Below are 56,044 nucleotides of genomic sequence, written 5' to 3' on the forward strand. Positions count from 1 at the left end.
ACCGACCACAGCGTCGTCATCCAACTGGTCTCGACCGCCGAGGCCTTGCTCGACCGCCGCCTGGCCGATCTCTCCGCCGAGGACCGTGCCGAGATCCTGCTCGACCTTTCGCCCCGCGAGATCGTGGCGGATTATCTCGACAATGCGTTCCCGACCCGCGCCATGGAAAGCTACTGGGACGAGGACGGCAATGAGCGTTCACGCCCGATGGTCGATGAGGCGGGCAATCCGGTGCATTCGCAGGAGGCCTTGCGGATCAAGGCTGAAACGCTGGAACTGCTGGGCGCACTGCCGCCGATCGTCCCCGCGCTCGATGCGATCATCTCTCGCTTCGGCACCGATGCCGTGGCCGAGATCACCGGTCGCACGCGCCGCCTGGTGACCTTGCCCGACGGCAGCCAGCGGCTTGAATCGCGCACCGCCAACCAGTCGCTTGCCGATGCCAATGCCTTCATGGGTAGAGCCAAGCGCATCCTCGTCTTCTCAGATGCCGGTGGCACGGGGCGCTCCTACCATGCGAGCCTTGATGCCAAGAACCAGCAGCGCCGGATGCACTTCCTGCTAGAGCCGGGCTGGCGCGCCGACCGCGCCATCCAGGGGCTTGGCCGGACCAACCGAACGCATCAGGCGTCGGCTCCGGTGTTTCGTCCCGTCACCACCGATTGTCGTGGTGAACGGCGTTTCATCTCGACCATCGCCCGCCGATCCAGCGCTGGCTCAACCGTATTCTGGCGCTGCCCATCGCGCTCCAGAACGCCGTCTTCGATGAATTCCTGGGGCTGGTTGAGGCGCGGATCGATGCGGCTCGCAAGGCAGGCACCTTCGATGCCGGCGTCGAGACCTTGGTGGCCGACAAGCTGGCCATCATCGAGGAGCGGATCCTGCGTGAGGATGCCAATGGCGCCTTGACCCAGCTTCTGACCCTCGAAGCGCAGTGGGCGCCCAAGGTCACATCGCTTGCCGAGATCGTGAAGCGCATCGGCCCCAAGACCCGGCTGCTGCGCAATGGCCGCTCTTCGCGCGTGGCGCTGTTGATGCCAGATCGCACGCGCCTGATGGACGATGGCACACCAGTTGCCAGTTTCACGCTGCATCGGCCTAGTGGGCGAAGCTGGCTCACCGCCGACGAACTTGCCGAGAGCCATTGGGACGATTGCGAGCGTGAGGTCTTCGAGCAGTCTTGGCAGACTGAGGCCGATGATCTGGCGGCCAAACCCTATACCGAGCGCTTCTATCTTGCGACCGGCCGCCTTCTGCCGATCTGGAACCTGCTGGGCGATGAGGCGCAGGTCCGCCGCCTCGTCACCCAGGATGGCCGGTCTTTGCTCGGCCGCATCGTGCCCGCCGAGGCGGTCAACATGCTGCTCGACAAGCTGGGTATCGGTGATCGGATTGCGCTGTCGCCCGACCAACTGGTGGAGGCCGCGCTGGCAGGTAAGGTGGTGCCTATCGATGCCTTGTCTGGCACCAGCCTCAAGCGTTCGCGTGTGAATGGCGAACAGCGGCTTGAGGTCATCGGCTTTGATCCCCGCGCTTTGCCTTCGTGGAAGGCCAAAGGCTGTTTCACCGAGATCATCGCCTATCAGACCCGGCTGTTCATGCCGGTGAACAGCGCCTGCGACATCGTGGCGGCACTGGCGGCTTAGCGGCTGCTCAGAGAGAAGCCTTCAAGCTGCGGCGTTGCGCACGCCGCGCTTGATGCGCTTGCCAACAGGTAATGCCGAGCCTTCGTGCCGCGTATCCTGCGCAATGGCTTTCGGGGCCGTCATGCGGAATGATCGCAGAGTTGCGACCTCCTCAGGATGACGGGCCAGAATTTCGATCAGGCCTACCGCCGCGTCGCTCGGCGGCGTGCGCCCGCTTTCATACTTCTGGAACGCCCGCTTGCCGCCGCCGATGATGACGCCAGCCTCTTCCTGGGTCAGGCCCAGCTTCTTGCGCACGGTCTTGATGCGGGCGGCATAGGCCTCGCGCAGTTCCTTGAACGCTTCGTTATAGGCACGCAGATCCTCGCCACTATGAATGGCATCGCCATCGCCTTCGGGATACCAGCCCGGCACCTCGACGACGCGCGAGAGCGAGCCGACGCACACCGTCTGCGGGCGCGTGTCGCGGCGCAGTTCCTGCCCCGTCTCGGGGTGAATTCGCGTCTCGCTCATCTCAAACCTCCTTGAAGGATGTCAGCACGACATCGATCAGCGTCTCGCCGGCAAACTTCAGATACAGCCACAGGCCATCGCAGGGGATGTTGTAGGTGTCGTGCCACAGCCGATGGTTCGGCGGGTTGTGCGCTGTCTCGGACTTGATGAAATCGCCCGGTTCCAGCGCCTGCACGACATCGACAATATCCTCGAGCGAATAGCCGATCTTCTGGGCATCGCGGGCCGCCTTGCTCGTGATCTCAAGCGTGTCCACATCGGCGAACTTGGCCTGGATCGCTTTGAGGTCATGGTGCGGGGTCCGCTTTACCGGCATCTCTAATACACCTTAAAGGTCATTTTTCAAGAGGCGCATTTGCAAGGCTGCACGGGGGAATCGGCCATACAAACTGTTCGGATTGCTGCCTTAGCGCCCCACGCGCCGTGAGGAAACAAACGCCCAGAGAAAAGGGGAAAGCCATGGGGGCGAGGCCCCCTGGAGGCGAAAGCGTCTCCATGATCCGGGCCTCTCGACCCCAGCGCGGGAGACCCTATCATGCAGTCCACCACCCTGACGCACGCCAAGCTGCGTCTTTCCGAGAACAATGTTCGCAAGGCCAATGGCGACGCGGGCCTTGAGGCCCTGGCCGCCAGCATTGCCGAACACGGCCTGTTGCAGCCGCTGATCGTCAGCCCCTCGGCGGGTAAGAAGACGCTCTACGATGTCCATGCCGGTGGCCGCCGCTGGCGGGCAATCGGCCGGTTGATCGAACGCGGCGTGCTTCCCAAGGATTACGCCATCGACGTGCGTCTTTGCGAGAACGAGGATGCCGTCGCGCGCGAAATCAGCCTCGCGGAAAACCTGATCCGCGAAGCCATGACGCCGGCGGATGAGGCGCGGGCCTATCGCGACATCGTCGATAGCGGTGCTGATGCCGAAGCTGTGGCGCGTCGCTTCGGCGTCACCGTTCGCCATGTGCAGGGCCGCTTGCGCCTTGCCGATCTGGCCGAGCCGATCTTCGCGGCGCTCGCCGATGGTGACATCACGCTCGATGTCGCCATGGCCTATGGTTCGACCGGCGACCGCGAGCGGCAGGCAGCGGCGTGGGAGCGTCTGTCGACGAGCTGGCAGGCCGACAATCCCCAAGCGATCCGCCGCGCGATTGCTGAGGAAAGCCTCTCGGCCGATCATCCCATCGCGCGCTTTCTCGGTGAGGCCGAGTATGTCGCTTGCGGTGGCCGGATCGAGCGCGATCTTTTCGCCGCGGAGGGCGAAGGCTGGTGGCTCGATGGCGATCTCGCCATGGACCTCGCCGCCAAGAAGCTGGCGTATGAGGCCGAGGTCGCCGAACTCGGCTCCAAGCTCGCCTGGGTGAAGCCCACGCTGGCCACCCATGTCACCTATGACGAAACCAAGGATCTCCATGCCTATTGGCCGCGCCGGGCCGAGCCCAGCGCTGAAGCACAGGCCCGCATGGACGAAATCTCGGATCGGATGACCGAGATCGCCGAGATCCTCGACGCGCCCGATGACGGCGATGATGTCGAGGCGCTGGAGGCGGAATACAATGCGCTCGATACCGAGCATGATCGGCTTGCCGACACCGAATTGCTCATCCCCGAAGAGGACAAGCCCAACGTCGGCACCTTCCTCGTGCTGGGCAAGGATGGGCAGCCGCGCCTCCTCGAAACCTACTACACCTCGGCCAAGCCCGCGCGGCGGCCCTCCGCTTCGGGCGAGCCCGTGGGCGGCGACGAGATCGAGGGCGACGAACTCGCGCCTTCGGCCAGCCTGCCACGCTCGCTCGAAGAGCAGATGGCCAAGGATCGCCGCGACGTGCTGGCGCTCCACATCGCCCATGATCCGGCGCTGGCGCTCGATCTCGCGATCTTCAGCCTGGCCCGCGACCACGCCGGCCATTTCGGCCATTCGGACACGGGCTGCACCATCCGCATCACCGACCGCAACGAGCCATCGGGCCTGACCGGCATTCCGGCGGGCCCCGCTGTGACCGAACTCGAACAGCAGCGCGCCAGCCTGCCCAATGACTGGGCGAGCGAGGAGGACAGCTTCGCCTCCTTCCTCGCCTTCCGGTCGCTGGACGATGGCGTGAAGGCGGGTTGGCTCGCCTATGCCGTCAGTCAGAGCCTCAAGGCGAGCCTTGCGAGCGGCATGCACGCCTGCACCTTCCAAAGCCGCTTGGGCGCCGAGATCGGCATCGACATGGCCCAGCACTGGCGGCCGGGTGCGGAAAACTTCTTTGACCGGATCAAAAAGGCGCAGATCCTTAGCATCCTCGGGCAGTTCGATCCCGAAATCGCCCTGCGCTATGCGGCGGCGAAGAAGTCTGAACTGGCGACGGCTGCCGCGCGCCTGTGTTCGGGCGACACGATCATCGAGCCGGAGATCAAGGCCAAGGCGCTCGCATGGGTTCCCGATGCGATGCGCTTTGACGGCGTTGCGGGTGATCTGATCGACAGCGGGATAGCCCTCGACGACGGGTATGAGGATGCCGGGGACATGCCGCTCGACGCGGCCAACCAGAACGATGTCGACGACCCGCTCAATCAAGCGGCCTAACCCTCAACCTCAAACAGTCACCGAACCGATCCTCCATCCGCGTCAGAGCGGGAGGAGGATCGCTTGTCCGTGAGCACAGCTCGGATCAGGAGGAGAACATTCCATGAAGCCCCGTCACGACATTTACGCCACCGTCACCGCCCAGCTTGTCGCCGCGATCGAATCCGGCGCGGGCGAATGGCGAATGCCCTGGCACCATTCCGGCGCGCCGGTCATGCGCCCGACCAGCGTGGCTGGCCGGCGCTATTCCGGCATCAACCGCCTTGTCCTCTGGGCCACGGCCGATGCCTGCGGCTATGCCTCGGGCATCTGGGCGACCTATCAGCAGTGGCGCGCCCATGGCGGACAGGTTCGAAAGGGTGAGATCGGCACCCACGTCATCCTCTGGAAGAAGGTCGAGCGCGGCGATGCCGCCGTGGAAGCTGGCAGCGAAGGCGACAGCCGCGCCCGCTTCTTCGCGCGCAGCTTCGTCGTCTTCAACCTCGATCAGGTGGACGGCGCCGAGGAGGCCACCGAGCAGGAGGTCGCGCCCATCAGCACCTCGGTCGCCGATGCGCTGATCTTCCTCGAAGGGCTCGGCGTCCCGGTCGAATACGGCCTGCACGACGCCTATTATCGCCCCGACATCGACAAGGTCTTCATGCCCGAACGCACGGCTTTCGACCATGACCTCGACCTCGTGTCCACACTCGCACATGAGGTCACGCACGCGAGTGGACATGTGGACAGGTTAGCCCGTGAGACGCTGCGCGATTATCATAAGGAGCGCAGCATTCGCGCGCGCGAAGAACTCGTGGCCGAGCTAGGCGCCAGCTACCTGATGGCGGATCTGGGCATCACTTATACGCCTCGGCCTGATCATGCCGCCTACCTTGCAAGTTGGCTGAGCGCCTTGCGTCACGATCCCAAGGCAATTTTCAACGCCGCCGCGCAGGCGCAGGCCGCCGCCGACTGGATCCACGCGGCGCACAAAGCTGCGATTGCGCCTCTGGCGATTGCTGCATGAGGCGGGCTACAGCGCCCGCGCGCCTCTGGCCCGATGGCGCACAGGTTGCTTGTCGTCCATTGTCAGGCATTCCGCCTGCCGAATGGCTTCGGGCCTACACAGCCATGGTGGCGTCGATCCGCACCGGCATGGTTCGAGAGATGCGATCCTTCGCGCCCGTCCACCGCTGGCGCGGGACGGCGCAAAGGGTGCTGCTGCGCAATCCCTATGCCGACATCGGCCTGACCTGCTTCGACAAGCAAGCCGCTGTCTGGATCGGCGAGCGGATCGACCGTGACTACCGCATCCGCTGCGAATGGAGCGATGTCTCTGTGCCGGCCCGTCACTGGCTCGCCAGCATCGCGCCGACTTTTGCGGCCTGCGCCGAGCGCCTTGGCTTTGTCCCCATCGACACACCCATCGATCAGCCTTGGCTCGAAGCCGCCTGATCGCGTTCCTTCAGGAGATCCCTATGTCCCCCCGACTGCCTACCTCTGGCAAATGGCGCGAAGGCAGCCTTGGCCGCACCACTGCTGACTGGCCTTTCGATTGGGTTGCCGAAATCACGGCGATCGACCCTTTGACCCACAGCTACACCTGCATAGCCACGGTCCGGCAGGCCGGAACCCGCCGCTACGACGAGGCGCTATCCAACCTGCGCCTGATGACCCGAGCGCCCGCCATGTTCCGGATACTGCAAGCTGTCACCCAAGTGCTAGACATGAGCGATCCAGACCACGATGCCTTTGTCGATAGCGCCGCGGATTGCCTTGATGCGCTGCTTGAGCAGCAGGAACCCTTGCGGGCTCTGCTGAACGAATTCAGGACTGTGCAAGTGCCTGTGGCAGTCAATGATGTGAGTGACGCGTCATGCGACTCCGATTTGCGTTAGCCGTCAATCGCTACAGTCAGTTTCTTGCGCCGTGTTGCCTTCGGTTTGGGTGCAAGCGCAGACGCGGTTTCGACCACCGCCTTCGGCTTGCGGCCAAGCCCGATCTTCACCGCCAGTTCCTTGCGCTTGGCGGCATAGTCGGGCGCGACCATGGGGTAGTCGGCGGCCAGGTTCCAACGGGCGCGGTATTCGGCCGGGCTCAGGCCATGATCCGTCGACAGGTGCCGCTTGAGCATCTTCATCTTCGCGCCGCATTCGAGGCAGGCGATGGCATCGGCCTTGACCGACGAGCGCACCGAAACGGCAGGCTCGCGTTTCTCCTCCACCGGCGCGGGGGTCTGACCCAAGCCCGCAAGCGAGGCATAGACCGACTGGATCAGCAGGGGTAGTTGGTCAGCCGCAACGGCATTGTGGCTGACATGGGCGGATACAATATCGGCAGCCAGGGTCAGCAGCGTTTCGTCGGCCATAAAAATAACGCCCTCATCCATTCGGTGACAATTGTTTCATAGCGCAACTTTATGTGATCGCGATGATCCGGCATCCAGAAATCCCCCATAAATAGATTGGGGTTCCTCTCGAATTGATGGACCAATCTGCGCTTGCACCCTTTCTCGCAAGGTGCGTTCAATCCGCCGGACAATCAGGGTGTCAAAGAGTGGAGGTGGAGGCGGCGGTGCGAGCAATTCCGCTCGCCCGAAAGGTTACGCCTCATGCTCACCGACAGCGAACGCTTCGCCTTCACAGCCCGGCGCATTCACGGCTTTGCCAGCACCGGTAATGCCTATGACGCGACCCAGACCGATGATCGGATCTCCAGCGGCGACACGCTGCTGATCCTGCCCGAGGGCGTTGTCGGCGTGGCCCATTGCTGGCCCTTCGCCGTCACGCAAATGACGGGCAAACTCCACGGCGTTCAGCCGAAGGCGCATGAAGCGCTGGGCGATTTCGCTGCTGCTTTCAACATCAACACCGCCGACATCGAAGCCGCCATTGCGCTTGCCATGGCGCTCGGCTTCGCCATCGATCCCGCGCTGGCCGCGCTCATCGCGCCCATCGCCTGACGCCCATCCACCGGAGAACCATCATGCTGACCACCGCTACGCCGGCGGGCGCTGACGCGCGCCTGGAACAGATTGCCCGGCTCAATGACCGCACCCGCCTTGGCCTCGACCGCAGCGCTCGCGTAGTCATCACCCGCAATTGCCTCGAACGCCTGGCTGAGGCCGAAGGGGCGCCCGAGGAGACCATTGTCCTGCAAGCCCGCCTGATGGCGGCCTTTCGGCATTGCACCTTCTCGGAAGACAGCCCCGAGCGGGACTTTGCCGCTATCGAGTTTCTCGGCCGCAAGGTGTGGATGAAGATCGATTATTACGACGCGGCGATGGAGTTCGGCTCGGAGGATCCTGCCGATGCCTCGATCACCACGCGGGTGATGACCATCCTGCTTCCCGAGGATTACTGATGTGCGGGCAGCTTGTCGTTGACCGCGCCCACGAAAGGTTCGGCGCCGAGGTCACCATCGCCGACCTCGCGCGCCATTCCTTTCCCGACTTCAACTGCAACATCGTCCACATCTACGAGGTCTGGGCGCGACTTGAGGAGGACTGGCGTTTCGAGCTCGATCGCGATGCCAGCACGTTGGAATATGCCACGGGTGTATCGGCGCGCTTCAAGGACGGCTCGACCCTCCACATCAGCGCCTGGGCCGATTGCTGCGACGGCTCTGGCTGCCGCCATTGCCGCGGCTGAGCCTATCCTTTCAGGAGCCTTCGATCATGCGCTTTCAACCCACCGCTGAGACGCTGGCCATCGTCGCCCGCCTCGGAGGTCATTGGAATGGTCGCTATGCGCTGGTGCCGTGCCCGGCGCATGAGGATCGCACGCCTAGCCTGTCGATTCGGCAAGGGCGGCATTCGATCCTCGTCCATTGCTTTGCCGGATGCGATGGCGCGGATGTCATGCGGGCCGTCCGGCATGTGCTGGGGCATAAAGTCGGCAGCCAGCGGGCCTTGCCCGTGCCAGCCAATGACCGGCCCGCGCCGTTTCAGCACCTATGGTCCGAAGGGGTGGCGATCGAGGGGACACTGGCTCACCGCTATCTGTTCGAGATCCGGGGCATCAGCTTGAAGCCGCCTGATGTGCGGTTTCACGCTGCTTGCCCGATGGGGCGCGGCCCATCGCCCAGACGCCTGCCAGCCTTGCTGGTCGGCGTCTTCCGAGCGCAGCGCCTGATTGCCATTCAACGCTTGTTTCTGGACCCTGCAACTGGCCAGCGCACGCATCGCATGATGCTGGGCAACTCGCGTGGCGGAACCTGGCCTGCCAGCTTCGCGGGCGACACCATGCGTATCGCGGAGGGTTTTGAGACAGCCTGCGCCTATCGCCAACTTACAGGCCGCGAGGCTGGCACCTGCTTTGGTCTGCGCAACTATGCTGGCTTCGCCGTCGGTTCTGGCATCCGGCAGGTCGTCCTCCTGCCTGACAACGATCAAGAGGGAATGCAGGCGGCAGGCGCTGCGATCGCGGCGCGGCAATCGCCCCAGCAGCCCTCCAGGCTTGAGCGCTGCCCTTCTGGTTTCAACGATTGGGCGGATGCGCTTCGTCTGGGTGGCGGAGCCAGGACTGCGGCCTGACCATCAAGTCAAATTTGCCGCTGGCGGTAATCGCCGCGGCAGGCACGCATGGCTTTGCCGATGGCTTTGTTGGTCGCCTCAAGGTCGAAACGCTCTGGATTAAACTTCTTGCCGGCCCAGAGACGCATGGCTTTGTGCTCTTCATGCTCGGGGTCAAGCCATGCCTCCAAAAAGTCGGCATAGCCGGGGTATCCGCCCACATCTTCTGGCGGGCCTGCCCGCTCGCCGGTGGTGCAGCGCGGATACTTGACGCCGTCTTCCTGCTCGGCCCGGCACAATACGAGCTTGTGCTGCCAATCGTCGCCAAAGTCGTACTGGTAGGTGATCGTGAGTGTCGCATCGACCTCATAGGGAAAGGTCAGATCCTTGAGCTGGACTTCGGTCGCCTCGAACACCCGAGGGCCGTAGGAGGAATCCTCGATGGCCTCGGGCGCGCCGATGGTCAGGCCCCCGACATGGAACTGATGCAGGTGGCTGTCGGTCCACCCGAAGGCTGCCTGCAACACCTCGTGAAGCTGCGCAAAATTGAGATCACTAGCCCGGCTTATTCATGAGCCCGCTGCACTGGGGCGTGCCGGGTTTGATGTGTCGGTGGCCGCGTGATCCGGGCGCGCGGTTTCGGCGGCGTTTTTCGCCGCAGCAAAACCGATGGCTTTTCGAGGTTGATGGGCGATGGCTCGGGCTTTGTGCGGCACAGCCGCGCTGGCTATGTCGGCGCTGGCCGGAGACTGGTGGCGATGGCTTTGAACACGCCGGCGTCGGGGCATGCTGACGCGAAGGCGACACGGATGCGCGAGGCGGTCTCGATGACGCGGGCGGCGACCTTGAGCAGCCGCAGGCGCAGCGTTGCGAACTCGGCAGTGGCCAGAGAGGTGGCCTTGGGGATGGCCTGCTGGACGCGCCACATCAGCCAGTAGGCGGCGGTATGCAGGATGAGGCGCATCTGGTTGGCATTGGCCGAGCGGCACGAGGTGCGATCGCTGGCCAACTGGGTCTTGTGGCGCTTGATCAGGTTTTCGGCTTGGCCGCGCGCGCAATAGAGCGTGTCGTAAATGTGCTCGGGCGAGCCTTCTGTCAGCGAGGTGACGACATAGCGGATGTCCATGCCCAGCGTGCTGGCCTCAATCCGGGCGACGACGCGGCGTTGGCTCTTCCAGCTTTTGGCGCCGTAGCGGGTCTCGACATAGTTGCGCAGGACCGGATGTTGGGCCTGGGCCCGCTTGACCGCGCAGGCATCGGCGACGGCAACGATGGCCGGATCGGCCCGCAGCGCGGCGTTGGTCGGCAAGCCGAACACGTAATCGACCCCGGCCGCCTCGCAGAACGCCATGATCTCGGGACGGGCGTAGTGCCCATCGCCGCGGATGGTGATGTGGGTATCGGGCCAGTGCTGGCGGATATGACGCACCAGGCGCCGGATGTGGCCGGCACCTTCGGCACCCGACGGCGTCTTGCCAGTGCGCAGCAGCATCGCCACCGGCCGCCCGCTCGCGGTATCGTACACATGGATCGGCAGGAAGCAGCGCTCACCGTGATGTCCGTTCCAGAACGAGAGCTGCTGATAGCCGTGCACGACATCACACGTGTCATCGATATCCAGCGTCACCGCCGCCGGTGGGGCCGGATAGCTGGCACAGTAAACGCCGATCATCGCGACCATCATCCGGGCCAGTTCACGCGTGGTCGGTGCATTCTCCCAGCGGCTCATCGTCGGTTGGCTGGCCAGCCCCGCGCCCGATCCCGGCAACTTGCCCAGCGCCAGGCGGAAGCCCGGATCGTCGCGCAGGGCATCGAGATCATCGGCGTCCTCATAGCCACACGTGATCGCGAACACACGGGCACGCAGAATGTCATCGAGGCGATGGATCACCCGCGTCGGGTCACGCGGATCGGCGATGCACGCAGCAAGCTGCCGGCAGATCCCCATCGCGCGCTCGGCCTGCGCCAGCAGCAGAACGCCGCCGTCAGAGGTCAGCCGGCCACCGTCGAACGCGGTTGTGACCTTCTTGCCGCCAACCGCTGGAAACGAAAATCCCGGTGCGCTATCATCGCTCCCGGCGGGTGTGGTCCGTGGCATAAATTGCCTCGCTGAAGGACTGGTCTAGACACCCATTTTCCTACTGCAAAGCAATCGCTTACGCCACTCCCGCCAACCCTCTCACCCGCCGCGGTGAATAAGACAGGCTAGGCAATTCCAGCGTGCGAGTGATCTCGGGCTCGATGCCGACAATCCGGGCTTCGACGCGAATGATGTAGGCGTAGGGATCATAAGGCTTGGACATAACTCAACATTGCCTGTGGCTGGCCATTGCTGCAAGCATGATGCGCAGCAAGCGCAGACCATAGAAAATACGCCCCTTTTGGCCTAATCTGAAAAACTATGGAACCCGACCGCCCCCTATCTCCACTGACTTGGCATCGCGGACCGAGATCGCAGTTCAATCTCGATCACGACCATGGACTTTATGCGCTGTTCTTACGCAACGGTGCTGAACTGAAAGGCATCACCCCCGGTGAAGAGGGCTTGCTCTACATCGGTCTTGCAGCGAACCGTAAGGGCCTCAAAGGTCGCTGCCATTTCAATGCGTCGACACGAAATCACTCTCCGCGAAAGAGCTTGGCGGTTCTGCTCATGGAGAAATTGACGCTCGAGCCTGTCTTGGTAGTGAAGCCCGCTTCTCGAAACACCTGGAGCTTGGCGCCGGCCTCCGAGCAACGGCTGACGGCTTGGATGCTGGAGAACCTGGAACTGGCGCCTTACCACTGCTCTTACCCGGAGCCCCTCGAGACAGAATTGATCGGGCGCTTTGCCCCACCGCTTAACCTGTCTTATTCACCGCGGCGGGTGAGAGGGTTGGCGGGAGTGGCGTAAGCGATTGCTTTGCAGTAGGAAAATGGGTGTCTAGACCAGTCCTTCAGCGAGGCAATTTATGCCACGGACCACACCCGCCGGGAGCGATGATAGCGCACCGGGATTTTCGTTTCCAGCGGTTGGCGGCAAGAAGGTCACAACCGCGTTCGACGGTGGCCGGCTGACCTCTGACGGCGGCGTTCTGCTGCTGGCGCAGGCCGAGCGCGCGATGGGGATCTGCCGGCAGCTTGCTGCGTGCATCGCCGATCCGCGTGACCCGACGCGGGTGATCCATCGCCTCGATGACATTCTGCGTGCCCGTGTGTTCGCGATCACGTGTGGCTATGAGGACGCCGATGATCTCGATGCCCTGCGCGACGATCCGGGCTTCCGCCTGGCGCTGGGCAAGTTGCCGGGATCGGGCGCGGGGCTGGCCAGCCAACCGACGATGAGCCGCTGGGAGAATGCACCGACCACGCGTGAACTGGCCCGGATGATGGTCGCGATGATCGGCGTTTACTGTGCCAGCTATCCGGCCCCACCGGCGGCGGTGACGCTGGATATCGATGACACGTGTGATGTCGTGCACGGCTATCAGCAGCTCTCGTTCTGGAACGGACATCACGGTGAGCGCTGCTTCCTGCCGATCCATGTGTACGATACCGCGAGCGGGCGGCCGGTGGCGATGCTGCTGCGCACTGGCAAGACGCCGTCGGGTGCCGAAGGTGCCGGCCACATCCGGCGCCTGGTGCGTCATATCCGCCAGCACTGGCCCGATACCCACATCACCATCCGCGGCGATGGGCACTACGCCCGTCCCGAGATCATGGCGTTCTGCGAGGCGGCCGGGGTCGATTACGTGTTCGGCTTGCCGACCAACGCCGCGCTGCGGGCCGATCCGGCCATCGTTGCCGTCGCCGATGCCTGCGCGGTCAAGCGGGCCCAGGCCCAACATCCGGTCCTGCGCAACTATGTCGAGACCCGCTACGGCGCCAAAAGCTGGAAGAGCCAACGCCGCGTCGTCGCCCGGATTGAGGCCAGCACGCTGGGCATGGACATCCGCTATGTCGTCACCTCGCTGACAGAAGGCTCGCCCGAGCACATTTACGACACGCTCTATTGCGCGCGCGGCCAAGCCGAAAACCTGATCAAGCGCCACAAGACCCAGTTGGCCAGCGATCGCACCTCGTGCCGCTCGGCCAATGCCAACCAGATGCGCCTCATCCTGCATACCGCCGCCTACTGGCTGATGTGGCGCGTCCAGCAGGCCATCCCCAAGGCCACCTCTCTGGCCACTGCCGAGTTCGCAACGCTGCGCCTGCGGCTGCTCAAGGTCGCCGCCCGCGTCATCGAGACCGCCTCGCGCATCCGTGTCGCCTTCGCGTCAGCATGCCCCGACGCCGGCGTGTTCAAAGCCATCGCCACCAGTCTCCGGCCAGCGCCGACATAGCCAGCGCGGCTGTGCCGCACAAAGCCCGAGCCATCGCCCATCAACCTCGAAAAGCCATCGGTTTTGCTGCGGCGAAAAACGCCGCCGAAACCGCGCGCCCGGATCACGCGGCCACCGACACATCAAACCCGGCACGCCCCAGTGCAGCGGGCTCATGAATAAGCCGGGTTAAGCTATTGATAAAATGTGAGGGATATGGATCATCCCGTTCGGCAAGCTCCTGGACATACTGTTCGAGAGATTGCTCTGGAGGGGGCGAATCTGGGCTTGATGCAGTCACTACGATACCCTTTGTTTCTTATATGGAACACAGTTCCATCGATAAGTGCTTTAGTTCCGGCCTGTTTCTAGACCAGTCATTGGGCTGCTATCTTGTCGTTCCAAGTTTCACTTGGCAATCAGAAACAGCCATAAAATCAGCCCGCGAGTGAAGCGGATGGAGGATGAGTGTCATGGGCGCAGGCGCCCAGAGACGCATCCAACCCTGCGGCCCACTGGAATGTAAGACGGGGCCCTTGCTAAGAGCCCGCCCCGAAAGTTGTTGAGCAATACCAGTATGTTGTGATTCACGCCTCTTTGCGAAGAGATGGAGTGAACGATGGCATGGACTGGTATTGCCCGGCAGGAGCATAGCCGAAAAGGATTGCGTTATTCCAGCGATATGACCGACCGGGAGTGGGCTTTGGCAGCGCCGTTCATCCCTGCGGCCAAGCGGGGAGGTCGGCGCCGGACAACAAACATGCGCGAAGTCCTGAACGCCTTGCTCTACATTGCGGCGAGCGGTTGCGCGTGGCGGCTTCTGCCCAAATGCTTTCCGCCGGTTTCGACGGTCCAACGCTACTTCTACGTCTGGCGCAACGCAGGCTTGCTCGAGGCGATGAACACGGTACTGGTCATGAACCTGCGCGAGATCGAAGGACGCGAGGCAAGCCCAAGTGCCGGTGTGGTCGACAGCCAGTCGGTCAAAACCACCGAAAGTGGTGGCCCTTGCGGCTATGACGCAGGCAAGAAGATCAAGGGCCGCAAGCGGCACATCCTGACCGACACCTGCGGCTTCCTCATCTTCATTCTCGTGCATACCGCCGATATTCAGGACCGCGATGGCGCCGTCGATGTGCTCAAGGCCGTGCGGCGGCGCTTCCCCTGGCTGCGCCATGTCTTTGCCGATGGCGGCTATGCGGGCGACAAACTCCGCGATGCCATCGCCGGTTCGGGCCAGTGGACGATCGAGATCATCAAGCGGTCCGACAAGGCCAGGGGTTTTCAGGTTCTGCCGCGCCGCTGGGTAGTCGAGCGCACCTTCGCATGGCTCGGTCGATGCCGCCGCTTGGCCAAGGATTGGGAAACAACCATCGCCTCGTCCACCGCCTGGGCCACAATCGCCTCCATCCGCATGCTCACCCGCAGAACCGCAAGATATTGCTACGCTTGGTGATCTTTCGAGTCAGGCACTAAAGGAAAACCTGCATGAACATCGGCACCATTCGCGCTAACGATCGCGGCGCGCTGACCGGCAGCATCACCACGCTCACCGTTGCCATGAGCTTCGGCCTGCGCGGCGTTACCTCGTACCATCCCAATGCCCCGCTTTACGAAATCTACACGCGCAGCCCAGCGGGCGCCGCCGTCCAGATCGGCGCGCTGTGGGAGCAGACCTCGAAGACGACCGGCGAATGCTTCCTGCAAGGCCGGATCGATGATCCTTCGATGGCGCGGCCGCTGCCGATCAGCGCCTTTCGCCAGAGCGACGGCAGCTACAGCGTCGCCTGGCTGCGCCCCCAGCGCCGTTCCGGCTTTCGTGTGTCGGCCTCGGCGAACGACAATCCCACTTATCTCGACGCGGCCTGACGGCTTGGCTGCGAAGCCTCGGGCGATGTTCGCTCGGGGGCATCATTCTCCTGCCTGCGGCGCTTGGCGTCATGTCGGGTTGCAGGCCTTGCTCGGCTCCGTCGGCGCGGCGCTGGGCGGCCACCGGGCGGGGAGGAGTTGAGGGGATTGAGGATGGGTGTCTGGGGCCAAGGGGCCAAAGACGCGAACCAACCTTCGGCACCCAGGACGCAAGAGGGTGTCGGGCCAGAGGAGAATACGGCCATGAATATCGGTGAACTGAAGCTCAACGGCGCTGGCGTTTACATGGGCAAGATCCAGACCGCTACGCTCGACCTCGTGGTGGGCTTGCGCCCGGTCAATTCCAGCAACGCCGCCGCCCCCAAGTATGACGTGATGGTCCGCGCCAAGAATGGCCAGTTCATCCCCGTCGGTGGCCTGTGGGAGAAGACCGCGAACAATGGCGGTGACACCTTCCTTCAGGGCCAGATCGATGATCCCAGCTTTGAAGCCCCGCTGTCGATCGCGCTCTTCTCGCAAGCCGATGGCGCGCTCAACATCGCCTGGTCGCGCCCGCGTCGTCGGGCGGAGGCTGGCTTCGCCGAAACGGCCGTGATGGGCGCAGCCAATGATGGCTTTGCCGCCGGTGCGGATGACCGCCGCGACGCTTCGCCCTTCGGCGATCTCGAACCGGGTTTTGCCAAGGCGGCCTGACGCCAACCTCCAGGATGCTTGTTCCTATGGGCGGCCCGTCTCACGACGGGTCGCCTATTTTCGTTCAATGCTCGGTGGGATCTTCGAGGTCGGGGCGAACCAGATCGACATGGCTGACGCCCAGCGCCAAGGACAGCTCATAGAGCGTGATGACGGTCGGATTGCGCCGTCCACGCTCCAAGCTGCTGAGATATTGCTGGCTGAAGCCAGAACGCTCCTCGACCTGCTCCTGAGTCAGACCTTGATCCCGACGCAGGCGCGCGAAATTCCGGCCAACCAGTTTACGCATGTCCATGCATGCAAGGATCGCGATTTACACACTTTGAGTTTATCAACTATAATATGTAATCAAGCCTCTCTGGGCATTTCGTCTCATCACGGGCCGACGATCATCATCAGCTCCGCTTGCGCAAGTTTTGTCACGCTTGTCTGATAACCGGTGTTTCCTCGACCGATCTGCCAAAGGCATCCTTCAATGACCGATCATCTTCAATCGCTTGACCGGGACGAGTATCAGGCGATTACCGCGACACTGGCCGAGATCAAGGCACGGCTCTTGGACGCCGGAGATCTGCTGGCAGCCATGCACATCGATCATGCTCTGCAATGCCTTGATCCCGAAAACCCCCTCAACCAGCAGGCTGCCGCTCAGGCCTGAACGATCAGCACTCAGCTTATACGCCTGTTGTGGCGGGTCCGCTTCGTCTCGAATGAGTGCAGCATCGCCGGTGACAACCAGTCGCCCTGCGGTGGCTGGCGAACGCCTGCCGGACTCTACGCCGTGGGTGTAATCCTGTGGGTCGGAGCCAAGCCATGCTCTGGACCTCTTGCCTGGCGACCATGAAACGGTGGCATGAAGCGAGTGCGGGCAAGCAGGCCCTTGGCAGCGCCAAGCAAGGCACCTGATTTCAGGGCGGCCCGACAGCCAAACACAACCTTGGTCGAACATCTCCGGGCAATCTGACCGGCAAGCCATCCCGCCAGAAAAGGGATGAACACTACGCCCGCGCGGGACCGTCGCAACCCCCAATTGTCGACCGAGTTACCTCCCTGCGGTCGGCGCCCGCACCACTCGAAAAATGGAGGTTTCCCTGCGCTGCGCTCCGGTGCGGCGGCCCCTCAATCGCGGGCTGCGCTTCAGTTCATCCCGGCGGGAAAGGCTCGCCGGTAAGATCTGGAGACATCGAAATGAACAAGGTTTTCCTGTCCGGCCGCATCACCTCCGACATCAGCCGCTTCGGCACCGACAGCAAGGGCGGCGTCAGCTTCACCCTCGTCACCAGCAGGCCGGTCATCAAGGACGGCCAGGTCGTCAAGGGCGACGATGGCTACGCCGAAACCTACGACCAGTTCCACACCATCAAGGCCTTCAACGGCCTCGGCAAGTCGATCGCCAACCACAAGAAGAAGGGCGACAAGCTGATTGTCACCGGGGAGATCCGCTACACCAGGAACGAGAAGGACGGGCGGACCTACTACAACACCGAGATCGTCGCTGACGAGATCGAGTTCATCTGACCCAGACGGGCGGGCCGCCCCAGCGATTTCGCAGAAATCGCGAAACAATGGCGGGCCGCCCCCAAAAATCGGACAAGCACCTTTCGGGAGCAAGCCCATGTTTTACACCTCGGCCTTCGATGAATTCGCCTGCGTCCCCTGCGGCATCACCGTCACCAACCCCGCCATGGTCGCCCGCATCCGGGCGCAATCGGCTCATCTCACCGATTACGATATCGCCGCGCATCTCGGCAACGCCATAGCCTCGTCCACCGACGCCGCGCACGGCCTCGCCTGGGAACAGAGCCAGTTCGGCGAAGCTCGCGCCGAAACCCTTGTCGATGCGGAATATTTCGACGACCTGGTCGCCGCCTGGAGCCTGGTGGCCAGCGAGCGCGGGATCGACAGCCTCGACGGTTTGCTCATCGATGTGGTGGTGCATTGAATGCTGATCGGTTGGGCACCGACAGGTGCCCAACCTACTTCCGTGACGGCGTTGCCACACCTTGTTCGAGATGTCCTCGCCGAGCTCCAGAGATTTGCGAACGCCTATCCCAGCTTGCGCGTGACCCGAAACATGCCATGTTCAACCGCTGCATCTGGAGGGTATTATGGAACCGCAATGGCTAACCTTTGGCAAGCGACTTCAAGCCATCGCATCGACGGGGATCCATTACTCACGTGATGAGTTCGACCGAGAGCGGTATGAAGAGATCGCTCAGATTGCCAATGAAATGCTTGCCACGCTGGGCAATGTTCCAGTCGAGCGGATCGAGGGGCTGGTTTCGGATTTCGCGCGAGGCTACGCGACACCGAAAGTTGATGTTCGCGGCGCGGTGATTGAAGATGATTCAATTCTCCTGGTCCGCGAACGTAGCGATGGGTTGTGGACCTTGCCCGGCGGTTTCGCCGATGTTGGCCTTTCCCCCGCTCGAAATGTCGAGAAGGAAATTCTCGAGGAGGCAGGGCTGCAAGTTGCCGCGCGAAGGCTCTATGGTGTGCGGCACAAGGCCGGATTGGGCTATCCGCCGGATGTTCGCGATTTTTACAAGATGTTTTTCCTGTGCGATCGGAATGGCTACGGCGATACCCGGCCGGGCGCGGAAACCGTTGAGGCTCGCTTCTTCGCCATTGACGATTTGCCACCACTCTCGCGGGCGCGGACCATCGAGAGCGATATAGCAGCAGCCTTTGCGTTCTCAGCGGATGCGGCGAGGCCGGCATTTTTCGACTAATAGCGGCAAGGCGTGAATGTCACTAGCCCGGCTTATTCATGAGCCCGCTGCACTGGGGCGTGCCGGGTTTGATGTGTCGGTGGCCGCGTGATCCGGGCGCGCGGTTTCGGCGGCGTTTTTCGCCGCAGCAAAACCGATGGCTTTTCGAGGTTGATGGGCGATGGCTCGGGCTTTGTGCGGCACAGCCGCGCTGGCTATGTCGGCGCTGGCCGGAGACTGGTGGCGATGGCTTTGAACACGCCGGCGTCGGGGCATGCTGACGCGAAGGCGACACGGATGCGCGAGGCGGTCTCGATGACGCGGGCGGCGACCTTGAGCAGCCGCAGGCGCAGCGTTGCGAACTCGGCAGTGGCCAGAGAGGTGGCCTTGGGGATGGCCTGCTGGACGCGCCACATCAGCCAGTAGGCGGCGGTATGCAGGATGAGGCGCATCTGGTTGGCATTGGCCGAGCGGCACGAGGTGCGATCGCTGGCCAACTGGGTCTTGTGGCGCTTGATCAGGTTTTCGGCTTGGCCGCGCGCGCAATAGAGCGTGTCGTAAATGTGCTCGGGCGAGCCTTCTGTCAGCGAGGTGACGACATAGCGGATGTCCATGCCCAGCGTGCTGGCCTCAATCCGGGCGACGACGCGGCGTTGGCTCTTCCAGCTTTTGGCGCCGTAGCGGGTCTCGACATAGTTGCGCAGGACCGGATGTTGGGCCTGGGCCCGCTTGACCGCGCAGGCATCGGCGACGGCAACGATGGCCGGATCGGCCCGCAGCGCGGCGTTGGTCGGCAAGCCGAACACGTAATCGACCCCGGCCGCCTCGCAGAACGCCATGATCTCGGGACGGGCGTAGTGCCCATCGCCGCGGATGGTGATGTGGGTATCGGGCCAGTGCTGGCGGATATGACGCACCAGGCGCCGGATGTGGCCGGCACCTTCGGCACCCGACGGCGTCTTGCCAGTGCGCAGCAGCATCGCCACCGGCCGCCCGCTCGCGGTATCGTACACATGGATCGGCAGGAAGCAGCGCTCACCGTGATGTCCGTTCCAGAACGAGAGCTGCTGATAGCCGTGCACGACATCACACGTGTCATCGATATCCAGCGTCACCGCCGCCGGTGGGGCCGGATAGCTGGCACAGTAAACGCCGATCATCGCGACCATCATCCGGGCCAGTTCACGCGTGGTCGGTGCATTCTCCCAGCGGCTCATCGTCGGTTGGCTGGCCAGCCCCGCGCCCGATCCCGGCAACTTGCCCAGCGCCAGGCGGAAGCCCGGATCGTCGCGCAGGGCATCGAGATCATCGGCGTCCTCATAGCCACACGTGATCGCGAACACACGGGCACGCAGAATGTCATCGAGGCGATGGATCACCCGCGTCGGGTCACGCGGATCGGCGATGCACGCAGCAAGCTGCCGGCAGATCCCCATCGCGCGCTCGGCCTGCGCCAGCAGCAGAACGCCGCCGTCAGAGGTCAGCCGGCCACCGTCGAACGCGGTTGTGACCTTCTTGCCGCCAACCGCTGGAAACGAAAATCCCGGTGCGCTATCATCGCTCCCGGCGGGTGTGGTCCGTGGCATAAATTGCCTCGCTGAAGGACTGGTCTAGACACCCATTTTCCTACTGCAAAGCAATCGCTTACGCCACTCCCGCCAACCCTCTCACCCGCCGCGGTGAATAAGACAGGCTAGGCGCCTGCCCGCGCCCGCGCCTGCGGCACGGTCACCGCGCTCTATTCCGCCCGCAGGCGGGCTCCACCGAGCCCCGTTTGGGTCTCGGCCCATTCGGGTGACGATCGACTGGCGCGGGGCGCTTGGGGCACCGTAGCGTACCCCTGAAACCAACAATCTCTCTCTCTCGTAGTCCGAGTCTGGCAAGCTGGCCGGGCGCTTGTGCAAGGATGCGCGGTGCCCCCAATTTTGCGGCGGGCCAGCCCACCACAAAATCGGCTCCCCCACGCCCCGCTGGCGCGGCGTCAACCGGGGTCTGGCAGCGCTTTGTGGTCGCATCGCTGATGCCAAAAACCGGTTCCCACTTTTTGGCGCGATGCTCCGGCGCAGCCAGCTTCCCGGCCAACGTCCCTGACAAGCTGGTCCAGCTCGCCCCCTGACCTCCCGTCATCACGAGGATGACGAACAAGAAGCCTTCTGGAGGTCACCATGACGCAAGCATTCGCCAATTTCGAAGCCCTCTCTGCCTTCTACCGTGAGCAGATCGAAGTCCCCGGCTTTGACACTGCCTTCACCGAGCAAGGCAGCATGGCGCAACTCTCGGTTCACGACGAACCCGCCGCCACCGACATGCCCGACCCGCAGGCCGCGCGCGGCGCGATGGAAATGGTCATCGGCACCGTCTTCGATCTCTTCCGCGGCACCCGCATGGAGGAATTCGGCCAGGACATCGTATGGGGCATCGTCAACAGCTTCCACGTCACCTCCCAGCGCATCGAGAAGCGGGAGGACGAAGCCACCAGGAAGCTGGGCGACATGGCCCGCGCCTTTGACCCTTCCGAAATCTACGCCGTCGAACTGGAAGAAACCCAGCGCATCGCCCAGACCCTGATGGACTGCCGCGAGGCGATGGAGGCCATGCGCGACTACGCCGGCGAGATCTACCGTGTCGAAACCGGCCGCCCGTTCTCGACCGTCAAAGGCACCCGCGTTTCCTCCGGCCTGACCGCCAGCCAGATCGAGGCCCGCGATTTCCTCGCCGCCCGCGCTGCCAAGCGCCGCGAAGACCACGCGCCCACTGGCCCGGTGGTGATCTTCTCCGGCGGCACCGACTGGCACGACCACGAACTTCTCTGGCAGGCTCTTGATGAAACCCACGCCCGCGTGCCCCACATGCTCCTCGCCACCACCGCCCAGCACAAGGGTTGCGACCAGATCGCTCACGCCTGGGCTGCCGCGCGCGGCGTCAAGACCGTCCGCTTCACCCTCAACCGGGCACTGGGCAAGCGCGCAGGCTTCGTTCGCAACGAACAACTGCTGAATTTGAAACCGGTCCACGCCATCATCTGCGAAGGTTCGGGCCTCCAGTCCAACCTCTTGAGCCGCGTGCGTGAGGCAAACCTGCCCCATCACGCTTTCGCCCAGCGTCACCAGCGCGCCGCTGCCTGACGTTTCGCCAGTAATCCGGGGGAGGGCGCCGCATCAGCGGCGTCCTCCTTCTCTTTTTCCGATGGCAGGAGGCACGCGGACGTAGGGGCGGGGCAAGCCCCACCCCGGGCCCACGCGCCTGATCGTGCGATCAAAGCAGCAGGACAGGGACCCGGGAAAGGCCTTTGGCGCGTTTGGCCAGTTTACGGTCAAAGGTCACAAATTCGCGGCAATGACCAGACCTTGCCAGATGGAGAGCATCGGCAAAATCCATGCCTTGTTCCAGTCCTTCAAGCGCCATGGCAACCTGTTCCGGCTCTTCCATGGTCAGGCCCGGAAGCCCGCCCAGCGCGCGCAAGGCGTCCACGATCTGCGGAGCGGTAAAGTCATATCCGGCACGCAATACCCATTCTGTCTCAAGCACAACACTCACGCCCAGAAACGTCTCTCCACCCAACACAATCTGGCGGGCGGCTTGAGCCTGATCAGCATCGTCAGCCACCAGCAGGCGCACCACGACATTGGTATCAATCGCGCGCACGCCGTTTGGCCTCCTCGGCAATCACGGCATTCATATCGTCAACCGACAAAGCAGGCTTGCTGGAATGCAACCTGCCAAAAACATCCTCGATGCTGGTTGTCGCGAAAACCGGCATGGATTTTAGCAGAACCCCGTCGGGCGTATCCTCGACGATCAGCTTGGTACCAGCGGACCAATACCGCTGGTCACGGATCGCCTTGGGCAGAATAACCTGCCCCTTGGTGGACACGGTGGTCGTAATCCGATCCTGTATGCCCATGGCATTATCCCTTGGTAAGACGAAAGTAAGATAGATGATCTTGCCCCATTCCGCAAGCCACCTGAACTCTTGTCGAGGGCCAGAGGTCTATCCGTGCGGCGCGCCTGATCCAAATCTACTGGTGATGAGGCTGGCCACAAACCCACATTTGCGGTAATGATGCTTTGTTGTAGCCGCCAAGAGGTCGTCATGAGCCGCCTGACCATCGACATCACCAGTCAACAGCATCAGAGCCTGAAGGCGCTGGCTGCCCTGCAAGGCAAGACGATCAAGCAATATGCGCTCGAGCGTCTGTTCCCCGCTGATGCGAGTGGCGATCAGGCTTGGCGCGAATTGCAGACGCTGCTGGGCGAACGCATCGAGCAAGGTTTGGCTGGTCAGACCTCGGCCTTGAGCATCAGTACCATCGTCGATGAGGAACTGGGCACGAGCCAAGCCTCTTGAGCCACGGTTACGTCCTGACAGCGGCGGCCGAGGCTGATGTCCGGTCGATCGTCCGCTACACCCGCCAGCATTGGGGCGATGCGCAAGTTCGCGCCTATATGGCCAAGCTCGAGCAAGGCATCGCTCGTCTCGCGCAAGGCTTGGGCTCCTACCGTGACATGAGCGATATGCATCCCGGCCTGTGGATGGCCCGCTGCGAGCATCACTATGCCTTCTGCCTTAAGCGCGACATCGATCCACCGCTGATTGTCGCCATCCTGCACGAGCGGATGGACCTCATTCAACGGCTCGGTGACCGGCTGTCCTTGGTCTGAATTGCCATGATGCGGATGGCTGGTCGGCGCCTAGGCCGCAGCCAGGAACCCGGTGACCAGCAGACATCCTCAAGCGTCCACGGACAATCTTGAATGCCCAGTTCCTGATGGAATTTTGGGCACACCCTACGCGGCATGCCGAAAAAAAATATGGGCCACACATTTCGAAATTAGCAATGCAATTCATGTGCTTGATTGGTCATTCTCAATCGCGAATGGAGAATTGTCATCATTCGCGATGACGAATTACGAACCAATCCCGGCAATAACAATGTGGAATAACGAATAATATTTATAAGACCATGATTTTAAGTCGAATTTCATATTCGCTATGAGGAATGGGAATCGAGCATGGCGAGGAGCAACTGGGCGTCCCTCCGATTGCATTTTTGGTAATTTGCGATAGTTTCGTTGGGCGATAACCGGACCAGGCTGCTCATTGTCAGGAGCAGTCATGGCTAGATTAGTTCAATTCGGCCTCAGCATCACCCGTGCTCAGGATGATCGTCTGAAAGCGATCGCAGAGCGTGATGGGTCTTCGCGTGCTGAGGTCGCCCGACGTCTCATCGAAATCGCATTGCCCTTTGTTGATGGCGGGCTCGGAATCGACTTCGCGCGTCTCGTCACCATCCTCGAGTTTTGCAGCCTAGCTCAGGACTGCATCATGCAGAAGGTCGCGCCGGAAGAGGCGGACCGACTGTTGGCGCTCGCCATCACCAACGCGAAAAAATATCATGCCGCGCAACGATGACATCCGCTTCGACCGCCGCCCGGTTGCCCTCGAACATGCCTCGGCCCGTGGCGAGATTGTTCGCAACGTCGGAGCCTTCACCCGCGGATCTCAACTGATCCGATTGCGCTACATGATGATGATGGAGGGGTTGCGCTGGCCGGTTCTCGCAGCTCTTGCCAGTTTCTCTATACTGCTGATCTTGCTGCTGGCGATTGCCATGCACGAGCATGAGGTTCAGCTTGTCGAGATGCACCTCTTCGCGGGCTTCTGGAGCCTGGTCGATCTGGACCCAAGCCATTCAGTCAACCTGACCCTGACAGATGGCTCTCTGGTGCCGATGCAGATCGGAGATGTGCAGGATTATCCAGATGTCGCCCAAGCATGGACCAAATTCGTCCGCTGCTTGATCGTCGCCTTCGCTGGCTCGCTATTCTTCAGCGGGCCACTGGCCACCTGGTTCGTCCGCCTGTCCCAGAAGATTGGCGTCGATATCCTCAAGGAGCGCCATGAGCGCGGCGCGATGCTGGTTGGCACAGATGTTCTGATCCGAGAGATCAATGCCCATAATGCAGCCGAATTCGCCGCCGAACTGGAGACCGCACACACAACTCTTTCGCCTGACAGGGTTGTCGCTCTGCCGGTCGCCGAACGGGCGGCGATGGGCCTCCATGTGCCATATTCCATGGCGGGCATCGCCTACCCTTGGCGCCTCGAGCAAACTCACGCCATGCTGATCGGCACGACAGGTGCCGGTAAGACCACTCAATTGCGCAAGATGGTGCTAGAGGCGCGCGAGCGGGGCCATCGCTGCGTGGTCTTTGATCTCACCGGCGCTTTCGTTGAAGCCTTTTACGAGCAGGGACGCGATCACATCCTCAACCCGATGGACCTTCGGTGTCCACCGTGGACGATCTTCAATGATTGCGAAAACTATGCTGATTTCATCGGTGCGGCGGCCGCCCTTATCCCCGGCGAGGGAGGCAATGCCGAGCCGTTCTGGGCGCAGGCTGCTCGCACACTCTTCGTTGAAATGTGCATCAAGCTCGCTGAGCGCGGCGAGACAACCAATGGCGCCATCGCTCATCATCTGATGTCGGCCGACCTCAAGGCTGTCCATGATCGTCTACAGAACACGATCGCAGCGCCTCTGACGGCCGTTGAATCGGCGCGCATGGCAGAATCGATCCGATCCGTATTTAACACCAACGCGCAGGCTTTGCGCTTCTTGCCGGATCCCGTTCCCGGCGGGCCACCCCCATTTTCCATTCGGCGCTGGGTGCAAGAGCAGCCGGTTCCAGGATCAATCCTCTTCATCACTTCGACCCACACTGACCTTACCCTCAACAGATCCCTCCTGACGCTTTGGATGGATCTGGCAGTCAACGCATTGATGGGCATGCCGCGCACTCGCGATCTGCGCATGTGGTATCTTTTTGACGAAGTTCACGCGCTCCATCGCTTGCCAGCGATCGAGCACGGCTTGCAGACGGCGCGGGGCTTCGGCGGGGCCTTCGTGCTTGGAATGCACAGCTTCGACAAGCTCGCTGAAACCTATGGCGAGGAAGGCGCGATCAATCTGGCTTCGCTGGCTCGCACCAAACTGATCCTGGCAACCGCAGACAAGAATACCGCCGAGGTCTGCTCGAACTTCATAGGCTTTCGCGAGGTGCGCGAGACGGATGAAGCCTATTCGATTGGAGCGACAAGGTCGCGTGATGCCGCGACCATCACGCCGCGAACTGAGGTTAAACCCTTGGTCATTCCGGATGACATCATGAACCTCCCGTCACTGCACGGCTTCGTGAAGTTTCCCGAAGGCTTCCCCGCAGCCCGAATTCGCCTTGAATGGCGGGATTATCCAGCAATCGCTGAACCATTCCTGCGCACACCCCATATGCGTATTGCGGCTTATAGTCCGCCGGTCGAGCAGAGCCGGCGCGAGAGTGCAGAAGGTGGTCCTGCCCCTAGACTCATCGAAGCGGATAAGCCGGAAAAGGCGCCAAACCTGGCAAAGGATGCCGAGGTCGAACGGTCGCCAGAGCTACCGTTCGGTGACCTTCAGATTGGTTTGGCGCGCAGTGCACACTTCGATGTTGTGCCGGGAAGAAGGGCGGACGACGCGGATCCTGAGAAGCAGGCCAATGCCGCGACGGTCGCTACAAGCACGGAGCACCGTCGAGCTATGGGAATGACCGAAAACATCTATTCCCAATTGACGAGGGAGGAAGCCGAGCGTTTGCCGGCTTTCAATCTCACACGCACGCCCAGTCGTGAACAGCAGATCACCGTCGAGGAGAGAACTGGACAGGCCTATTTAGACCCGGCTGAAAAATCCGAGCAGCATCGTCATCATGATCACAGCGTGCCTGATTTGGCTCCAGACCGAAGCGATGACATGGACATGGGATATTGAGCGATGCTTTCGGTGGCATCGGTTCGGTCGGCAGGTGGCGCGGCAAACTATTTTGCCAAGGATGACTACTATGTTGGCGAGCACGCCAGCGAAGTCAGTGGTTGGGGCGGTCTGGGCGCGACCGAGCTCGGCCTATCCGGTGAGGTCGCCAAGCAGGCCTTTGTGGATTTGCTGCGGGGCAAGCTCCCGGACGGCGAGCAGATTGGCGATCCCGATCGTCGCAGAGCAGGCATTGACCTGACATTCTCCATGCCCAAGTCAGCCAGCGTGCTTGCCTATGTGGGGGGCGATGAGCGCATGCTTGCAGCCCATTTGCAAGCGGTTCGCCAGACCATGGGCTGGGTCGAGAAGACCTTTGCCGAGGGGCGAACCTATACCGAAAATTCCAAGGGCGATCCTATCCGCACTGGGCATCTGACCTATGCCTTGTTCCAGCACGACACGAGCCGCAAACTGGACCCACAGGCCCATATCCACGTGGTTGTCGCCAATCTCACCCGTGTGGGCGAAACGTGGCGTGCCCTGCACAACGATGAGCTCTGGAAAAACAATTCCATTATCGGGAGCGTCTATCATGCAACCTTGCGAAAAATGGTCGAGGACCTTGGCTATCAGACCAGACAGTCCGGTAAGCATGGCCAATTTGAAATCGAGGGTGTTCCCAAGGCGGTCTTGAGCGCTTTCAGCCAGCGCCGCGAAGACATTCTCGCCAAGGCGGCCGAGATCGGCGTTTCCACGCCTCAAGGCCGCGACGCGGTGGTCCTTCGCACGCGCGACGCCAAGATCAATCTCGATGATCGGGAGGCACTTCGCGCGGAGTGGGCGGAGCGGGCCGCTGGCTTGGGCTTTGATGGTTCTGCGCTGGTGAGCCGCGCCCGTGAACAGGTTGTTCAAGCCGAACGCAGCCGGACCGGGCTCGACGTGGTAAGGCAGATCGTGGATGTCGCCTCGAACTGGGCCGAGATGCTCAAACAATGGCTTCGGCCAGGCGATCCTTTGGTTACAAGCGGGATGGCGCGCTGGTCGATGTCGTCCCACGAAATCGGCGCAGAAATGGCCGTTGCCTCAGCTATTCGGATCCTTGGACAGCGCGAGGCCGCTTTCCCGATCCATGAGGTCTCTCGCACCGCCTTGGATCTGGGTATCAGGGGGGTAACGATCGAGAGTGTCGAGGCCCGTGTTCAGGCCTTGATCGACAAAGGGCAATTGATCACCGGATCCTTGGGGCGCCCGGAAGGAGCCAAGACCCATCTCACGACTCCGGACCATATTGCCGAAGAAAAGCGACTGTTGGACGCCATCGATGTCGGCCACGGTGCAAGTGAGGCCCTCCTGTCACCCGATCAGGCCGCGCAACAACTCCAGGAGAAGGCCGTCGGCCGACAGTTGGGAGCTGAGCAGCTTGAAGCCGGCATTCTGGCCTTGTCGAGCAGTGATCGAACGGTGGTAATCCAAGGGGTTGCCGGTGCGGGAAAGACAACGCTGATTGCGGCAATCGCTGGCAGCGCAGAAGCGGGTGGCAAACGGGTCTTGGGGCTTGCTCAGGCCAACACAATGGTTGCCATGTTGAAGGATGAGGCCGGAGTTCCAGCCCAGACCGTCTCCGCTTTCGTGAATGAGCATATCCGCGGCGCATTGGCGGGCCATGGCGAAGCATTCGAGGCATCCAAAGCGCATTTGAAAGACACCGTGCTGATTCTGGATGAGGCATCTCTCGTCGCCAACAAGCCCATGAATGATCTGATCACCATCGCCAATATGCTGAGTGTCGATCGGTTGGTGATGATCGGTGATCGGGCGCAGTTGCAGCCGATCGATGCCGGCAAGGCATTCACGCTCGTTCAGCAGCATCGACCGGCAATGGCGGAGCTGACGACCAGCCACCGCCAACGCACCGATGAAATGAGGGCCGTCGCGGCGCTGACGCGCACAGGCCACTTTGCCGGCGCGTTTAATGTGCTGGGTGAGAAGGTCGTCAGCGCCGGCACTGATTTTCGAGAGGCGGCAGCTCGAAAGTGGCTAGAACTGTCAGCAGAGGACCGCGCCCGGACTGCGCTATACGCGTCGGGCCGTGAAACCCGCGGAATCCTCAACGCTCTTGTTCAGGATGGGCTCAAGGCCGACGGCGTTTTGAAAGGGGAAGGACTGACCCTCACCCAGTTTGAGGGGTTGAACCTGACCCGCGAGGAACTGCGCTATGCCAAGAATTACCATCAGGGCCAGGTTCTCGAGGTTCACGGCCGTGGCAAGCCGGGGGCTTAGAGCGCGGCACATACGATGTGCTACGGGTTTCGGCCAAGGGCGTCGTAACGCTTCGAGATAGCGATGGGCACAAGCATCAGTTTCGGCCAGCCAAGCTCGATCCGGTCGACACGCGCGACGCGTTGGCCCTTTCGGCACGCGAGACTATCCAGATTCATGAGGGGGAGCACATCCGTTGGACGGCCAACGACAAAGCCCGTGGACTGCTAAATTCTGCCGCCGCCGAAGTTGTCGGCATCACACGTGACGGTGTGGAGGTGAGGACAAGTGAGGGTGTGAACATAGTGCTACCCCATGGCGACCACATGCTGTCTCGGCTCGGGCTGGCCTACGCAATCAACATGCATCAGGCCCAGGGTATGACGACCGATCAGGGCATTGGCGTCATGCACTCCGCCGAACGGCATTTGTCTAACCAGCGGTTGACCCACGTGATGGCGACCCGTGTCCGTGATGATTTGCTGATCTTCACCAACGATCGTGATGCCTTGCTGCGATCGATTGAGGCCAATCCAGGTGACAAGGCCAGTGCGATGGATCTGGTCGGCGGCAAGAAGGAAGCGGCTGGCAAGGCTCCACAGGAACACCAGGAACCAAGGCCTTCTAATCCATTCGAGATTGATCCTGCGACGTTGCAGGGCGATGTGAAACCCAATGAGATCGGGCGCATTCCTCAACGCATAAATCAGCCGGAAAAAGTGATCGATTTGAGCCTGTAGCCCAATCACCTTCGCAAATCGGGGACAGCTTGGGCTGCGGCCATCCTGAAGCGGAGCTCCAAGACGGCCGCGCTGCGCATTGTCAGGCCGCCCGGCTCACAATGTCCATGAGCTTCGCATAATCGGTCACGACGTCATATTTGACCTTGTCATCCGTCACCTTGCGGCCGATCTCGTCAAAGAATTTTCGCGCGCAGGCGATCTTGGTATTCTCGATCTCGCGCAGCTTCATCGACGACATGGTGCCCTTCGTTTCCGCCACAAAATAGATATGGCGGACGCTTCCCTCCTTGAAGGAGATTGCCCAGTCTGGGTTGTAATCTCCGACAGGCGTCGGGATCAGGAACCCGCGGGGCAGCTTGGCGTAGACGACCACCTCATCGCTGGTGTCCAGCTCCGCAACGAACCGCTTCTCGACTTCCGAATCCGTTACCACATAATCGTAGACATGGTTCTTCAGCTTCGCGCTGGCCTTCGAGAAATCCTGACCGGTCTGATTGGCCGTGAAAATGTCGACATCATAACGCTCGGCCAGCCCGTCATAAGTCAGGCGCTCGATCACCATGGTTGCCTTTTGCTCGGCGATGATCCGGGATGCCTCTGAGATGAAATGCTCCGGATTTTCCTTGAATTGCCCGAATACAGCAGGCGCAATCCCGGTCAGGATCTCAGCCACCGTGGCCCGAGTAAGCTGGACCAACTCACCGATTTTCCCAAGCAGATCATACTTTACGAGCGAGTAGACCGAGCCTCCCCGCTCCGTGGACGTGCCGGTGATTGCAAAGCCGTCGCCCGCCCTGAGTTGCTCGTCCGCGATTTGCTCGGCCTGGATACCGATTTGAACCGTGTACTGTAGCGGCGTTACCCTAAGCTGGCTGTCCAAAGCGCTGACGCATTTGTGAACCAGCTCTTCAGAATCGAACTCAACTCGATAAACAGCCTTCTGGTTGATCCTCGACCAAAGCGCCTGGAACTCCTTCTTCTCGAAATTCGCGTTCAGGGGATTGGTCTTTGGTTTACGGCCGTCGTCGATCTTGGGCAGTTGTGCATCGCTGAACACACTGTCGATGAGCTGGAAAACCTCATCGGCGTAGGGTTTCAAATCATCAGGTAGTTCCGCCAGCGTTCCTGTCTCTCGAGCTTCATGATATTTCCCAGCAATGCTCTTCTGCCGGTCCACATAGCCATTTTGCACGAGGTAGAACTCAATGCCGGCGGCCATGTCAGCGGAAACCTCTACCTTGCCTGTCTCTGTGTCCAGCACCTTGCCCTTGAAGTACGCTTCGTTCGCGAGCCGGGGGCGAGCTGACAGCGTTTCCGCGATCTCTTTCTGAAGGCCCGCGACAAAGTCCTTGTAGCTTTCGCTGGCCACTACGGTCAGCACATTGATGTCATGCACGATGGAGGGCTGATCCATCCTGTCGCCCTGCTGGTTGACCGACAGGCGCAAGCCACGCCCCACTTCCTGCCGGCGCGAGATTGTGTTGTCGCTGTGCTTGAGCATGCACATGACGAACACATTAGGGTTGTCCCAGCCTTCGCGCAGTGCCGAGTGGGAGAAAATGAAGCGCACTGGCTCAGCCTGCGAGAGCAGGCGTTCCTTGTTTTTCAGGATGAGGTCGTAGGCATCGGCGTCATCCGACAGGCCTTTGTCCTCGCCGGTTTTCTTGATGTCCGGATCGACTAGGCGCTTTTGCTTGTCGATCGCAAAATAGCCTTCATGCACCTTGGCTACAGGATCGCGCTCCAAGAATGCCCTGTACTTGTCATTTTCCAGTGGCAATTCCGCCAGATATTCGGCTTTGAGAAGTGCATACTCCTCTTCGAAGACCCGAGCATATTCGCCTTTTTCATCAGCCTGGCCGTAGTCGCGATATTTGACGACCTCATCGATGAAGAACAGAGACAGCACCTTGATGCCTTGGGCGAAGAGCTGCTTTTCCTTGTCGAAATGGGCCTTGATCGTCTCGCGGATCTGGATGCGCCGAATGTCGCGCTCCGACACATCGCCGACAGCTTCGCCAGCCTTCAACATGATGCCGTTGGTGAACTCGACAGTGTCGTTGTTGTAGTCGATCTGGGAAATGGTGAAGCCGTCGCGGTACTGGTCCAACTCGCCAGACTCTGAAAACAGATCATCCCTGAACTCCAGGCGCTTGATCTGGCGCTTGATCTCACCCGATTTCAGCCGCACCTCGAGCTCAAGGCGAGCCACGGGGGCCTTCTTCGAGATCTCGATTCCTTCCAGATAGAGGTAGGCGTTAGTACCCGCCAACCCGCGGGTCTGGATACCGCGCACGGCAATTTTCTTGACCAGCTTCTGGTTGTAGGCGTCGAGGGCATCCAGACGATGAATGCGGTTGTGCTGGGTCTTGTGCGTGGCCGAGTAGCGCAGGATCATCAGCGGTTTGAATTTCGGCAAGGCCTCCATCGTGGCCTTGCCTTCCATCTTCTGGGGCTCGTCGAGAATCAGGATTGGTCGGTTGGACGCGATAACGTCAATCGGGCGGCGCGATTGGAAGTCGTCCAGCTCATCATAGATCCGTCGATTGTCAGCTCCTTTGGCAGCGAAAGCCTGGATGTTGATGACCATGACGTTGATACCAGCATCGGAGGAAAAGCTTTCCAGCTCATGCAGGCGCTTGGAGTTGTAGATGAAGAACCGGGCCTTCTTCCCATAGGTTTCCGTGAAGTGGTCGGCCGTGATCTGCAGCGACTTGTACACGCCTTCGCGGATCGCGATCGAGGGCACCATGATGATGAACTTCGACCAGCCAAACCGCTTGTTCATCTCGAAAATCGTCTTGATGTAACAGTAGGTCTTGCCGGTGCCAGTCTCCATCTCGACGTCGAGATTGAACTTGCACCCAGCGCTGACCACTAGCCCGGCTTATTCATGAGCCCGCTGCACTGGGGCGTGCCGGGTTTGATGTGTCGGTGGCCGCGTGATCCGGGCGCGCGGTTTCGGCGGCGTTTTTCGCCGCAGCAAAACCGATGGCTTTTCGAGGTTGATGGGCGATGGCTCGGGCTTTGTGCGGCACAGCCGCGCTGGCTATGTCGGCGCTGGCCGGAGACTGGTGGCGATGGCTTTGAACACGCCGGCGTCGGGGCATGCTGACGCGAAGGCGACACGGATGCGCGAGGCGGTCTCGATGACGCGGGCGGCGACCTTGAGCAGCCGCAGGCGCAGCGTTGCGAACTCGGCAGTGGCCAGAGAGGTGGCCTTGGGGATGGCCTGCTGGACGCGCCACATCAGCCAGTAGGCGGCGGTATGCAGGATGAGGCGCATCTGGTTGGCATTGGCCGAGCGGCACGAGGTGCGATCGCTGGCCAACTGGGTCTTGTGGCGCTTGATCAGGTTTTCGGCTTGGCCGCGCGCGCAATAGAGCGTGTCGTAAATGTGCTCGGGCGAGCCTTCTGTCAGCGAGGTGACGACATAGCGGATGTCCATGCCCAGCGTGCTGGCCTCAATCCGGGCGACGACGCGGCGTTGGCTCTTCCAGCTTTTGGCGCCGTAGCGGGTCTCGACATAGTTGCGCAGGACCGGATGTTGGGCCTGGGCCCGCTTGACCGCGCAGGCATCGGCGACGGCAACGATGGCCGGATCGGCCCGCAGCGCGGCGTTGGTCGGCAAGCCGAACACGTAATCGACCCCGGCCGCCTCGCAGAACGCCATGATCTCGGGACGGGCGTAGTGCCCATCGCCGCGGATGGTGATGTGGGTATCGGGCCAGTGCTGGCGGATATGACGCACCAGGCGCCGGATGTGGCCGGCACCTTCGGCACCCGACGGCGTCTTGCCAGTGCGCAGCAGCATCGCCACCGGCCGCCCGCTCGCGGTATCGTACACATGGATCGGCAGGAAGCAGCGCTCACCGTGATGTCCGTTCCAGAACGAGAGCTGCTGATAGCCGTGCACGACATCACACGTGTCATCGATATCCAGCGTCACCGCCGCCGGTGGGGCCGGATAGCTGGCACAGTAAACGCCGATCATCGCGACCATCATCCGGGCCAGTTCACGCGTGGTCGGTGCATTCTCCCAGCGGCTCATCGTCGGTTGGCTGGCCAGCCCCGCGCCCGATCCCGGCAACTTGCCCAGCGCCAGGCGGAAGCCCGGATCGTCGCGCAGGGCATCGAGATCATCGGCGTCCTCATAGCCACACGTGATCGCGAACACACGGGCACGCAGAATGTCATCGAGGCGATGGATCACCCGCGTCGGGTCACGCGGATCGGCGATGCACGCAGCAAGCTGCCGGCAGATCCCCATCGCGCGCTCGGCCTGCGCCAGCAGCAGAACGCCGCCGTCAGAGGTCAGCCGGCCACCGTCGAACGCGGTTGTGACCTTCTTGCCGCCAACCGCTGGAAACGAAAATCCCGGTGCGCTATCATCGCTCCCGGCGGGTGTGGTCCGTGGCATAAATTGCCTCGCTGAAGGACTGGTCTAGACACCCATTTTCCTACTGCAAAGCAATCGCTTACGCCACTCCCGCCAACCCTCTCACCCGCCGCGGTGAATAAGACAGGCTAGCTTGTCGGACAGCGGCAGGTTCTGACGCTTCTGCACATCGCGGATGTTGGCAAGCACCTGCGCGTCGGGCAATGCCAGATCGGCGTTCTTGAAACCTTCCTCGAAGGCGCTTGCCTGCGGGTTACGGCCAGGATCCATCCTGTAGCTGGTTCCGGTCACCAGAGGCTGACCAGCGAAGCAATCGACAACCGATTCCACGGCATAGGTCTGGTAGGGCTGAACCTTGAATTTGAGTTTCATGGCCATGACCTCAAATTGCCTTCACATCGGTGCCAGGCGACAGCTCCCGAAAGATCTGTTCAACATTGATTTTCACGGCGTCGGAAACGAATCCATTGTCGCGGAATACGATACGCAGCGGGTGCAGACCAGCCAGATACTTCACCAGGTCCTCGGTTACACCTGCGTCAAAGCAGGCGGCCAAAGCATTGTCGTCAACAAAGAAGATGGTCTTGCCTTGGACCACCTCGCGCCGGATCGGCAACGTTAGGTCGATGCCCCAGTCAACGAGCACTTGGAAAAGCAGATCTTCAGATGTTCGGTCAGACTTGGTATTATCGACGGCCGACAGGAGGTCTTTCTGGACGATATAATCTGGCCGATAGTAGACATCCTGCATATTTGATGTGTCCACCTTGAGAACCCGAAAGCCGACGTCCTGATTCCAATTCGAATGGCATTGACCAGATAGAATTTTTTTTCCTGCTCGCCGAATACGCTCCTTCGAAAGATCGGAAATTGTTTTATATCCTTCGCTCCGCGCCGTAGAACCTTCCGGCGTAGATTCGGGTAGCTGGACCATTATGAATTTTCTATTCGATCCTTCAGTCGCGTTAATATTCATCAGCGCGTGAGCGGTCGAAGAAGATCCGGCAAAAAAGTCCAAAACAATATCGCCATCATTTGAGCCGATTTTGATAAGCTTTTCCAAAAGTGCTGGCGACTTTGGGAAATCCATCACTGCTTTTCCAAAAAGTTCTTTCACCGACGATCGGCCATAATCGTTCGTAATCTCTTTGTCAGTCCAAAGAGATTTGGCCATAGTCTTTGCTGTTTCTCCATCTTTATTGAGGTAGTCTTTGCGATATACCCTCCACTCCCCTCTAGATTCTTCAGCAATGAGTAAGTCGCCTTCTTTGGCAACTTTTTCCTTCCCCCACGTCCAGCACGTTTTTGTACCGTCGGGAGTGTCCGGCCAGACCTCATCCGTGAAGGAATCGTCTTGTTTTGTTGATACGGCAAGATTCTTAGGGTTGACATAAAGGGGGAAGTAAAGATTTGGGCGCGTTACTGGATTGAAGGCCTGATTCCGATTACGAAGACCCAAAAGTCGGTAAGCGCCATTGCTGTCGCTGCGATTATACTCGTCCGCCATGCGGCCATCTTTCTCCAATCCGCCAACGCAGTTGGAGTTTAGGCCATCACGAACAAAAATAAGGATGGATTCGTGCGTGTTAGGGTGAAAACCCAATCAACCTATTGAAAATTGGATGAGAGGTTGATTCAATGGGCTTCCACGGCAGATGGAAGCCCTACGCGATGTCTCGTTCATTGTTCTGGTTGTCAGATGAAGCTTGGTCGGCGATCGTGCCGCATTTGCCGAAAAATCAACCCGGAGCTCAGCGCGTCGATGATCGGCGAGTGATCTCCGGCATTTTCCATGTGTTAAAGTCAGGCTGTCGCTGGTGCGATTGTCCGGCGGATTACGGCCCCTCGACCACAGTCTACAACCGCTTCAACCGCTGGTCGCGGCGCGGTTTCTGGACGAAATTGCTCGACGCTTTGGTAGAGGCGGGCGCAGTCACGAAGAGCACCTCGATCGATAGCACCTACATCGAGGTCCAGCGCTCGGCCTTCGGTGGAAAAGGGGGCACCAGGCGCAAGCGATCGGACGTTCTCGCGGTGGCTGGACAACCAAGGTCCATGCCCTGACAGATGTTCTGGGGCGGCCCTATGCCTTGATGCTCACTGCAGGCAATATCAGCGACGTGAAGGCTGCTCCGACATTGCTCGAACGCGCTGGTCGCATGCGTTACTTGCTCGGCGACAAAGGGTATGATTCCAACAGTTTGCGCAAGATCCTGCGTGAGGGCGGCACCAGTCCTGTCATCCCTGGCAGGCGGAACCGCAAGCGCGCCGTTCGCTATGATCAGAAGCGCTACCGCGATCGCCATCTCATTGAAAATGCCTTCTGCAGAATCAAGGACTTTCGCCGCGTAGCCACTCGCTACGACAAGCTCGCCGCAAATTTTCTGTCAGGCGTCGCCCTCGCAACCGCGCTCGCCTTCTGGCTGTGATTGTGGATCGAGCAGCCACGTTGGCCCTCATTCGTTGCGCGACCAAGCCTATGTGGGCATAGTCAGCATATTCGGTGGCAATGGCCGATCGCGAGGGGGGTGGGGATTTTCATGACGGCATATCGGGGCGCGTGCCATTGCGGCGCGGTGCAGTTTTCGATTGTAACTGATCCAGACTATTCGGTGCGCTGCGACTGCTCGCTGTGCCGGCGACATGTCTCGGTCATGCTGCGCTGTGATGAGAACGACTTGAAAATCATCTCCGGGCAGGCCGCGCTAACTACCTATCAGTTCAACACTCGGGTAGCGGTCCATTATTTCTGCCGCCATTGTGGCGTCTACACATTCCACAAGATGCGGAAATTTCCTGATAAATATGGCATCAATGCTGGCTGCATCGAGGGCATTGATATGTTCGCTCTCCGCCCGATACTGATCGAAGGATCAAAGGTGTGAGGTCGTGGGATGCCTATACCCTCAGCCATGATTGAGTCTCAACCCTAGCAATAAATCTATCAAGGTGCCGACCTCGTGGATTTAGCTGAACGGCTAGTTGCACAACGAAATTTTCATCTCCAAATATCTCTCTTCCAATTTTTATCAATGAACTGGCTTCATTATCATCTATACTGATGAAGACTGCCCCATCTGGTGTGAGGAGGCTTTTTGCAAGGCGAAGTCTCGCGTACATCATGCTGAGCCAGTCTGAGTGAAATCGACCGTTCGCAGTCGTGTTGGCGATTAGCCGATTTCCCACTTCATCCTTTTGGTTGGATCGCTCTAAAAAGTGTGCCGTACTTTCCGAAAAGTCATCGTCATAGACGAAATCATTTCCCGTATTGTACGGAGGGTCGATATATATCATTTTCACTTTGCCGAGATAACTTTCCTGAAGAAGTTTTAGGGCTTCAAGATTATCTCCTTCAATAAATAAATTTTTAGTTTGATCAAAATTAACGCTTTCCTCGCGCCACGGACGCAAAGTCTTGGCAATTGGTGTGTTTGCAAGCGCCAAAGCTTCACGCTTGCCGGGCCAGTCAAGTCGATACCTTTCTTGAGGCCCTTCTACGATATGATCACTCAATTCTTGGCGAAGTTGATCAAAATCAATCGCTAAACGTAGTTGTCCTGTCGCCTCGTCACGCGCCTCAGTCACGCAATAAGGAAACAAATCTCTGATTTTAGCTACACTCTCTTGGCTCAGGTCAGGGCTGTGCATCTTCAGCTTATCCATCGTCACTTCCTTTTACTCGCTCGCAGCCGACTGGCGGTCGTCCGCGCCAGCGAGCTTTTCCCGCTTGAGTTCGGCCAGTTGGAGCCTGGCCGCGCGTAGCTCTGCATTGATCTCCACGCGCTTGTTAAACTGCTTTTCCCGATTGAGGCGAAGCGAGATGCGCTCAACCTCTCGCGTTTTTGCCCGGATCGCCTCCATCCTGGAAATACGGGCTTGAATGTCCTCTTCGGAGCCCAGTTGGTCAGGCATCAGCGCGCTGAGAATCTGTTCGTAAAGCCCGCCGAGGTTGAGCGCGATGGGTAGAGGCTGACGCGCAGCACCATCGTCCATCCAATGGGTCTCGAAATATTCGCTCACGACCCACTTCGTAGAGTCCGCCTCGCTGGGCCGCTTGAAGGCTGCGACCACTTTGCGCTTACCCGACCAGGTCAGCTCGAAAATGAGGGGAAATGGAATGGCCCGGTCGATGGCTCGCAGAACATCCAGATCCACTTCGGCCCTACGCAGGCTGATAGTGAAGACCTGAATCTCCGACACCGAGCGCGTCGGGGCCAGATTGATAGTCTCTTGAGCGAGCTTGAACTTCCATACGATCTGATCGACCTGCGTGATGAACAGGTCTTTCAATGCCGTGCTGGCGCCGGCGTGCTCATAAATCTTGTTTTTGGGCACGACGCGACCGAACGCTGCCCCTTTGGGATAATCGAAAAGCGGCGTCATTCTGTGGATTCCTCCACGACCAAGAAGGCAATCAGTTCAAAGTCATCAAGACCGGCGATTGTGTGAACCAAAGCCGATGTCCGCCCGCCACTGAACAGGCTGTCGAGGTCTTTTTCCTCTTTCACATCGATCATGGAACGGATCGCGGCGCTCAGCAGGTTTGAGCACAAGTCCATCTTGCGGCCGTCCTGAGTCCTCTCGTTGAACAAGCGGCACACCGAGGCGACTGGTTCGGATATGCCTTTGCAGCTTGAACGGATCAGGTCGAGCAGGCGCTTGACCTGGGTGTGATCGACCACGATCTCGCCATCGTTGCCGATGTAGACGAGATAATAGGGGTGCAGGCGGTTCTGCTGATTGACGTTCACGCTGTCGTGAATGTTCCGCAGCGCAAAAATTACGCCTGGCATCAGGCCGACTTTGGCATTGGCCGGTACGACGGCGTGCATGCCATTCGGCAGGTTATCCAGCTCGCCATTGGCCTTGATGTAGTTCAGCAAATCCATCCTGAAATCGTTGAGCCCGAGGTCCGTGATGGAGATGCCGGTCCGAACGTCTTCAAGCTCGATCACTTCATCCTGCAAGCGCTGAAGCTGCTCCTTGCGATACGCAATGTCGCTACTCTTGGCCGTCAGAACATTGTCATCGCCCGTTGCGGTGACATCCGCGATCATCATTCGATTTTCGACGCGTTCTTTCAGATTGATGTATTCATCAAGCGAGATGTCTGGCCAATAATTGACCAACTGGATCTGGCTGTTGGGTGAGCCAATACGGTCGATGCGCCCGAAGCGTTGGATGATACGCACCGGGTTCCAGTGAATGTCGTAATTCACGAGGTAGTCGCAATCCTGCAGGTTCTGGCCTTCCGAAATGCAGTCCGTGCCGATCAGGATGTCGAGCTCGGCAGGCTCCTCCGGCAGGATGAGGTGTTTTTCCTTGGACCTTGGCGAAAACAACGTCAGCACCGATTGGAAGTCATAGGCCTTTTTCAGCGTAGTTTTCGGCGCATCCGACCCGGTCACTTTGCCTGTGTGAATGCCGTTTGATTGCAAAAGGGCAGGCGCCAGATTGGCATAGAGGTAGTTGGCCGTGTCGGCGAAGGCCGTGAAGATGATGACCTTCCGGTTCCCCGGATTGAGCGGTTCCGCCAGCTTCTTGGCGATGATGCCCTTCAAATGCTGGAGTTTGGCATCATCATCGGGACCGACCAGTTCCATCGAGGTGGTCAATTCGCGGATCAGGAAAAGGTCGGCTTCCAGATCATGCTTCCACGACGGCACGTCCATGTCCGCCAGGCTGATCTGCACCTTCTTGCCCACGGTAAATTCGCCCACGCCGCCGAGGTCATCATCCTCGTCGTCCAGCGAAACGTCAGCCAGGTAGTCGCTGACGGTCTGGGTTCCGCCGGATCGTTCGAATTCAGCGATGGCGTCGAGGGTGCGGGTGATGTTGCCGCTGAGCGCCCGCAGCGTACGGCGGAACGCCTCTACAGAGCTTTCAAGCCGCTTCAGCAGATTGGTGGTCATCAGCGCCTGCAAGCTGCGCTCACGATCGGCTTGGCGGAGTTTGCCGCGCCCGCCCTCGACCTGTGTGTCGTAGATCTCTTCGTATTTTGCCAACCGGCTCGGCAGGATGTAGCCAATCGGCGCATATACGGCCAGCTTGAGCACCGAGAGCCGGGCAAAGATGTCGTTGAGCCCCAGCACGTCTTGCCGATGGGTGATCGGGCACTGATAGGACAATGGCTTGCGTCGTTGCGGAAACTTGCCGATGTCTTTGGTGTCGTAGAAGGTCTCGATATGCTTGCGTGACCGCGCAATCGTCACCGCATCGAGCAGCTCGAAAAAGTCGAAATCTAGGGCCTTCAGGATGGCTGCTGCGGTCCGTTCCTCGGCCGGAAGCTCGCCCCAGGCATTGAACGCCTTTTGCGCGCGGCGGAAAATCTCTTCGACCCCAGTATTCGACTTCAGATTGCGGCTGAGAGATTCGGATTCCCCCTCGTAGCCAAGGGCAAGCTGGTTGCGCAGGTCGTTGAAGCGGTTGTTGACCGGTGTCGCCGACAGCATGAGAACCTTGGTCTTCACGCCGTCGCGGATCACCTTGTTCATCAGCTTCTGATAGCGGGTTTCCCGGTCCTTATAGACGTCATTGTTCCGGAAATTGTGGGACTCGTCGATCACAACCAGGTCATAGTTGCCCCAGTTCACGCGATTGAGCGGAATGCCAAACGACTCCCCCGAGGTCCGGGAAAGATCGGTGTGGCAAAGTACGTCGTAGTTCAGCCGGTCCTTGGCAAAAATATTGGTCTTGAGGTTGGTGTTATAGTTACGCCAGTTGTCGGCCAGCTTCTTGGGGCACAGCACAAGGACGGAACGGTTGCGCAGTTCGTAGTATTTTACGACCGCCAACGCGGTGAAGGTTTTGCCCAAGCCGACGCTATCAGCCAGAATGCAGCCGTTGTGCGTTTCCAGCTTGTTGATGATGCCAGTGACCGCATCGCGCTGGTAGTTGAACAGCTTGTTCCAGACCTGACTGTCCTTGTATCCGGTCAGATCGTTGGGCAGGGCATCCTGATCGAGGTCTTCGAGGAAGTCCTTGAAGATGTTGTACAGGATCTGAAAATACAGACGTTCTGGCGAGTTTTCCTGATAGACTGACTCGATATGGTCGCAGATGGCCGATGTGACATCCTTCACCTTTTCGGTGTCATTCCAGATCTGGTTGAAGAGCTGGAGGTAGACATCCGTGTGGCTGGGATCGTCAACGCGGGTGACCAAGTTCGATACTGCGCTGCCCTTCTGATAGCCGAGGTCAACCGCCGTGAAGCCGCTGATCGGCATATAGGCAGCCCCACCGCCATCAGCAGCGACATGCACGAATTGCTGCATGGCAGCACTGGTCGAATTCGACTTGAAGCGCGCCTTCTTCCTGATCCAGTCCGCGCATTCGCGCGCGATGGCGCGCTGCGTCAGCTTGTTGCGCAACTGGATCTCGAATTCAGTGCCGTAAAGGCTGGCCTCACCGCTCGCCTTTGGGATGAAGAATTCCCGGCGCTCCTTGCGAAGCCTGTCAGTCACTTCGGTTGGCACGAAGGTCGGGGACGTGAAGATGAATTGCAGGCTATCGACCTTCGAAAGCTCTGTCTTCAGGGCCTCGAAAGCGTAGATTGAAAAGCAGGATGCAGCGATTTTCAGCCGAGAGCCTCTACCAAGAGTGGCCTTCAGATCGTCACCGAGTAGCTGTGATGTGTTGTCGATAATTTTCATCTCAGCCCCACAAACAGGAAATTGGTGCGGCGGCGAGTTTGTCGCCAAACGGCACAAGGTCAGTGCTGTCGTAAAGCACGACCCCATAGGCGAAACGATCCTTGCAGGCTTCCGCCAGCGTCCGCAGGCCGCCAAAATCAGAAGCCTTCACAGTTGCCGACGCCTTTATCTCGATCCCTACGATCATCCCGTCGTCGCGTTCGAGAACGATGTCCACCTCACGCATCTGCTGATCGCGGAAGTGGTATGGAGTCAGCCTCAAGTCCGATGCCGTCATAAGTTTCATGACTTCGGCAAACACGAAGCTCTCGAGCAACGCGCCGAAGACCTCACGACTTGCCTTAACCCGATCGAAATTCAGCCCACGCGCCGTTGCCAGCAAGCCGGGATCGAGGAAATGCAGCTTTGGCGTTTTGACAAGCCTCTTCAGGGCATTGGTGTACCAAGGTTGCAGGGTCGCGACGAGGAAGACCTGCTCAAGCAAGGCAACATAACGCTGGCCGGTTTTGTAGCTGACATTGATGCTGGAACCGAGCTGAGAAAAATTCACCAACTGCCCTGAATGCTCGGCCAGCAACCGCACAAATTTGGGCAGTTCCGCGATTTTCTCGATCTCGGCGATGTCCCTTAAATCACGGGTCAGGACCGAGGTTAGATATGACCGAGCCCAGTCCTGTCGGCGCCGCTCGGTTTCGCGTGCAATTGCTTCTGGATACCCCCCTAGCAGGGCAAGACGGACAAGATCATCGCCAACGATGGCTTGCTTGTCGCCCTGCAGTTTGCCGTCGAACAAGCGCTCAAGGAAGGTAGGCTCAATTCCCTCGATCTCCGCTCTCGACAGCGGGAGCATATCAAGCGTTTCCATACGCCCGGCCAAACTGTCGGCGACCCTTGGAAAGGTCAGAACATTGGCGGAGCCTGTGAGCAGGAAACGTCCAGGGCGATAATCCTCGTCGACCGATTTTTTGATCGCGAGCAGAAGGTCAGGCACGCGTTGAACCTCATCGATGATCGCCCGATCCAAGCCGCGAACAAAGCCGCTGGGGTCATTTCGGGCGGCTTCGAGGGCTGTCTGATCGTCGAGCGTGACGTAGGTTCGCCCGGCCTCGCCCATCTTCCTGACTAGCGTCGTTTTGCCAGCCCGGCGAGGCCCAGTCACCAGAACCACTGGGGTATCTGATAGTGCTTCCTCGACCCTGCGCTCAACCAGACGTGTGTACATGACCGCTCCTGACAGACAGGAGTATCGTTTATGATAATTAGAAGTCAATGGCCGGGAGATTAGAAATTTTTCCACTGCAAAATAGAGGGCGTCCCCCTGTCGCAGCTTCAGCAAGGCTATGATCTGGAAGCTTTCAGGCTTCGTCGATCAAGCGTTGAATCTTTCCGATAGGGGTGTCGTCGATGGGACGGATCGTCTCGCCACAGCTTGGGCACTCAACCGTCCGCTCAAGACGCATAGTCTTGTAGGCGATGTTCAGGGTGCCGCCGCAGACCGGACAGCTTGTCTGAGCCATGATATCGTCAAGTTCATGAGCCATAGAAGGCATTATATGCGTAAATTGTCCCACGGCGAAGCTCAAAGCGTGGGCATCAAAGCGAAGATCTCAAATCGGGCCAAATCCCCATTTATGACCAAGCGACTTAAGTCTGAAGTTATGGTTTTCCGATTGTCAGCCCACCAATCTGTTTGAGTTTTGTTCTCCTTTGAGCTAGATTTCCGGTATGGATAGTCAGCATGAAATCGCCCAACTCAAGGCTCAAGTCGACCAACTGACGGCTGAGAACGCAGCCTTGCGCGAGGAAGGCTTTCGAGGCTCGAAGGCCGAAGCGCTGATGGCGCTAGAGTATGACCGCATCCCGACCTTCATGAAGAGCCAGCAGGCCATTGCTTGGCAGCGGAAGATTGCCACCGCAGTCATGATTGTCGTGACTTTGATCCTCGTTGCGGTTGCTGTGTTTGGGGGGCTGTATGCTTATCGGGACCATCAGCAGTTGGAAGAAATGAGGCGACTTCAGGCAAACGTTGAGCACGATTTCTGGAAGGATCCTGCCTTCAAAGCGAAGAAATAGCTGAGCGCTTCAGGGCTTCTCGTCGACATCTTTTTTAATGCCCTCATTTCGTGGCGCCCGCTCCGTAGCCTTTTGCTGAAACGTTTGTAGGGCGGCCAAATCATCCCGAGCCACCTCAGCCGCCCCCCTCTGAATTGCCGCTCTAGCGGCGTCATCGCCCGGGGCATGATGGGCCGCTCCCGATGCACCATCCGAGCCTTGCGGTGCATGGCGGGGCGCTGATCCTGCGCTGCGGCGGCCCTGCGGCCGCGGCGCTGCCGATGGCATGGAAAACTCAGCCGGCCCTCTCACCGTCCCCATCGTCGCACCGGGATCCTGCAAGCCAGCCTGAACAGGCGCCATGCCATCGGCCGCGTATTGCTCAAGGATCTTGCCGACGATCATGTTGCGGACTTCGCGCTGATGGGGGGACGGCGTGGTGTTGGTGAGTGATGGCGCGCCCAGATCGCGGAACTCGGGGCTTGCCGCCATTTCGGCGTAGCGCGAGGCAATGACCTGGCTCATGTCGTCGGAGATCTGGTAGCCGTTGCTGCGCGAGATCGAGGCCATGCGTTCGAGGCGTGCGCCGACCTCGTCCGAACGGGTGGCTTGCCGCTCAAGCGATTGGGCCTCTGAAAAATCGCGCTCGATGGCGTGGCGCTTTTCCGAGAAGTTCTCGACCCGGTGGAAGGTGCCATCGCGCCAGTAGCCACCATCGGTGAGCGTGATGTCCTGCCCATTGGCATGATAGTGCGCGACATTGCTGCCCTGGCTTTGGCTCAGGCTGTCGCTGGCGCCATGGGCTTCCTGATCGCCGGTGGTCTTGGTCCACTTGTGGTCCCACGACCCGCCTGCCGATCCGCCCACATCAGCGCCCAGAACCTTGCCGCCGACACCGGCCTTGACGCCTGCATTTATCCCGAATGTGTTGGTCTCGGCGTGGCCCAGCGAGCGGCCGGAGGTCAGGTTTTCGCCGATCATGCGGTTCGAGCCGGTCTGCTGCTTAGAATCGGTGCCCTGCCGATCGAACTGGCTGGTGGTGTTACCACCCTGACCGCCCGTCGCACCTTCGCTGCCATTCGCACGGCGCGAGCCCGAGGAGAGGCTGTCGAGGGTGCGCATACCATGGCTCCAGCGCTCGGCCGAGGTTTCGCGCATGGCATTGGCGCGCGTGTGATATTGCGCGCCGCTCTGCTGAAGGTTGCCGGTGACGCTCTGCATTTCGCTGGCCGAGAAGCCGAAGCGACTGATCGCGCCGCTCGTGTTGTAGACCGTGGAGCCGTCAGGCATGGTTGAGGTGATCGTGCCATTGTCGCCGCGCATGTTGACCTGCGGGACGGAACTGGCCGCCACATTCCAGGTGGGCGCGGTGTTGACCTGATGGCCGGTCACGTTCTGGAATTGGCTGTTGCCATAGGCATAGTTGCCCGTGGTCCGCTCGACGGCCGCGGCCTCGGCCGCGTGCATCGCGGGAGCCAGCATGGCGGTCGTGTTCGAAGCGATCGACATGGCACCTTTGGCCATGCCGGCGGCTATCACGGGCACAAACATCAGCAGGTAGCCCGCCAGCGTTTCCATGTTCTGGTTGACGGAATCGATGCCTGCCATCGTCGCCATGGTCATGCCAGTAGGTGCCAGCGCGGAAAGCTGAGCCGCCGAATATTGCGTGATGAACATGTGGAGCACCGCATAGATCGGCCCCCAGGAGGCGAGGTAGAAGAAGCCCGTCAGATAGCCCTTGAGCAGAGCCGGGCCCGTCTGCGGGAACAGGAAGAGCGGGAAGACCACCGGGAACATCGCGTAAAAGACGATGGTGAGGACAAGGTTCAGCACCGGCACCCAGGTCATCGCCTGCCGCGCGGCCGAGATATAGCTGTTTTGCGCCTGCACATCGGCGTGGAGCGCGGCGAAGGTGTCACCGCCGCCAGAGCCGAAGTTGGCCCGCGCCTCCATGAAGGCATTCACCAGGGAGCGCTGCTGGAAAATGGTCTGGGCGCTCATCGAGGTGCCGCCATAATAGGCCTGCGCCATCGTCGGCAGGTCGTTCTTGAGCTGGGTCACGGCGCTGGCTGCCGGAAGGTTGGGATAGAAGGACGGCGCCGCGGCATTAAGGCCAGCGGTGGTCAGAGCTGGAAAGGCCTGCACGATGGCCAGATAAGCGCTCTGGCAGCCGATGATCGAGGCGGTGCCACCGCCAGCGGGGATCCAGGTCGTCGAGCGCGCTGGCGAGCCCGGGCCGATGGCGGAGAGCAGATCGGGGGAACTCGCCAGCGTCGACCAGCCATTCCCCTGACCGAGCAGGATGTCGTAGAAGGTGCATTGCGCCAGATAACCCTCGATGTTGGCCTTCATTACGGGATCGGCAATCGTGAACTGGCTGGTGAGATCGTTGAGGCGCGTAGGGTAAATCATCCCGCCCGCACTGTAGGTCAGCGCCGAAGGCATGGTGAAAACGCTCTCAGCCGTCTTGGTCAGCCAGTTGTTCACTTGGCTCGAGAAGCTGGCGACCATGGCAAGGCCGATTGGCACATTGGCGACCGCGCCATTGCCCACCGTCGGGTTGATCGTATCGGAAACGACCACCGTGGTCGTGGGCACGATCATGCACATGTACATGGCGGTGGCCGATAGGAACCAGTGGAACAGCACCCGCCAATTGAGCGAGAAAGCCATGACCAGCAGGCTGTAGCCCAGGCCCATGACCATCACGACTTGGAGCAGTGAACGGAAGCCGCCGCCACCTGTCCAGGCGGCGACGGCGTTGAGCACGTTGACGATATACTGACCGCCCCCGCTGGTGATGACATTGACGGTCATGCGGCTCTTCTCACTGAAGCGAATGCTGGCCGAGCGACCTCTCGAACTGGAGCGCGGCAGTCATCTGGGGGGACATGGTGTTGCGAAGCGTGGCCTCGATGCGGATCGTGCGTTCGACGATATGCTCGGTGCGGGTCAGGCGCTCGGAATTGTGGACCACCTGCGCATCGAGCGTCTTGGTCACATCGCGGAGCTGGTCCTGCCACTGCTTCAGGGTCAGCGGATCGGCGTTCTGGAAGGAGGACTGGCCGTCGGTCACAAGCCGGTAGAACTGGCCGACGATGGTCTCGAGCAAGTCGACCGAGGTGATTTCGGCAAGGCTGGAGATGTCGGCCGAGTTCATGCCGCCAAAGCTCGCAGCGGCATTCACCACCATGATCTTGTAAAGCGGGATCGTGGTGGCACCGAGCAAGCCGATCTCCTCCGAGGTCAATTGCTGGTTGCCCTGGATGCGACCGGCGATGTCGATCAGCAGGTTGTAGACGCGGGTCTTGAGCGCATTGCCGGTGCTGACCGACAGGCTGGTCTGCGTCGGGTTGAGGCACTTGTCAGTGGTGTCGCAGGCATAAACGCTGGCGCTGTTGCCGCCATCGAGCAGCGCGGTGATGAGCGCAGGATCGCCCTGGCCCAGAAACTTGAAAGTGGGGCCTTGGGAGTCGCTGGTGCCGGGCTGGTAGATCACCGTGCCGACAAGGCTCATCAGGTATTGTTTGAAGGCGGTGTCGAAGCTCGGGTATTTCTGGCTCAGCATCGACCAGGTGTAATTGTAGGGGCCAGCGGGGATCGTGCTGTCCGAATTGCCCTTGATCGTCGAGGATTGGCTGCCGCCGGTGCCGCAGCCCTGTTCGGATGAGGCCCAGTCCGAGAAGACGCCCTGGCTGTTGCCGATGATCTTGCAGAACTGGCTGTCACGCGCGCCGACCATGCCGGCGAGCCCCGCTGCCACCTGCTGGCCTGCCTGACAGGCATCAAGGCTGTGCTGGGTGAATTGCTGCACTTTCTGCATCATCTTCTCGATCGAGGTGCCGATCTGCGAGGAGATGGCGTTGATCGCGAGGTCGAAGACGAAGGCCAGCGCGCCATTGGCGGCCGCCTTCATGGCGGCGACGATCTGGTCGGTGTTGATGAACGAGAAGCCGCCGGTGAAAATGTCGATGCCGCCGCAGCCGGCCTTGACGCTCGGCATCTGGAGCGAGCCCAACTGGTAGGTCGTTTGCGCGGGGAAGCGAACCCAGAGATTGCCGCCCGAGTAATAGCCGCCCTGCTGGCCATTATAGGCGACAGGGCCAGTGGCATTGGCCGCCCCGCCGAGGTTGGAGAAAAACGAATTGAGCTGGCCGTTCACATCGGCCTGCGCCGTTTGGACGCAGAGCAGATTGCCCAGCGCCAGCACGACGAGGATGCGGGCCAGCCAATGGCGGATCGCGTGGGGCCAGCGCATCAGAAGTCGCTCCCCGGCTTGACGCTGGTCAGATAGAAGATGCGTTGCAGCACCTCATCCTCGGCCATGATGCCATAGCCGATGGGGATCGGCTTTTTGAGGTAGGTGTCGAAGAGCACAAGGGCCGGCACCTGGCCGCCTTCAAGGCCCATCTTCTCATACTGGCCTTGGTTGACGACATAGCGCGGAAAGGCGGGCGTCGGGCCGCCGTCCATCGAGACCGGCAGAACCGAGAGGTGGTACTTGTCCGAGAGTGAGCGGACGATGGGCGAGAAGACCTCACACGCCCCGCAGCTTGAGGAGTAGAAGAAGAACAGGCCGTAGCGTTCCGACAGCGAGGCGATGACGGTCTCACGATCGGTCTTGCGCTGGGCAAGCCATGCGGTCTTGCCCAGCGTGCTGACCGGGCGCTGGAGCGTGTAATCGAGATCGGGGTGCTGCCAGATCGCGCGTTCCCACACATCGGCGAAGGTCGAGGCGCGGTCGAGCTGTTCACGCTGATAGCGGACATAGGCAATGATGTTGTCCGAGGTCGGCTCGAGGATGGCCTTGGCCTTCAGTTCCTCAAGCCGCGCGCCGATCTTGTCGAGTTGCTGGCGGTAGCTGGGCGATGCGGCACTGGCGGTGGCGCTGGGATCGGAGGGCTTGGCCTTGGGGCGCTCGCAATAGAACCAGGTGCCGAGTTTTCGCTCGCCGCAATAGAAAGGATCGCCGGTCACTGTGGACGTGTCCACATGTTCACCTGTGGTGCTGTCCACTTGTCCACCCGTGGACGGGTCCACGTTCTCACGATTGGACATGTCCTCTTGTTCCAGCGTGCTGCTGGCCGGAGGGCTGTCCATGGCCATCAGCGGGTTGGCGGTGACGAGGCTTGCGCTGGTCAGCAAAGCGATCAGCGTGGCGGCGATAGGGCGTGAGGCTTGGCGCATGGCGTCAGGATCCTTGACCATGGGTTTGATAGTAGGCTTGAACCTTCTGCTGGATCTGGGCCGAGGTCTGGAGAGAGGCGGGCAGCGAGACGGCGCTGGTGAAGTCGGCAAAGACCTCTGAGAAATCCATCTTGGACAGGTCGAGCTTGGAGAACTGATCGACGGTGAAGCCCGTGCAGGTCGGCGACTGCGGGCTGCCAAAATCCAGCCCCAATTGGGCGCGGCCCTGTTCCTGGATCACGCGGGCGAGTTTGGACTGGTAGCAGCAGTAACTCTTGCGCTCAGTGGTGCAGACAAAGAGCGCCTTTTCCGAGCAATATTCGCCGACATAGTGGCACAGGCCCATGCGGTCCTTGACGTCGAGTTGCATCTCCTCGCCAGAGCACATGAAGAGCGGCAGGAACTGGGTCACAAGGCCAAGCAGCATGGCAGGGTTGCCTGAGGCGAGCCCGATCGCGGCGGAGGCCGCCGCTGCGCCGGTCAACAGGCCGGAGACCTTGCCTGCGCAGCAATTGACGAGGCCGAAGAGCGGCTTATGGCAGCCGGTGGCATCGCCGTCGAAGATCGTCAGCTTGTTGGCGTCGAACTGCTGGTTGGCATCCTTCATGGCATTCATGGCCACGAGCGCATTGGCCAGATCAGGGGCTGGCGATGTCGGAAGCTGGGTGCAGCTCCCGTCGATGCAGTAGACATCGCCGCTGCAGGAATAGGCTTGGCTTGTCTGCGTTGCGGCAGGCGTCGTGCATTTATAGACCTCGCTTTTGACCTGACAGGCGCCCGTCTGTGGGCTGTCGAGGCAGACCTCATGGTCAAAGCTGCAAATGCTCTTGGCTGACAGCGTGGCGCAGTCATTGGCGCTCGAAAGCGTGCTGCACTGATAGGTCGCCTGCCACTGCCAGCAATCGTGAGTGACCGCGACACCGTTGATGGTGCGGGTGGTGGGTGATGCATCCACACAGACCTGTGTGGGTTGCAGGCAGGTCTCGCCGGTTGGCAGGGCCTTCAGCTTGGCCTGACAGTCGGCATTATCGACGGTCGAGCCCTGATAGGTCTGGATCTGCCCGACATAGGCAGCACCGGGCACTCCGGGCGCCTGATCCTGCGGGGGTGGCTCAAAGCACAAGGTCGTGTGGTTGATGCAATAGGTCTTCGACGCGCTGGCCCCATAGTTGGTCTGCGCGCCGCAATTGTAGGTTGTGTCGGTTTCGGTGAAGATGACCGCGATCCCCGCGCCCGGAGGCCAGGTCGTTTGGGGTGTTTTCTTGGTCTGGCTGACCTGCGTGCAGGAAGACTGAGTCGCGAAACTGCCGCAATCGGAAACGTCGCCCCAGAAAAATGTCAGGTTGTTGTTGGGGTTGTAGATATCCCATTCCGAGTCGTGGCAGGTGTACTGGTAGGCGTTGGTGAACTGGTTGGCCCAACCAACGGTGCAGGTGAAATTGCTGTCGGCCTCGGCCGTGCCGATCTGGCAGGAATCGTAATAGATGCTAGCTGTCCCGCTGCTCGCAGGGATTGGCTGGCAATTGCCCTGCGAACTGCCCGCAATGCCGGTGTAGCTCGTCGGGCTGCTTTCAACCTGCTTGGCGCTCGAGAGGCCAAGCGTCGAGGGATCGACTGTCGGTCGGTTAGGATTGGTGACAATGGCATAGGGCTGCGAGGTCACCGCTGCGACCGCGCCATCGCCGGCGAGGCTGTTGGGGTTCGACAGATATTGGCCCTGCGGCAGATCGGCGCCGCCATAGCCCGGCACGGCATTGGGCGCGGATTGGCTCGTGACATTGCCAGTGACCTGGCCCTGCAATTGGCTGGCGATCGCGCTGGCCGTGGCCTTCGGGTCAACTGTCTGGGCGGCAAGCGGTGTGCTGGTCAGCAGGGCTGCGGCAACCACTGCACCGGACGCCATTCCGCGAAGGAGGATCGAGCGCGCCCTCATGGCATGCGCTCCAGATTGGCCAGCGCCTGGCTGGCCACCGGCGCGCCGGGGCCGCGACCCTGCGCGATCGTCTCGAGCGCGAAATGCGTCGTCACATTCCCGGCGATGCGGTCAAACGGTGTTGGCTTGCTGGCGCAGTCCTCACCAGAGCACAGATCAAAGCTGGATGATGCCGCCACATAGGTGGGAACCGCCTCGATGCCATAGGCCCGGAAAAGCCGAGGATCGATGCTGACATGGGCGCCAGGCGCATCGCCGATGGCCTCATGCAGCGCGGCCATGAAGGGCTTGGGGCCACCGGGCGAGAAACCGCGAAAAACCACCATGCCGCCCGCCTTGGAAACATCGGCGATCATGCGCTTGAGGGATTCAGGCGGCATCGACAGGCTGGCAAAGGCAATGAGCATCGGGGCGGATTGGGGCGAAGGCGCCATACTGCGCCCCGCGTCCGCAACCAGCGCATCGAGATCGACCGGATCGCCTGTCGGGTTCGCCTTGGCCCGCGCTGCTGCCTCGGCTTTCACCTTGGCCTGCGAACCCTCGACCAGTGCGGCCATGTCGTCGGCAAGGTCGGCGTTGGCCTCAGCTTGATGGCCAAGCACCTGATCGACGAATTGACCCAGATTGCGGGCATGAGCCTGCGCCGCCTTGTTGATGGCATCGAGATCGAGACCATCAACCTGCGTTTGCGCCAGCACGGTGCCGACACCGCCAAGAGCGACCAGTACGCCCAGAAGCAGGAGAGATTTGCGCATCTTTGACCCTCCCGTCAGAGTAGAGTAAGACGTGGGCGCGGCGCGGTGTCTCCACCGCCCGTTTCCCACGCCTTCTCTCCGAACCGGACTTGCACCTTTCGTTGTGCATCCGGCTCTCCAGAAGCCTTGGCGAACTCGGGTTTCTTCATCCATTTGAGATCGAACCTCCGAACAGGCACGTAGCTCATCAAGAACTGCTCTGTGCCGCCTTCGGCCCAGACCGAGTTGCCCGGATGAGCGGTGCTCGGTCTGCGCCACGATGCGATTTTCCGTCCGGGGACACGCTTGTGTTTGGCCCGCAGCCACAGCCAGAGGCGTTGGCGCACATGCCAGTCGAGACTGGCAAGAATGCGCTTGGCCCCCACGCAGTAGCGGTAATAGGCGGACCATCCCCGGAGGTATGGATTGAGTTCCTGAAGCATGGCCGTGAGTGAACGCCGAAGCGTCTGCCGCCGGGCCAGTTGATTTACCCGTATGCGGAAGCCGTTGATCGGCTCGCGCGGGATTTCGATGCGGGCATGAAGCCCGTACCGCTTGTCCCACTTGAGCCGCACGCGGCATCCCAAGAACCGACAGCCCTTGGTCAGCGCAGTGATGCGCGTCTTTTCGGGCGAGAGCGTCAGACCCATCGCCTCGTGCAGGTAAGTCGCCAGCGCCTGCTTTTCGGCAAGAGCGTCAGCTTCCGTCCCCGACACGAAGATAAGGAAGTCGTCGGCATAGCGGACAGGGTAGAAGACCGTTCGACCGGCCTTGCGATCCTTGTCGCGCTTGATCGCCGCGAGCCTGATCCCATCGGATTTCAGCTCCGGGCTTTCGGGGCGGCGCACCCAGTCCCGATACCGTTCCTCGATCACGCTGAGCGCGATGTTGGCCAGTAGCGGTGAGAGCACGCCGCCTTGAGGCGTGCCGGTGTCGGTGGGGCTGTACGTGACATGCTCCAAGACTCCGGCCTTGAGGAACTGCACGATCAACCGGTTCACCTTGGGGTCCGCGACGCCGTGGCGAACGCGTTCCATCAGGGGATGATGACCGATGTTGTCAAAGCAGGCCTCAATGTCGCCTTCGATTACCCATTGGTACGGCGCATTGTGTCGGTAGCCATCTGCCGCAGGCTTACCCCGCGACTGGATGGTCACACGGATATGTTCGAGACAGGCCTGACTGCCGCGTCCGGGCCGGAACCCGTATGAGACAGGCCAGAACCGGGCCTCGAAGATCGGCTCCAGAACTTGTTTGACCGCGCACTGCACCACGCGATCCCTGACCGTAGGGATACCAAGGGGTCGGAACTTCCCCGGTTTGCCCGGCTTTGGAATCCACTTCCTTCGTGCAGGAGACGGACGATAATCGCCCGCCCGGAGCTCCTCGCGGAGTTCATGAAGGAATCTGTCGACACCAATCCCGGCGGCAATTTTCTCTACGGTCGCCCCGTCGATCCCCGGAGTGCGCTTGCCGCGATTACCGGCAATCGTCCTCCAGGCCATGTACAAGTTGCGGGGATCGGTCACCCAATTCCACAAGTCGCAGTATGGTTCTTCGGGGTTTTCCCGACTCCACTGGTAGAGCTTTCTCTGAACGCCGAGGAGCCAAGCCTGTGGGGCTTGATTACCAGAGTCCACTGGTAGTTCCTCCGTCATGACAGCCCACCGACTTCCTGCCCGCCTTCGCCATGTGGACGGCTTTCCCGTCCTCGGACTACTACGCAGGCTCCGCCCCACCAGCGCCCATCCCCGGTCTCCGCGGCTAGCCTACTCCGAAGCAGGCGGACGATGATGGTTCCCGTGTTCCGGCGATCAACCTTGGACCCGTAGGTGCGACGCTTAACCCCTTGCGGCTCGGGCGTGCGGGCAAGAAAGGACGACCCGCACACGAATGCTTTGCAAGCATTCACCAGAAGGCAGCACAACAAACCAACCGGTTCACACCGCGATCTCCCCACCCCGTCAGGTGATCGGGAGTTCAACTGTAAATAAAGAGGCTTTAGACACGTCATTCGCTTGTATCTCACCTTAGGCCCTGTGGTAGCCCGACCTGCGGCTGACGGGCCGCATCCGGTACATTTCAGGTCTCCTGCTCTGAGGCCGACCGCCGGAACGTGGCAAACCTTGGAGACCCCCTTCCGCCCCGACTCCTTCCGCCGGGTGGGGTGGCATCGCAGCCACCGGTCGATCGTCAGCAAGACGATCGAAAGGAACATGATGCTGAATTACATACATATTTCCTTTCTGCGCCGTCACGGCGCTCACGCGCAGCAATTGCGCTTGCGCCACAGGAGATAGCCCACGTCCTCGCCCACCACCGGATAGGTGTGAGAGGTGAGCTGGACGGCTGTCGATCCACCAGGCGGTTGGCAGGCGTAGCGGCCGGTGGTGGCCGCCACGGGATTGACCATTTGCAGCCGGTATTGCTGCTTGCGCATGATCGGCATGATGTATTTGCCACAAAGGCCCTGATCACCCATCGTGCCCCAGGCGAGCGCGGTCCGGTGCATCTTGAAGACCATCCGCTCGGCCGCGAGCCGCATCGACTGGTCCATCGTGTCATTGTTCCCGATGTTGCCGGTCATGGGATACATCGAGCCATTGCAGCCCGCGCACCAGAAGAGCTGGTCGAGCGGCAAGGCGGCAGTGGCGGCGACGCAATCGGCAGCACAGGCGACCTGCGCCAGCGGAAAGTCGAAGACGACGGTCTCGGGATAGACCAGCGCGGCGAGCGTATCGTCGTTCCAGGTCGGGTCGATCTCGGTCATATAGGCCAGATCGAACGAGGCCTGCTCAAAGCAGATGAAATCGCCCAGCAGCTCAAGCAGATAGAACAGCGGATAGACGTAATAATGCGCCTGATACTGGGCAGACATCTGGGTGTTCCCACCCTTCTGCGAGGGGGCCGAAACGTGGCCGTTGCCGACATACATGCCCGGGTTGATCGTCAGCCCGCCAAGGTTCGGGAAACAGAAGGGCTTGGTCGTCACATCGATCAGGCGCACCGGTTCCCAGAAGCCAAATGACAGGCCGGGCCGGATCCCGCACAGGCAGACCGGCAGGCTGGGGTTTCCGGGATCGGGCTTGTCGCTCGGCCAGAGGTCAAAGCCGCCGATCGAGAGCGGGAAGAAGCAATCCCAGCAGATGTCGGTGATGGGATTGGGGAAATGGCCGTGGCAGGTGGGCGAGCCCAAGTTCGAGACATTCTGTGCCTGCGCTACTTGCGCCGAGCCGAGCGCCAGACTGGCAACGACCATGGCCCAGAACCGGCGGGCGCGGCGCCGTCGGGGCGCACCTTTGCCCGACCGGAGCCCACGCCCGAAGCGTTTCCAGAACACGGGGCGGATGCGCTTCATCGGCGTTCTCCTGAGTGTTCTCCGTTTCGGGCAAGCGCCACTTCGCGGATGTCGAGATGGTCGCCCTGCTGGACGAGCAGCGCTGGGGTGTGGGCGATGCCGAACTTGCCCGTCAGTGCGCCCATCTGATCGAAATAGAACCGCCGCTGGGTCGCCTTCATGAGGTCAGTGGGCGAGCCCTTGACCAGCACGATCCAGAGCTTGTCCGGCGCGCCCTGCCGCAAGGCCCAGTCGCGCTCTTCTGCGCTATCGCCATCAATGAAGGCGAAGCTATGCGCGAGGTTCAAATGGTTCAGAGGATTGAAGCGCTGGCCCTGCGCGGCGATCAAATGCCCGCGAGCATCACGGATGTCCTGCGACAGGGTAACGCTGGGGTCGAAGCTCCAGCGCCGGTCGCTGGTGGCAGGCGTGATCCCTGCGACAGCATGAGGACGCCGCACACTGGCCTCAGCCGCTTCGACAAAGCGCTGGTTCATGGCATCGAGCTTGCCGCTATGCCGGGCGGCCTCGAGCCGAGCCTTGATGACGGCCAGCAGATCGGGCTCGGCAATCGACCAGGTCGGGCCAAAGGTGCCGAAATCGCGGGCGCTCGCCATCATCGGCACAGACGAAAGCCCGAGTGCGGCAAGCAGGATCGAGGCGGGGCCGGCGCGCATCACAGGATGGGCGTCCCGATACCGATCAACCGATCGCGGCAGACAAAGCCGATCGCGGCATAGCGGCTGTCGAACCCGTCCTTGTGCGGGCTTCCGGCAAAGATGCAGCCCTGAGGAATGGTGCCGGTGGGACCGGGCAGCAGATCCTCGCCCTGATGGGTCTTGGGCTTGAGGTGACCAACAGCCTGGCCGTTGACCAGCACATCGGCGCCTTGACGGCTCACCACATCGCCCGGCACGCCATAGGCGATCTTGGCGAAGGGCTTGGGATTGGCCCCGAAATGCCGGACTACAAGGGGATCATGGCCGGGCGCGAAAACGACATAATCGCCGCGCGCCGGAAAGCGTCCCGTCTCGACCAGCAGCGCCCAGTTCGGCAGCGATTCACTGGCGTTGATGAGGAAGGCGTGATGGTCGTGCCAGTCCTTGAGCGCCGACCAACTGAGCGCGGCGCCGCCGATCAGCGCGATGCCGCCGAGCTTCAGCCGCCAGGACG

Annotated in this window: 53 protein-coding genes and 2 pseudogenes (2 of these 55 cut by a window edge); 29 read left to right on the top strand and 26 right to left on the bottom strand. The window is 60.7% G+C overall.

Going from position 1 to position 56,044, the window contains the following annotated elements:
- Positions 1-1,067: pseudogene (locus tag R9J51_RS05810) on the top strand (strawberry notch-like NTP hydrolase domain-containing protein) (its annotated part extends 1,233 nt beyond the left edge of the window); the annotation flags it as partial.
- 600 nt (positions 1,068-1,667) lie between these two features.
- Here R9J51_RS05810 and R9J51_RS05815 read toward each other — a convergent pair.
- Both R9J51_RS05815 and R9J51_RS05820 read right to left on the bottom strand, forming a co-directional pair.
- Complete coding sequence (locus R9J51_RS05815) at positions 1,668-2,159, bottom strand: type II TA system antitoxin MqsA family protein (RefSeq protein ID WP_008067947.1); 492 nt, start codon at positions 2,157-2,159, stop codon at positions 1,668-1,670.
- A gap of 1 nt (position 2,160) precedes the next feature.
- On the bottom strand, positions 2,161-2,475 hold the full coding sequence (locus R9J51_RS05820) for a type II toxin-antitoxin system MqsR family toxin (protein WP_008067945.1): 315 nt from the start codon (positions 2,473-2,475) through the stop codon (positions 2,161-2,163).
- A gap of 219 nt (positions 2,476-2,694) precedes the next feature.
- On the opposite strand from R9J51_RS05820, the gene R9J51_RS05825 reads away from it, so the two are divergent.
- From R9J51_RS05825 to R9J51_RS05840, 4 genes are all read left to right on the top strand, one after another.
- On the top strand, positions 2,695-4,719 hold the full coding sequence (locus tag R9J51_RS05825; RefSeq protein WP_008067940.1) for a ParB/RepB/Spo0J family partition protein: 2,025 nt from the start codon (positions 2,695-2,697) through the stop codon (positions 4,717-4,719).
- A gap of 103 nt (positions 4,720-4,822) precedes the next feature.
- Entirely contained in the window at positions 4,823-5,725 is a 903-nt protein-coding gene (locus R9J51_RS05830; protein ID WP_179506093.1) for a zincin-like metallopeptidase domain-containing protein, read from the top strand.
- 104 nt (positions 5,726-5,829) lie between these two features.
- On the top strand, positions 5,830-6,153 hold the full coding sequence (locus R9J51_RS05835; RefSeq protein ID WP_008068553.1) for a hypothetical protein: 324 nt from the start codon (positions 5,830-5,832) through the stop codon (positions 6,151-6,153).
- Between the two features lie 23 nt (positions 6,154-6,176).
- Entirely contained in the window at positions 6,177-6,596 is a 420-nt protein-coding gene (locus R9J51_RS05840) for a hypothetical protein (RefSeq protein ID WP_050805626.1), read from the top strand.
- Here R9J51_RS05840 and R9J51_RS05845 read toward each other — a convergent pair.
- Entirely contained in the window at positions 6,593-7,066 is a 474-nt protein-coding gene (locus R9J51_RS05845) for a MucR family transcriptional regulator (protein ID WP_008068551.1), read from the bottom strand. The genes R9J51_RS05840 and R9J51_RS05845 overlap by 4 nt on opposite strands.
- 243 nt (positions 7,067-7,309) lie before the next feature.
- Here R9J51_RS05845 and R9J51_RS05850 point away from each other — a divergent pair, with 243 nt between their 5' ends.
- The 4 genes from R9J51_RS05850 to R9J51_RS05865 are packed head-to-tail and all read left to right on the top strand — an operon-like array spanning position 7,310 to position 9,232.
- A complete protein-coding gene (locus tag R9J51_RS05850) occupies positions 7,310-7,660 on the top strand; it encodes a hypothetical protein (protein ID WP_008068550.1) in 351 nt (116 codons plus the stop codon).
- A 23-nt stretch (positions 7,661-7,683) separates the two neighbouring features.
- Positions 7,684-8,061: a DUF3768 domain-containing protein gene (locus R9J51_RS05855; RefSeq protein WP_008068549.1), complete on the top strand. Its 378-nt coding sequence runs from the start codon at positions 7,684-7,686 to the stop codon at positions 8,059-8,061.
- A complete protein-coding gene (locus R9J51_RS05860; protein WP_008068548.1) occupies positions 8,061-8,348 on the top strand; it encodes a hypothetical protein in 288 nt (95 codons plus the stop codon). The genes R9J51_RS05855 and R9J51_RS05860 overlap by 1 nt, the downstream gene beginning before the upstream one ends.
- A 26-nt stretch (positions 8,349-8,374) precedes the next feature.
- Positions 8,375-9,232, top strand: a complete 858-nt coding sequence (locus R9J51_RS05865; RefSeq protein WP_008068547.1) for a DUF7146 domain-containing protein — start codon at positions 8,375-8,377, stop codon at positions 9,230-9,232.
- A gap of 8 nt (positions 9,233-9,240) precedes the next feature.
- Here R9J51_RS05865 and R9J51_RS05870 read toward each other — a convergent pair whose 3' ends face one another.
- Together R9J51_RS05870 and R9J51_RS05875 are read right to left on the bottom strand one after the other, a co-directional pair.
- Positions 9,241-9,780: a plasmid pRiA4b ORF-3 family protein gene (locus R9J51_RS05870; RefSeq protein ID WP_432787981.1), complete on the bottom strand. Its 540-nt coding sequence runs from the start codon at positions 9,778-9,780 to the stop codon at positions 9,241-9,243.
- Positions 9,781-9,938: 158 nt separating this feature from the next.
- Positions 9,939-11,309 (bottom strand): IS1380 family transposase, encoded by a 1,371-nt coding sequence (locus R9J51_RS05875; RefSeq protein WP_066763960.1) that lies wholly within the window; start codon positions 11,307-11,309, stop codon positions 9,939-9,941.
- Between the two features lie 303 nt (positions 11,310-11,612).
- Here R9J51_RS05875 and R9J51_RS05880 point away from each other — a divergent pair, with 303 nt between their 5' ends.
- The 5 genes from R9J51_RS05880 to R9J51_RS05900 all read left to right on the top strand — a co-directional run bounded on the left by R9J51_RS05880 (position 11,613) and on the right by R9J51_RS05900 (position 16,074).
- Entirely contained in the window at positions 11,613-12,104 is a 492-nt protein-coding gene (locus tag R9J51_RS05880; protein WP_179506094.1) for a GIY-YIG nuclease family protein, read from the top strand.
- A gap of 58 nt (positions 12,105-12,162) precedes the next feature.
- Entirely contained in the window at positions 12,163-13,533 is a 1,371-nt protein-coding gene (locus tag R9J51_RS05885; RefSeq protein WP_066763960.1) for an IS1380 family transposase, read from the top strand.
- Positions 13,534-14,131: 598 nt separating this feature from the next.
- A complete protein-coding gene (locus tag R9J51_RS05890) occupies positions 14,132-14,968 on the top strand; it encodes an IS5 family transposase (protein WP_036500702.1) in 837 nt (278 codons plus the stop codon).
- Positions 14,969-15,000: 32 nt separating this feature from the next.
- Positions 15,001-15,381, top strand: a complete 381-nt coding sequence (locus tag R9J51_RS05895; RefSeq protein WP_008068542.1) for a DUF736 domain-containing protein — start codon at positions 15,001-15,003, stop codon at positions 15,379-15,381.
- A 243-nt stretch (positions 15,382-15,624) separates the two neighbouring features.
- A complete protein-coding gene (locus tag R9J51_RS05900; protein WP_008068541.1) occupies positions 15,625-16,074 on the top strand; it encodes a DUF736 domain-containing protein in 450 nt (149 codons plus the stop codon).
- Positions 16,075-16,138: 64 nt separating this feature from the next.
- Here the strand turns inward: R9J51_RS05900 and R9J51_RS05905 are convergent, their stop codons facing one another.
- Positions 16,139-16,369, bottom strand: coding sequence for a helix-turn-helix domain-containing protein (locus tag R9J51_RS05905; RefSeq protein ID WP_008068540.1), 231 nt, complete (start codon positions 16,367-16,369; stop codon positions 16,139-16,141).
- Between the two features lie 180 nt (positions 16,370-16,549).
- Here R9J51_RS05905 and R9J51_RS05910 point away from each other — a divergent pair, with 180 nt between their 5' ends.
- The 4 genes from R9J51_RS05910 to R9J51_RS05925 all read left to right on the top strand — a co-directional run bounded on the left by R9J51_RS05910 (position 16,550) and on the right by R9J51_RS05925 (position 18,806).
- Positions 16,550-16,732, top strand: coding sequence for a hypothetical protein (locus tag R9J51_RS05910; RefSeq protein ID WP_008068538.1), 183 nt, complete (start codon positions 16,550-16,552; stop codon positions 16,730-16,732).
- Between the two features lie 530 nt (positions 16,733-17,262).
- Positions 17,263-17,592 carry a single-stranded DNA-binding protein gene (locus R9J51_RS05915; protein ID WP_008065144.1) on the top strand — a complete coding sequence of 110 codons (330 nt, stop codon included), beginning with the start codon at positions 17,263-17,265 and terminating at the stop codon, positions 17,590-17,592.
- Positions 17,593-17,689: 97 nt separating this feature from the next.
- Positions 17,690-18,016 (top strand): hypothetical protein, encoded by a 327-nt coding sequence (locus R9J51_RS05920; protein ID WP_008068535.1) that lies wholly within the window; start codon positions 17,690-17,692, stop codon positions 18,014-18,016.
- A 166-nt stretch (positions 18,017-18,182) separates the two neighbouring features.
- Positions 18,183-18,806: an NUDIX hydrolase gene (locus tag R9J51_RS05925; RefSeq protein WP_018076144.1), complete on the top strand. Its 624-nt coding sequence runs from the start codon at positions 18,183-18,185 to the stop codon at positions 18,804-18,806.
- Positions 18,807-19,000: 194 nt separating this feature from the next.
- Here R9J51_RS05925 and R9J51_RS05930 read toward each other — a convergent pair whose 3' ends face one another.
- On the bottom strand, positions 19,001-20,371 hold the full coding sequence (locus R9J51_RS05930) for an IS1380 family transposase (protein WP_066763960.1): 1,371 nt from the start codon (positions 20,369-20,371) through the stop codon (positions 19,001-19,003).
- 579 nt (positions 20,372-20,950) lie between these two features.
- On the opposite strand from R9J51_RS05930, the gene R9J51_RS05935 reads away from it, so the two are divergent.
- Positions 20,951-21,910: a DUF2493 domain-containing protein gene (locus tag R9J51_RS05935; RefSeq protein WP_008068532.1), complete on the top strand. Its 960-nt coding sequence runs from the start codon at positions 20,951-20,953 to the stop codon at positions 21,908-21,910.
- 130 nt (positions 21,911-22,040) lie between these two features.
- Here R9J51_RS05935 and R9J51_RS05940 read toward each other — a convergent pair whose 3' ends face one another.
- Together R9J51_RS05940 and R9J51_RS05945 are read right to left on the bottom strand one after the other, a co-directional pair.
- The gene (locus R9J51_RS05940; protein ID WP_008068531.1) at positions 22,041-22,430 is read right to left on the bottom strand and encodes a type II toxin-antitoxin system VapC family toxin; all 390 of its coding nucleotides are present in this window, start codon (positions 22,428-22,430) and stop codon (positions 22,041-22,043) included.
- The gene (locus R9J51_RS05945; protein WP_018076143.1) at positions 22,417-22,689 is read right to left on the bottom strand and encodes an AbrB/MazE/SpoVT family DNA-binding domain-containing protein; all 273 of its coding nucleotides are present in this window, start codon (positions 22,687-22,689) and stop codon (positions 22,417-22,419) included. Before R9J51_RS05945 ends, R9J51_RS05940 begins: the two co-directional genes overlap by 14 nt.
- 189 nt (positions 22,690-22,878) lie before the next feature.
- On the opposite strand from R9J51_RS05945, the gene R9J51_RS05950 reads away from it, so the two are divergent.
- From R9J51_RS05950 to R9J51_RS05975, 6 genes are all read left to right on the top strand, one after another.
- Positions 22,879-23,133 (top strand): antitoxin, encoded by a 255-nt coding sequence (locus R9J51_RS05950; RefSeq protein ID WP_008068523.1) that lies wholly within the window; start codon positions 22,879-22,881, stop codon positions 23,131-23,133.
- Positions 23,130-23,447 (top strand): type II toxin-antitoxin system RelE/ParE family toxin, encoded by a 318-nt coding sequence (locus R9J51_RS05955; RefSeq protein ID WP_008068522.1) that lies wholly within the window; start codon positions 23,130-23,132, stop codon positions 23,445-23,447. Before R9J51_RS05950 ends, R9J51_RS05955 begins: the two co-directional genes overlap by 4 nt.
- A gap of 454 nt (positions 23,448-23,901) precedes the next feature.
- On the top strand, positions 23,902-24,198 hold the full coding sequence (locus tag R9J51_RS05960; RefSeq protein WP_179506095.1) for a hypothetical protein: 297 nt from the start codon (positions 23,902-23,904) through the stop codon (positions 24,196-24,198).
- Positions 24,182-26,593 carry a type IV secretion system DNA-binding domain-containing protein gene (locus tag R9J51_RS05965; protein ID WP_179506096.1) on the top strand — a complete coding sequence of 804 codons (2,412 nt, stop codon included), beginning with the start codon at positions 24,182-24,184 and terminating at the stop codon, positions 26,591-26,593. The genes R9J51_RS05960 and R9J51_RS05965 overlap by 17 nt, the downstream gene beginning before the upstream one ends.
- A gap of 3 nt (positions 26,594-26,596) precedes the next feature.
- The gene (mobF, locus tag R9J51_RS05970) at positions 26,597-28,855 is read left to right on the top strand and encodes a MobF family relaxase (RefSeq protein WP_432787883.1); all 2,259 of its coding nucleotides are present in this window, start codon (positions 26,597-26,599) and stop codon (positions 28,853-28,855) included.
- Positions 28,856-28,872: 17 nt separating this feature from the next.
- Complete coding sequence (locus R9J51_RS05975) at positions 28,873-29,574, top strand: hypothetical protein (RefSeq protein WP_432787884.1); 702 nt, start codon at positions 28,873-28,875, stop codon at positions 29,572-29,574.
- 82 nt (positions 29,575-29,656) lie between these two features.
- Here R9J51_RS05975 and R9J51_RS05980 read toward each other — a convergent pair whose 3' ends face one another.
- The 4 genes from R9J51_RS05980 to R9J51_RS05995 form a co-directional block, all read right to left on the bottom strand.
- Complete coding sequence (locus R9J51_RS05980; RefSeq protein ID WP_218843541.1) at positions 29,657-32,416, bottom strand: DEAD/DEAH box helicase family protein; 2,760 nt, start codon at positions 32,414-32,416, stop codon at positions 29,657-29,659.
- A gap of 210 nt (positions 32,417-32,626) precedes the next feature.
- Positions 32,627-33,997: an IS1380 family transposase gene (locus R9J51_RS05985; RefSeq protein WP_066763960.1), complete on the bottom strand. Its 1,371-nt coding sequence runs from the start codon at positions 33,995-33,997 to the stop codon at positions 32,627-32,629.
- Positions 33,998-34,078: 81 nt separating this feature from the next.
- Positions 34,079-34,354, bottom strand: a complete 276-nt coding sequence (locus tag R9J51_RS05990) for a hypothetical protein (RefSeq protein ID WP_218847428.1) — start codon at positions 34,352-34,354, stop codon at positions 34,079-34,081.
- A 4-nt stretch (positions 34,355-34,358) separates the two neighbouring features.
- Positions 34,359-35,579, bottom strand: coding sequence for a DNA methyltransferase (locus R9J51_RS05995; RefSeq protein ID WP_179506099.1), 1,221 nt, complete (start codon positions 35,577-35,579; stop codon positions 34,359-34,361).
- Positions 35,580-35,647: 68 nt separating this feature from the next.
- Between R9J51_RS05995 and R9J51_RS06000 the strand changes: the two are divergent.
- Both R9J51_RS06000 and R9J51_RS06005 read left to right on the top strand, forming a co-directional pair.
- A pseudogene (locus tag R9J51_RS06000) lies at positions 35,648-36,405 on the top strand (IS5 family transposase).
- Between the two features lie 111 nt (positions 36,406-36,516).
- Entirely contained in the window at positions 36,517-36,861 is a 345-nt protein-coding gene (locus R9J51_RS06005) for a GFA family protein (RefSeq protein ID WP_054132259.1), read from the top strand.
- 13 nt (positions 36,862-36,874) lie between these two features.
- Here the strand turns inward: R9J51_RS06005 and R9J51_RS06010 are convergent, their stop codons facing one another.
- Genes R9J51_RS06010 through R9J51_RS06025 form a run of 4 tightly spaced genes read right to left on the bottom strand, consistent with a single transcriptional unit; the run spans position 36,875 to position 42,850 of the window.
- Positions 36,875-37,639, bottom strand: coding sequence for a site-specific DNA-methyltransferase (locus R9J51_RS06010; RefSeq protein WP_179506101.1), 765 nt, complete (start codon positions 37,637-37,639; stop codon positions 36,875-36,877).
- 12 nt (positions 37,640-37,651) lie between these two features.
- Complete coding sequence (locus R9J51_RS06015; RefSeq protein WP_179506102.1) at positions 37,652-38,359, bottom strand: DUF4391 domain-containing protein; 708 nt, start codon at positions 38,357-38,359, stop codon at positions 37,652-37,654.
- Positions 38,356-41,628 (bottom strand): helicase-related protein, encoded by a 3,273-nt coding sequence (locus R9J51_RS06020; protein ID WP_179506103.1) that lies wholly within the window; start codon positions 41,626-41,628, stop codon positions 38,356-38,358. Before R9J51_RS06020 ends, R9J51_RS06015 begins: the two co-directional genes overlap by 4 nt.
- Position 41,629: 1 nt before the next feature.
- On the bottom strand, positions 41,630-42,850 hold the full coding sequence (locus R9J51_RS06025; protein ID WP_179506104.1) for an ATP-binding protein: 1,221 nt from the start codon (positions 42,848-42,850) through the stop codon (positions 41,630-41,632).
- A gap of 118 nt (positions 42,851-42,968) precedes the next feature.
- On the opposite strand from R9J51_RS06025, the gene R9J51_RS06030 reads away from it, so the two are divergent.
- Positions 42,969-43,322, top strand: a complete 354-nt coding sequence (locus R9J51_RS06030) for a hypothetical protein (protein ID WP_179506105.1) — start codon at positions 42,969-42,971, stop codon at positions 43,320-43,322.
- A gap of 31 nt (positions 43,323-43,353) precedes the next feature.
- Positions 43,354-43,701, top strand: coding sequence for a hypothetical protein (locus R9J51_RS06035; protein WP_432787885.1), 348 nt, complete (start codon positions 43,354-43,356; stop codon positions 43,699-43,701).
- Between the two features lie 9 nt (positions 43,702-43,710).
- Here the strand turns inward: R9J51_RS06035 and R9J51_RS06040 are convergent, their stop codons facing one another.
- The 9 genes from R9J51_RS06040 to R9J51_RS06080 form a co-directional block, all read right to left on the bottom strand.
- Positions 43,711-46,497, bottom strand: coding sequence for a conjugal transfer protein TraG N-terminal domain-containing protein (locus R9J51_RS06040; protein ID WP_179506106.1), 2,787 nt, complete (start codon positions 46,495-46,497; stop codon positions 43,711-43,713).
- Positions 46,498-46,507: 10 nt separating this feature from the next.
- The gene (locus R9J51_RS06045) at positions 46,508-47,938 is read right to left on the bottom strand and encodes a conjugal transfer protein TraH (protein ID WP_179506107.1); all 1,431 of its coding nucleotides are present in this window, start codon (positions 47,936-47,938) and stop codon (positions 46,508-46,510) included.
- A complete protein-coding gene (locus tag R9J51_RS06050; protein WP_179506108.1) occupies positions 47,938-48,888 on the bottom strand; it encodes a conjugal transfer protein TraF in 951 nt (316 codons plus the stop codon). The genes R9J51_RS06045 and R9J51_RS06050 overlap by 1 nt, the downstream gene beginning before the upstream one ends.
- A complete protein-coding gene (locus R9J51_RS06055; RefSeq protein WP_432787886.1) occupies positions 48,872-50,800 on the bottom strand; it encodes a conjugal transfer protein TraN in 1,929 nt (642 codons plus the stop codon). The genes R9J51_RS06050 and R9J51_RS06055 overlap by 17 nt, the downstream gene beginning before the upstream one ends.
- On the bottom strand, positions 50,797-51,624 hold the full coding sequence (gene trbC, locus R9J51_RS06060) for a type-F conjugative transfer system pilin assembly protein TrbC (protein WP_432787887.1): 828 nt from the start codon (positions 51,622-51,624) through the stop codon (positions 50,797-50,799). The genes R9J51_RS06055 and trbC overlap by 4 nt, the downstream gene beginning before the upstream one ends.
- A complete protein-coding gene (gene ltrA / locus R9J51_RS06065) occupies positions 51,570-53,063 on the bottom strand; it encodes a group II intron reverse transcriptase/maturase (RefSeq protein WP_432787888.1) in 1,494 nt (497 codons plus the stop codon). The genes trbC and ltrA overlap by 55 nt, the downstream gene beginning before the upstream one ends.
- A 734-nt stretch (positions 53,064-53,797) precedes the next feature.
- Positions 53,798-54,892 (bottom strand): conjugal transfer pilus assembly protein TraU, encoded by a 1,095-nt coding sequence (traU, locus tag R9J51_RS06070; protein ID WP_432787889.1) that lies wholly within the window; start codon positions 54,890-54,892, stop codon positions 53,798-53,800.
- Positions 54,889-55,548: a type-F conjugative transfer system protein TraW gene (gene traW / locus R9J51_RS06075; RefSeq protein WP_179506112.1), complete on the bottom strand. Its 660-nt coding sequence runs from the start codon at positions 55,546-55,548 to the stop codon at positions 54,889-54,891. Before traW ends, traU begins: the two co-directional genes overlap by 4 nt.
- Positions 55,548-56,044 carry the 3' portion of a S26 family signal peptidase gene (locus R9J51_RS06080; RefSeq protein WP_179506113.1) on the bottom strand. 46 nt of this gene lie beyond the right edge of the window, so 497 of the gene's 543 nt are visible here — the last part of the coding sequence; the start codon falls outside the window, past its right edge; the stop codon is at positions 55,548-55,550. Before R9J51_RS06080 ends, traW begins: the two co-directional genes overlap by 1 nt.

Source organism: Novosphingobium rhizosphaerae (assembly GCF_050920675.1).
Taxonomy (GTDB): domain Bacteria; phylum Pseudomonadota; class Alphaproteobacteria; order Sphingomonadales; family Sphingomonadaceae; genus Novosphingobium; species Novosphingobium rhizosphaerae.

Bases quoted from the DNA above. Each gene is read 5' to 3' on its own strand.
- R9J51_RS05830 (WP_179506093.1), top strand. From the start codon at position 4,823: ATGAAGCCCCGTCACGACATTTACGCCACCGTCACCGCCCAGCTTGTC.
- R9J51_RS05890 (WP_036500702.1), top strand. From the start codon at position 14,132: ATGGCATGGACTGGTATTGCCCGGCAGGAGCATAGCCGAAAAGGATTG.
- R9J51_RS05860 (WP_008068548.1), top strand. From the start codon at position 8,061: ATGTGCGGGCAGCTTGTCGTTGACCGCGCCCACGAAAGGTTCGGCGCC.
- R9J51_RS06030 (WP_179506105.1), top strand. From the start codon at position 42,969: ATGATCTGGAAGCTTTCAGGCTTCGTCGATCAAGCGTTGAATCTTTCC.
- R9J51_RS05840 (WP_050805626.1), top strand. From the start codon at position 6,177: ATGTCCCCCCGACTGCCTACCTCTGGCAAATGGCGCGAAGGCAGCCTT.
- R9J51_RS05920 (WP_008068535.1), top strand. From the start codon at position 17,690: ATGTTTTACACCTCGGCCTTCGATGAATTCGCCTGCGTCCCCTGCGGC.
- R9J51_RS05910 (WP_008068538.1), top strand. From the start codon at position 16,550: ATGACCGATCATCTTCAATCGCTTGACCGGGACGAGTATCAGGCGATT.
- R9J51_RS05930 (WP_066763960.1), bottom strand. From the start codon at position 20,371: ATGCCACGGACCACACCCGCCGGGAGCGATGATAGCGCACCGGGATTT.
- R9J51_RS05985 (WP_066763960.1), bottom strand. From the start codon at position 33,997: ATGCCACGGACCACACCCGCCGGGAGCGATGATAGCGCACCGGGATTT.
- R9J51_RS05875 (WP_066763960.1), bottom strand. From the start codon at position 11,309: ATGCCACGGACCACACCCGCCGGGAGCGATGATAGCGCACCGGGATTT.
- mobF (WP_432787883.1), top strand. From the start codon at position 26,597: ATGCTTTCGGTGGCATCGGTTCGGTCGGCAGGTGGCGCGGCAAACTAT.
- R9J51_RS06055 (WP_432787886.1), bottom strand. From the start codon at position 50,800: ATGAGGGCGCGCTCGATCCTCCTTCGCGGAATGGCGTCCGGTGCAGTG.
- R9J51_RS06035 (WP_432787885.1), top strand. From the start codon at position 43,354: ATGGATAGTCAGCATGAAATCGCCCAACTCAAGGCTCAAGTCGACCAA.
- R9J51_RS05925 (WP_018076144.1), top strand. From the start codon at position 18,183: ATGGAACCGCAATGGCTAACCTTTGGCAAGCGACTTCAAGCCATCGCA.
- R9J51_RS05935 (WP_008068532.1), top strand. From the start codon at position 20,951: ATGACGCAAGCATTCGCCAATTTCGAAGCCCTCTCTGCCTTCTACCGT.
- R9J51_RS05855 (WP_008068549.1), top strand. From the start codon at position 7,684: ATGCTGACCACCGCTACGCCGGCGGGCGCTGACGCGCGCCTGGAACAG.
- R9J51_RS05835 (WP_008068553.1), top strand. From the start codon at position 5,830: ATGGTGGCGTCGATCCGCACCGGCATGGTTCGAGAGATGCGATCCTTC.
- R9J51_RS05825 (WP_008067940.1), top strand. From the start codon at position 2,695: ATGCAGTCCACCACCCTGACGCACGCCAAGCTGCGTCTTTCCGAGAAC.
- R9J51_RS05865 (WP_008068547.1), top strand. From the start codon at position 8,375: ATGCGCTTTCAACCCACCGCTGAGACGCTGGCCATCGTCGCCCGCCTC.
- R9J51_RS05895 (WP_008068542.1), top strand. From the start codon at position 15,001: ATGAACATCGGCACCATTCGCGCTAACGATCGCGGCGCGCTGACCGGC.
- traW (WP_179506112.1), bottom strand. From the start codon at position 55,548: ATGCGCGCCGGCCCCGCCTCGATCCTGCTTGCCGCACTCGGGCTTTCG.
- R9J51_RS05850 (WP_008068550.1), top strand. From the start codon at position 7,310: ATGCTCACCGACAGCGAACGCTTCGCCTTCACAGCCCGGCGCATTCAC.
- R9J51_RS05960 (WP_179506095.1), top strand. From the start codon at position 23,902: ATGGCTAGATTAGTTCAATTCGGCCTCAGCATCACCCGTGCTCAGGAT.
- R9J51_RS06050 (WP_179506108.1), bottom strand. From the start codon at position 48,888: ATGGTCAAGGATCCTGACGCCATGCGCCAAGCCTCACGCCCTATCGCC.
- R9J51_RS06015 (WP_179506102.1), bottom strand. From the start codon at position 38,359: ATGACGCCGCTTTTCGATTATCCCAAAGGGGCAGCGTTCGGTCGCGTC.
- R9J51_RS06020 (WP_179506103.1), bottom strand. From the start codon at position 41,628: ATGAAAATTATCGACAACACATCACAGCTACTCGGTGACGATCTGAAG.
- R9J51_RS05820 (WP_008067945.1), bottom strand. From the start codon at position 2,475: ATGCCGGTAAAGCGGACCCCGCACCATGACCTCAAAGCGATCCAGGCC.
- R9J51_RS05880 (WP_179506094.1), top strand. From the start codon at position 11,613: ATGGAACCCGACCGCCCCCTATCTCCACTGACTTGGCATCGCGGACCG.
- R9J51_RS05915 (WP_008065144.1), top strand. From the start codon at position 17,263: ATGAACAAGGTTTTCCTGTCCGGCCGCATCACCTCCGACATCAGCCGC.
- R9J51_RS05900 (WP_008068541.1), top strand. From the start codon at position 15,625: ATGAATATCGGTGAACTGAAGCTCAACGGCGCTGGCGTTTACATGGGC.
- R9J51_RS06010 (WP_179506101.1), bottom strand. From the start codon at position 37,639: ATGGATAAGCTGAAGATGCACAGCCCTGACCTGAGCCAAGAGAGTGTA.
- R9J51_RS05905 (WP_008068540.1), bottom strand. From the start codon at position 16,369: ATGGACATGCGTAAACTGGTTGGCCGGAATTTCGCGCGCCTGCGTCGG.
- R9J51_RS06025 (WP_179506104.1), bottom strand. From the start codon at position 42,850: ATGTACACACGTCTGGTTGAGCGCAGGGTCGAGGAAGCACTATCAGAT.
- R9J51_RS05950 (WP_008068523.1), top strand. From the start codon at position 22,879: ATGAGCCGCCTGACCATCGACATCACCAGTCAACAGCATCAGAGCCTG.
- traU (WP_432787889.1), bottom strand. From the start codon at position 54,892: ATGAAGCGCATCCGCCCCGTGTTCTGGAAACGCTTCGGGCGTGGGCTC.
- R9J51_RS05885 (WP_066763960.1), top strand. From the start codon at position 12,163: ATGCCACGGACCACACCCGCCGGGAGCGATGATAGCGCACCGGGATTT.
- R9J51_RS05965 (WP_179506096.1), top strand. From the start codon at position 24,182: ATGCCGCGCAACGATGACATCCGCTTCGACCGCCGCCCGGTTGCCCTC.
- R9J51_RS05980 (WP_218843541.1), bottom strand. From the start codon at position 32,416: ATGGAGACTGGCACCGGCAAGACCTACTGTTACATCAAGACGATTTTC.
- R9J51_RS06005 (WP_054132259.1), top strand. From the start codon at position 36,517: ATGACGGCATATCGGGGCGCGTGCCATTGCGGCGCGGTGCAGTTTTCG.
- R9J51_RS05945 (WP_018076143.1), bottom strand. From the start codon at position 22,689: ATGGGCATACAGGATCGGATTACGACCACCGTGTCCACCAAGGGGCAG.
- R9J51_RS05845 (WP_008068551.1), bottom strand. From the start codon at position 7,066: ATGGCCGACGAAACGCTGCTGACCCTGGCTGCCGATATTGTATCCGCC.
- R9J51_RS05990 (WP_218847428.1), bottom strand. From the start codon at position 34,354: ATGGCCATGAAACTCAAATTCAAGGTTCAGCCCTACCAGACCTATGCC.
- R9J51_RS06045 (WP_179506107.1), bottom strand. From the start codon at position 47,938: ATGCGCTGGCCCCACGCGATCCGCCATTGGCTGGCCCGCATCCTCGTC.
- R9J51_RS05815 (WP_008067947.1), bottom strand. From the start codon at position 2,159: ATGAGCGAGACGCGAATTCACCCCGAGACGGGGCAGGAACTGCGCCGC.
- R9J51_RS06040 (WP_179506106.1), bottom strand. From the start codon at position 46,497: ATGACCGTCAATGTCATCACCAGCGGGGGCGGTCAGTATATCGTCAAC.